General features: G+C 69.1%; 58 protein-coding genes (2 of these 58 only partly in view). 33 read left to right on the top strand and 25 right to left on the bottom strand.

Going from position 1 to position 55731, the window contains the following annotated elements; all coding sequences use genetic code 11:
• Positions 1-308: the 5' portion of a membrane protein insertion efficiency factor YidD gene (gene yidD / locus I5731_RS14205; RefSeq protein ID WP_197312064.1), read on the bottom strand. 49 nt of this gene lie to the left of the window's left edge; the window shows 308 of its 357 coding nt (coding positions 1-308); its start codon is at positions 306-308; its stop codon lies beyond the left edge, outside the window.
• 3 nt (positions 309-311) lie between these two features.
• Positions 312-797, bottom strand: coding sequence for an iron-sulfur cluster assembly scaffold protein (locus tag I5731_RS14200; RefSeq protein ID WP_197312063.1), 486 nt, complete (start codon positions 795-797; stop codon positions 312-314).
• 303 nt (positions 798-1100) lie between these two features.
• Between I5731_RS14200 and folE the strand changes: the two genes are divergently transcribed.
• The 3 genes from folE (at position 1101) to hisI (ending at position 4160) form a co-directional block, all read left to right on the top strand.
• Entirely contained in the window at positions 1101-1733 is a 633-nt protein-coding gene (gene folE / locus I5731_RS14195; RefSeq protein ID WP_197312062.1) for a GTP cyclohydrolase I FolE, read from the top strand.
• Between the two features lie 172 nt (positions 1734-1905).
• Complete coding sequence (locus I5731_RS14190; protein ID WP_197312061.1) at positions 1906-3399, top strand: M1 family metallopeptidase; 1494 nt, start codon at positions 1906-1908, stop codon at positions 3397-3399.
• Between the two features lie 293 nt (positions 3400-3692).
• Positions 3693-4160 (top strand): phosphoribosyl-AMP cyclohydrolase, encoded by a 468-nt coding sequence (gene hisI / locus I5731_RS14185; RefSeq protein WP_197312060.1) that lies wholly within the window; start codon positions 3693-3695, stop codon positions 4158-4160.
• A gap of 84 nt (positions 4161-4244) precedes the next feature.
• Here the strand turns inward: hisI and I5731_RS14180 are convergent, their stop codons facing one another.
• Together I5731_RS14180 and I5731_RS14175 are read right to left on the bottom strand one after the other, a co-directional pair.
• Complete coding sequence (locus tag I5731_RS14180; RefSeq protein WP_197312059.1) at positions 4245-4676, bottom strand: CBS domain-containing protein; 432 nt, start codon at positions 4674-4676, stop codon at positions 4245-4247.
• A gap of 216 nt (positions 4677-4892) precedes the next feature.
• Positions 4893-5633: a rhomboid family intramembrane serine protease gene (locus tag I5731_RS14175; protein WP_197312058.1), complete on the bottom strand. Its 741-nt coding sequence runs from the start codon at positions 5631-5633 to the stop codon at positions 4893-4895.
• Positions 5634-6220: 587 nt separating this feature from the next.
• On the opposite strand from I5731_RS14175, the gene I5731_RS14170 reads away from it, so the two are divergent.
• The 3 genes from I5731_RS14170 (at position 6221) to I5731_RS14160 (ending at position 8690) form a co-directional block, all read left to right on the top strand.
• The gene (locus tag I5731_RS14170; protein WP_197312057.1) at positions 6221-6856 is read left to right on the top strand and encodes a PAS domain-containing protein; all 636 of its coding nucleotides are present in this window, start codon (positions 6221-6223) and stop codon (positions 6854-6856) included.
• Positions 6857-7120: 264 nt separating this feature from the next.
• Positions 7121-7738 (top strand): PilZ domain-containing protein, encoded by a 618-nt coding sequence (locus tag I5731_RS14165; protein ID WP_197312056.1) that lies wholly within the window; start codon positions 7121-7123, stop codon positions 7736-7738.
• Positions 7739-8078: 340 nt separating this feature from the next.
• Entirely contained in the window at positions 8079-8690 is a 612-nt protein-coding gene (locus I5731_RS14160) for a transglutaminase-like cysteine peptidase (protein WP_197312055.1), read from the top strand.
• Between the two features lie 243 nt (positions 8691-8933).
• On the opposite strand, the gene I5731_RS14155 is transcribed toward I5731_RS14160, so the two are convergent.
• From I5731_RS14155 to I5731_RS14100, 12 genes are all read right to left on the bottom strand, one after another.
• A complete protein-coding gene (locus I5731_RS14155) occupies positions 8934-9563 on the bottom strand; it encodes a protein-L-isoaspartate(D-aspartate) O-methyltransferase (RefSeq protein ID WP_197312054.1) in 630 nt (209 codons plus the stop codon).
• 135 nt (positions 9564-9698) lie between these two features.
• A complete protein-coding gene (locus tag I5731_RS20035; protein WP_197312053.1) occupies positions 9699-10418 on the bottom strand; it encodes a CatB-related O-acetyltransferase in 720 nt (239 codons plus the stop codon).
• A 77-nt stretch (positions 10419-10495) separates the two neighbouring features.
• Complete coding sequence (gene surE / locus I5731_RS14145) at positions 10496-11251, bottom strand: 5'/3'-nucleotidase SurE (protein WP_197312052.1); 756 nt, start codon at positions 11249-11251, stop codon at positions 10496-10498.
• Positions 11252-11303: 52 nt separating this feature from the next.
• Complete coding sequence (gene serS / locus I5731_RS14140; protein ID WP_197312051.1) at positions 11304-12578, bottom strand: serine--tRNA ligase; 1275 nt, start codon at positions 12576-12578, stop codon at positions 11304-11306.
• Positions 12579-12650: 72 nt separating this feature from the next.
• Positions 12651-13439, bottom strand: a complete 789-nt coding sequence (gene tatC / locus I5731_RS14135) for a twin-arginine translocase subunit TatC (protein ID WP_197312050.1) — start codon at positions 13437-13439, stop codon at positions 12651-12653.
• Positions 13436-14089, bottom strand: coding sequence for a Sec-independent protein translocase protein TatB (gene tatB, locus I5731_RS14130; RefSeq protein WP_197312049.1), 654 nt, complete (start codon positions 14087-14089; stop codon positions 13436-13438). The genes tatC and tatB overlap by 4 nt, the downstream gene beginning before the upstream one ends.
• A 141-nt stretch (positions 14090-14230) precedes the next feature.
• A complete protein-coding gene (locus I5731_RS14125; protein WP_197312048.1) occupies positions 14231-14452 on the bottom strand; it encodes a twin-arginine translocase TatA/TatE family subunit in 222 nt (73 codons plus the stop codon).
• Between the two features lie 206 nt (positions 14453-14658).
• The gene (locus tag I5731_RS14120) at positions 14659-15771 is read right to left on the bottom strand and encodes an ABC transporter ATP-binding protein (protein WP_197312047.1); all 1113 of its coding nucleotides are present in this window, start codon (positions 15769-15771) and stop codon (positions 14659-14661) included.
• A gap of 20 nt (positions 15772-15791) precedes the next feature.
• Positions 15792-16508 (bottom strand): SMC-Scp complex subunit ScpB, encoded by a 717-nt coding sequence (scpB, locus tag I5731_RS14115; protein ID WP_197312046.1) that lies wholly within the window; start codon positions 16506-16508, stop codon positions 15792-15794.
• Positions 16505-17341: a segregation and condensation protein A gene (locus I5731_RS14110; RefSeq protein ID WP_197312045.1), complete on the bottom strand. Its 837-nt coding sequence runs from the start codon at positions 17339-17341 to the stop codon at positions 16505-16507. The genes scpB and I5731_RS14110 overlap by 4 nt, the downstream gene beginning before the upstream one ends.
• A 32-nt stretch (positions 17342-17373) precedes the next feature.
• Positions 17374-18390, bottom strand: coding sequence for a beta-N-acetylhexosaminidase (gene nagZ / locus I5731_RS14105; RefSeq protein ID WP_197312044.1), 1017 nt, complete (start codon positions 18388-18390; stop codon positions 17374-17376).
• Positions 18391-18469: 79 nt separating this feature from the next.
• Positions 18470-19306, bottom strand: a complete 837-nt coding sequence (locus tag I5731_RS14100) for a lytic murein transglycosylase (RefSeq protein WP_328838856.1) — start codon at positions 19304-19306, stop codon at positions 18470-18472.
• 213 nt (positions 19307-19519) lie between these two features.
• On the opposite strand from I5731_RS14100, the gene I5731_RS14095 reads away from it, so the two are divergent.
• The 3 genes from I5731_RS14095 (at position 19520) to I5731_RS14085 (ending at position 22795) form a co-directional block, all read left to right on the top strand.
• On the top strand, positions 19520-19891 hold the full coding sequence (locus tag I5731_RS14095; RefSeq protein WP_197312042.1) for a YciI family protein: 372 nt from the start codon (positions 19520-19522) through the stop codon (positions 19889-19891).
• Positions 19888-21150 carry an RNA polymerase sigma factor gene (locus tag I5731_RS14090; RefSeq protein ID WP_197312041.1) on the top strand — a complete coding sequence of 421 codons (1263 nt, stop codon included), beginning with the start codon at positions 19888-19890 and terminating at the stop codon, positions 21148-21150. Before I5731_RS14095 ends, I5731_RS14090 begins: the two co-directional genes overlap by 4 nt.
• Before the next feature lie 94 nt (positions 21151-21244).
• Positions 21245-22795, top strand: coding sequence for an MFS transporter (locus tag I5731_RS14085; protein ID WP_197312040.1), 1551 nt, complete (start codon positions 21245-21247; stop codon positions 22793-22795).
• A 102-nt stretch (positions 22796-22897) separates the two neighbouring features.
• Here I5731_RS14085 and I5731_RS14080 read toward each other — a convergent pair whose 3' ends face one another.
• The 3 genes from I5731_RS14080 to I5731_RS14070 form a co-directional block, all read right to left on the bottom strand.
• Positions 22898-23395, bottom strand: a complete 498-nt coding sequence (locus I5731_RS14080) for a YciE/YciF ferroxidase family protein (protein ID WP_197312039.1) — start codon at positions 23393-23395, stop codon at positions 22898-22900.
• 84 nt (positions 23396-23479) lie between these two features.
• Positions 23480-25111, bottom strand: coding sequence for a CRTAC1 family protein (locus I5731_RS14075; protein ID WP_235981791.1), 1632 nt, complete (start codon positions 25109-25111; stop codon positions 23480-23482).
• Positions 25108-26424, bottom strand: a complete 1317-nt coding sequence (locus I5731_RS14070) for a vanadium-dependent haloperoxidase (protein WP_235981790.1) — start codon at positions 26422-26424, stop codon at positions 25108-25110. Before I5731_RS14070 ends, I5731_RS14075 begins: the two co-directional genes overlap by 4 nt.
• Before the next feature lie 581 nt (positions 26425-27005).
• On the opposite strand from I5731_RS14070, the gene I5731_RS14065 reads away from it, so the two are divergent.
• From I5731_RS14065 to I5731_RS14025, 9 genes are all read left to right on the top strand, one after another.
• Complete coding sequence (locus tag I5731_RS14065; protein ID WP_197312038.1) at positions 27006-27302, top strand: hypothetical protein; 297 nt, start codon at positions 27006-27008, stop codon at positions 27300-27302.
• Positions 27303-27776: 474 nt separating this feature from the next.
• Positions 27777-28832, top strand: a complete 1056-nt coding sequence (locus I5731_RS14060) for a LacI family DNA-binding transcriptional regulator (RefSeq protein WP_197312037.1) — start codon at positions 27777-27779, stop codon at positions 28830-28832.
• A complete protein-coding gene (locus tag I5731_RS14055; RefSeq protein ID WP_197312036.1) occupies positions 28829-29602 on the top strand; it encodes a glutamine amidotransferase in 774 nt (257 codons plus the stop codon). The genes I5731_RS14060 and I5731_RS14055 overlap by 4 nt, the downstream gene beginning before the upstream one ends.
• Before the next feature lie 41 nt (positions 29603-29643).
• The gene (locus I5731_RS14050; RefSeq protein WP_328838852.1) at positions 29644-30417 is read left to right on the top strand and encodes an ATP-binding cassette domain-containing protein; all 774 of its coding nucleotides are present in this window, start codon (positions 29644-29646) and stop codon (positions 30415-30417) included.
• 125 nt (positions 30418-30542) lie between these two features.
• Positions 30543-31526, top strand: coding sequence for an autoinducer 2 ABC transporter substrate-binding protein (locus tag I5731_RS14045; protein WP_197312035.1), 984 nt, complete (start codon positions 30543-30545; stop codon positions 31524-31526).
• Positions 31527-31767: 241 nt separating this feature from the next.
• Positions 31768-32757, top strand: a complete 990-nt coding sequence (locus tag I5731_RS14040) for an ABC transporter permease (protein WP_197312034.1) — start codon at positions 31768-31770, stop codon at positions 32755-32757.
• Positions 32754-33707: an ABC transporter permease gene (locus I5731_RS14035; protein ID WP_197312033.1), complete on the top strand. Its 954-nt coding sequence runs from the start codon at positions 32754-32756 to the stop codon at positions 33705-33707. Before I5731_RS14040 ends, I5731_RS14035 begins: the two co-directional genes overlap by 4 nt.
• Positions 33707-35023, top strand: coding sequence for a M20 family metallopeptidase (locus tag I5731_RS14030; RefSeq protein WP_197312032.1), 1317 nt, complete (start codon positions 33707-33709; stop codon positions 35021-35023). The genes I5731_RS14035 and I5731_RS14030 overlap by 1 nt, the downstream gene beginning before the upstream one ends.
• A gap of 185 nt (positions 35024-35208) precedes the next feature.
• Positions 35209-36630: an amidase gene (locus tag I5731_RS14025; protein ID WP_197312031.1), complete on the top strand. Its 1422-nt coding sequence runs from the start codon at positions 35209-35211 to the stop codon at positions 36628-36630.
• A 330-nt stretch (positions 36631-36960) separates the two neighbouring features.
• Here the strand turns inward: I5731_RS14025 and I5731_RS14020 are convergent, their stop codons facing one another.
• Complete coding sequence (locus I5731_RS14020) at positions 36961-37878, bottom strand: AraC family transcriptional regulator (RefSeq protein WP_197312030.1); 918 nt, start codon at positions 37876-37878, stop codon at positions 36961-36963.
• A 96-nt stretch (positions 37879-37974) separates the two neighbouring features.
• Between I5731_RS14020 and I5731_RS14015 the strand changes: the two genes are divergently transcribed.
• A complete protein-coding gene (locus I5731_RS14015) occupies positions 37975-38718 on the top strand; it encodes an SDR family oxidoreductase (protein WP_197312029.1) in 744 nt (247 codons plus the stop codon).
• 125 nt (positions 38719-38843) lie between these two features.
• Complete coding sequence (locus I5731_RS14010; RefSeq protein ID WP_407941845.1) at positions 38844-39515, top strand: HAD-IA family hydrolase; 672 nt, start codon at positions 38844-38846, stop codon at positions 39513-39515.
• Between the two features lie 33 nt (positions 39516-39548).
• Here the strand turns inward: I5731_RS14010 and I5731_RS14005 are convergent, their stop codons facing one another.
• From I5731_RS14005 to I5731_RS13995, 3 genes are all read right to left on the bottom strand, one after another.
• Positions 39549-39890: a hypothetical protein gene (locus tag I5731_RS14005; RefSeq protein ID WP_197312027.1), complete on the bottom strand. Its 342-nt coding sequence runs from the start codon at positions 39888-39890 to the stop codon at positions 39549-39551.
• 77 nt (positions 39891-39967) lie between these two features.
• Positions 39968-40186 carry a hypothetical protein gene (locus I5731_RS14000; protein ID WP_197312026.1) on the bottom strand — a complete coding sequence of 73 codons (219 nt, stop codon included), beginning with the start codon at positions 40184-40186 and terminating at the stop codon, positions 39968-39970.
• 84 nt (positions 40187-40270) lie between these two features.
• Positions 40271-40636, bottom strand: a complete 366-nt coding sequence (locus I5731_RS13995) for an SCO4402 family protein (protein WP_197312025.1) — start codon at positions 40634-40636, stop codon at positions 40271-40273.
• Between the two features lie 501 nt (positions 40637-41137).
• Between I5731_RS13995 and I5731_RS13990 the strand changes: the two genes are divergently transcribed.
• From I5731_RS13990 to I5731_RS13955, 8 genes are all read left to right on the top strand, one after another.
• Positions 41138-41623: a gluconokinase gene (locus I5731_RS13990; RefSeq protein WP_197312212.1), complete on the top strand. Its 486-nt coding sequence runs from the start codon at positions 41138-41140 to the stop codon at positions 41621-41623.
• A complete protein-coding gene (locus I5731_RS13985; protein ID WP_197312024.1) occupies positions 41620-42156 on the top strand; it encodes a TRAP transporter small permease in 537 nt (178 codons plus the stop codon). Before I5731_RS13990 ends, I5731_RS13985 begins: the two co-directional genes overlap by 4 nt.
• Entirely contained in the window at positions 42153-43430 is a 1278-nt protein-coding gene (locus I5731_RS13980) for a TRAP transporter large permease (protein ID WP_197312023.1), read from the top strand. The genes I5731_RS13985 and I5731_RS13980 overlap by 4 nt, the downstream gene beginning before the upstream one ends.
• Positions 43431-43493: 63 nt before the next feature.
• Entirely contained in the window at positions 43494-44489 is a 996-nt protein-coding gene (locus I5731_RS13975; protein ID WP_197312022.1) for a TRAP transporter substrate-binding protein, read from the top strand.
• A gap of 152 nt (positions 44490-44641) precedes the next feature.
• On the top strand, positions 44642-45679 hold the full coding sequence (locus I5731_RS13970; RefSeq protein ID WP_197312021.1) for a LacI family DNA-binding transcriptional regulator: 1038 nt from the start codon (positions 44642-44644) through the stop codon (positions 45677-45679).
• A 124-nt stretch (positions 45680-45803) separates the two neighbouring features.
• The gene (dcm, locus tag I5731_RS13965) at positions 45804-47075 is read left to right on the top strand and encodes a DNA (cytosine-5-)-methyltransferase (RefSeq protein WP_197312020.1); all 1272 of its coding nucleotides are present in this window, start codon (positions 45804-45806) and stop codon (positions 47073-47075) included.
• Complete coding sequence (locus I5731_RS13960) at positions 47038-47535, top strand: very short patch repair endonuclease (protein WP_328838843.1); 498 nt, start codon at positions 47038-47040, stop codon at positions 47533-47535. The genes dcm and I5731_RS13960 overlap by 38 nt, the downstream gene beginning before the upstream one ends.
• Positions 47522-48760 (top strand): type II restriction endonuclease, encoded by a 1239-nt coding sequence (locus I5731_RS13955; protein WP_197312018.1) that lies wholly within the window; start codon positions 47522-47524, stop codon positions 48758-48760. Before I5731_RS13960 ends, I5731_RS13955 begins: the two co-directional genes overlap by 14 nt.
• 59 nt (positions 48761-48819) lie before the next feature.
• On the opposite strand, the gene I5731_RS13950 is transcribed toward I5731_RS13955, so the two are convergent.
• Together I5731_RS13950 and ssuD are read right to left on the bottom strand one after the other, a co-directional pair.
• Positions 48820-50286 carry an FAD/NAD(P)-binding protein gene (locus tag I5731_RS13950; protein ID WP_197312017.1) on the bottom strand — a complete coding sequence of 489 codons (1467 nt, stop codon included), beginning with the start codon at positions 50284-50286 and terminating at the stop codon, positions 48820-48822.
• Positions 50283-51491 carry an FMNH2-dependent alkanesulfonate monooxygenase gene (ssuD, locus tag I5731_RS13945; protein WP_197312016.1) on the bottom strand — a complete coding sequence of 403 codons (1209 nt, stop codon included), beginning with the start codon at positions 51489-51491 and terminating at the stop codon, positions 50283-50285. Before ssuD ends, I5731_RS13950 begins: the two co-directional genes overlap by 4 nt.
• Positions 51492-51715: 224 nt before the next feature.
• Between ssuD and I5731_RS13940 the strand changes: the two genes are divergently transcribed.
• The 5 genes from I5731_RS13940 to I5731_RS13920 form a co-directional block, all read left to right on the top strand.
• The gene (locus I5731_RS13940) at positions 51716-52261 is read left to right on the top strand and encodes a flavin reductase family protein (RefSeq protein ID WP_197312015.1); all 546 of its coding nucleotides are present in this window, start codon (positions 51716-51718) and stop codon (positions 52259-52261) included.
• A 65-nt stretch (positions 52262-52326) separates the two neighbouring features.
• Positions 52327-52974, top strand: coding sequence for a redoxin domain-containing protein (locus tag I5731_RS13935; protein ID WP_197312014.1), 648 nt, complete (start codon positions 52327-52329; stop codon positions 52972-52974).
• Between the two features lie 203 nt (positions 52975-53177).
• Positions 53178-54131 carry a sulfonate ABC transporter substrate-binding protein gene (locus I5731_RS13930; RefSeq protein WP_197312013.1) on the top strand — a complete coding sequence of 318 codons (954 nt, stop codon included), beginning with the start codon at positions 53178-53180 and terminating at the stop codon, positions 54129-54131.
• Entirely contained in the window at positions 54128-54991 is an 864-nt protein-coding gene (gene ssuC, locus I5731_RS13925; RefSeq protein WP_197312012.1) for an aliphatic sulfonate ABC transporter permease SsuC, read from the top strand. The genes I5731_RS13930 and ssuC overlap by 4 nt, the downstream gene beginning before the upstream one ends.
• Positions 54988-55731, top strand: the 5' portion of a protein-coding gene (locus I5731_RS13920; RefSeq protein ID WP_197312011.1) for an ABC transporter ATP-binding protein. Its footprint extends 27 nt past the window's final position; the window shows 744 of its 771 coding nt (coding positions 1-744); the start codon lies at positions 54988-54990; its stop codon lies off the right edge, out of view. The genes ssuC and I5731_RS13920 overlap by 4 nt, the downstream gene beginning before the upstream one ends.

Genomic DNA, 55731 nt, shown 5'->3' with positions numbered 1-55731 from the left:
CGCCAGGGCCGGTACCAGCGATAGCGCGGGTCGAGCTCCGCCGGGGGTGGATCGAAGCCCGTCTTGCCCCAGGGATGGCAGCGGGCGATGCGGGCGAGGCCGATCCACGAGCCCGCCCAGACCCCGTGCCGGCCGATCGCCTCGTCGGTGTAGGCCGAGCAGGTCGGGAGATAGCGGCACTGCCGGCCGATGAAGCCCGACAAGGTCAGCTGGTAGGTGCGGATCAGCGCCCGGGCGAAAAAGCGGCCGGGCTCGGCGAGCGGCCGGCTCCGCGGCGCCCCCTCCCCGGGCCGGCAGCCCTCGCACATCGCTCAGAGCGGCCCGGCGACGGCGGCGTCGGCCGCGGCGATCCCGGGCTTGGCCGCCGAGCGGCGCTCGATCTGGTCGAGACAGTCGACGACGGCGTCAAATGTCAGCAGCGTCGAGGCGTGCCGCGCCTTGAAGTCGCGCACCGGCGCGAGGCAGGCGAAATCCTCGAAGCGGCCGGACGGTGGCGGGCCGTTCTCTTTCAGCATCGCGGTCATGGTCCGGCGCAGCGCACGCAGTTCCTCCGCCGTCGAGCCGACGACGACCCCGGCCATGATCGACGAGGACGCCTGGCCGAGCGCGCAGGCCTTCACGTCGTGCGCGAAGTCGGTCACCCGGCCGTCGCCATCGGTGACGAGGTCGACGACCACCGTCGAGCCGCACAGCTTGGAGTGCGCCTTGGCGCTCGCCTCGGGCTGCGGCAGGCGGCCGAGCCGGGCGATGTTGCCGGCATAGCCGAGGATTTTCGCGTTGTAGATGTCGTCGATCATGGGCGCGGTCCGATGTCCCGGCAGCGGGACGGGCTGGTGCGGGTGGGGCATGCGGACGAAGCGGGATGCGCTCCATCGTCCCGGTCGGCAATTCCGACCTTCTGCCCTTTCTGCCTTGCTGTCTGGTGAGTATATATGCCGATGGCGAGGACGTGCCACCGCTGCGATGGCCGCGCGAGATGGGCAACCGCCCGGATCCGACGAACCAAACGACGAGTTCAGGCGTTTGTGATCGACGCCGGGAAGTCCAGCGACCTGCGGCGGAGCGTAAAGGTGCGACGAGAAACGACCGGAGAATCCGAAATGGACGTGCTGATCAACCCGGCTGCCCGCCAGGGCGAGCACGCGAAGGCGCGTAGCCTGACGCGTCCGACCCGTGAAGAGGCCGAGGCCGCCGTGCGCACGCTGATCGCCTGGTCCGGCGACGACCCCGACCGCGAGGGTCTGCTCGACACGCCGTCGCGGGTCGCGAAAGCCTATGGCGAATTGTTCGGCGGCTATGATCGCTCGGCGGTCGACGTGCTCGCGCGCACCTTCCAGGACGTCGGGGGATACGACGATATCGTGCTCGTGCGCGACATCCCGTTCTTCTCGCATTGCGAGCACCACATGGTGCCCTTCGTCGGCAAGGCGCATATCGGCTACTACCCGCAGGAGGGCGTCGTGGGGCTCTCCAAGCTCGCCCGTGTCGTCGACATCTTCTCGCGCCGGCTGCAGACGCAGGAAAATCTCACCTCGCAGATCATCGGCGCCATCGATGAAACGCTGAAGCCGCGCGGCGTCGCCGTGATGATCGAGGCCGAGCACCAGTGCATGACCATGCGCGGCGTGCAGAAGCACGGTGTTTCGACGATCACCACGCAGTTCACCGGCGTCTTCCGCGACGATCCGGCCGAACAGGTCCGCTTCATGACGCTGATCCGGGCCGGGCGCTGACTTCCAGCCCCTGGTCCGGAGCCACCGTGCACACTGTCGCGCAGGCCAGACCGCGCGAAAATCATATGATGAAATCACGACTTGCAGGATGTCGCTGCGACTGCGGCGGCATCTTGTCGAAACCGCGGCGACAGGCGTAGGCTCCCCCCTCCACGGGACAGGGAGCACCCTCATGCCGATCAGCAAGACAGCCGCAGCCCTTGCCACCGCGCTTTCGCTCGCAACAATTGCGCCGGCCAGCGCGATCGACGACTTCTTCCCGGAGTTCGGGAACGAAGGCATCGACGTTCTGCACTACGACCTTGCCCTCGACGTGAAGGTGTCGCCGCACGTCCTCACCGGCCGTGCGACCCTAGACATCGTTGCTCTCCAACAGCTGTCGAGCTTCACGCTCGATCTTGCCGGCTTCGACGTGCTGCGCGTGCGCATCAACGGCACGCCCGCGGCTTTCTCGCGCGTCGGCGACAAACTGGAGATTACGCCGGCGAGCCCGATCCAGCCGCAGCGGCGCTTCAAGGTGGTGATCGTCTATCGCGGCGAACCGACGCCGATCCAGGATCCGACCGCGCCGGGCGATCCCGACTATCTGCTCGGCTGGTTCAAGTACCAGACCGGCACCTATGCGCTCAGTGAGCCGGTCGGTGCCTCGACCTTCTACCCCGCCAACGACGAGCCGGACGACAAGGCGACCTTCCGCATCGCCGTCACCGCGGAACGGCCGCTGATCGGCGTCGCCAACGGCGCGCCGCAGTCGATCCGGGCCGTCTCGAACAACCGGCGCGAGTTCGTCTGGGAAATGGACGAGCCGATGACGACCTGGCTCGCCACCGTCCACGTCAACCGCTACGCGGTGCGCCAGGACGTGTCGGCAACCGGCATTCCGCTGCGGCTCTACACCACCAACGCCACGCCGCGCGCCGACATCGCCGGCTACGAGGCGGTCAAGGGCATGCTGGAGTGGATGACGGCCTATGTCGGCCCCTATCCGTTCGACAGCTACGGCCAGATCGTCGTCGACGATCCCGCGCTCTACTACGCGCTGGAGACCCAGGCGATGTCGACCTTCCCGGTCGGCGCCGCCTATCAGTCGATCGTCACGCACGAACTCGCCCACCAGTGGTTCGGCAACTCGGTGTCGGTGAAGGAATGGCGCGATCTCTGGCTCGCCGAGGGCTTCGCCACCTATTTCGAGGTGCTGTTCCCGCATCGCTACAACACCCGCGCCTTCGAGGCGGAAATGCAGGGCCTCTATAACTTCGCCGTCCGCACCAACCTCGGTTCTGCCGTGGTCGAGCGCGGCGACCAGATCTTCTCCAACCGCACTTATGTCCGCGGCGCGCTGACCCTGTTCGCCCTGCGGCAGACGGTCGGGGAATCGGTGTTCAAGCGCATCGTCCGCGCCTGGGCGTCGCAGAACGTCAACGGCAGCGTCACCTCGGCCGACTTCATCGACACCGCCGAGGCGATCAGCGGCAACCCGGACGTCCGCCCGCTGCTCGACGCCTGGATCTTCCAGCAGCCGGTGCCGCCGCTGCCGGGCGCATCTGCGATCGCCGCCGCCGACACGGCCACCACCGCCACCGTGCCGGACATCGTCGGCCTCGCCTGCGGCGGCAACAACAAGCGCGCGCATGTGGTGAAGTGCGACGTCGCCGCGACTGAATGATCGGGGATTGAGGATTGGTGCGGCGGCGGGCGGGTTCGTCCGCCGCTGCCGATGTCTTGCCGTGGGGCCTTCCCCCCTCCCTGTCCCTCCCCCGCTTCGCAGGAGAGGGGACGCAGGAGGCTAGAGCGTTCGCCTCACCAGCCCCTCGGTTCGGCGCGACCGTCGTTTTCCGAAAGCCCTCTCGCCCATCGTCCCCTCTCCTGCGAAGCGGGGGAGGGACAGGGAGGGGGGAGGCCCCACGGCACAGCACCGCCCGCTTCAAATCCCCCACGCCATAGGCTAGGGAAGTGCCCATGAGCACCCCCCTCTTCCCCGCCCCCGCCGGCAAGGCCGATCTCGAAACCGGTGATGTCCTCACCCCGCGCTTCGGGCCGGACGGCACGGTGACGTGCGTCACCGTCGACGCCGACAGCGGCGCGGTGCTGATGGTCGGGCACATGAACGCGGAGAGCCTGGCGCGCACCATCGCCAGCGGCGAGGGCTGGTACTGGAGCCGCTCGCGCGGCGAGCTCTGGCACAAGGGCGCGACCAGCGGCAACGTACAACGCGTCGAGGAACTGCTGGTCGACTGCGACCAGGACGCGCTGGTGATGCGCGTGCGCGTCGACGGCCACGGCGCGACCTGCCACACCGGGCGCGTGTCCTGCTTCTATCGCCGTGTGGTCCTCGGCCGGCGGCCGGGGCCCGACGCACCCGCATCGCTCGAGGTCGTCGGCGAGGCGCCGCGCTTCGACCCGGCCGACGTCTACGGCAAGGGCTGACGCGGCGACCGGGTGATCCCCGCCGCCGCGTTGCCGATCCCCGCGCCGCCGGTTCCGGCCCCGCCCCGCGGGGGCCGGATCGCGTCAGGCGGTGGCGATGTAGGTCCGCATCATTTCCGCTTCGCGCTCGATCTCGGCCATGCGGTGCTTCACGACGTCGCCGATCGAGATGATGCCGACGAGGACGCCGTCCTCGATCACCGGCACGTGCCGGAAGCGGCCCTGCGTCATCTTCAGCATCACGTCGTTGATCGTGTCGCGCGGGCGCGAGGTGATCACGTTGCGGGTCATCACTTCGCCGGCGGTCGATTCCAGCACCACCGGACCCTTGGTGGCGATGACACGCACGACGTCGCGTTCCGAGATGATGCCGACGACGCGGCCGGCGAGATCGGTGATCACGAGGGCACCGATCTTGTTGCGGGTCAGGACCTCGGCGACCTGCGCGATCGTCATGTCGATCGTCCCGGTGGTGACTTCACCGCCCTTGAGGTCCAAAATCGATTTAACTGACATGAGCGTCTCCCTGCGCTGTTCACCCGCGGCGCTTTGTTTTCTTTCCGCGATCCTCGGCCGTCCGGTCCGTTGCCACCCCGATTCGATGCGGAGCGGCCGGACGCGGGGCCTCGTGCCGACGATGATGCGGCGGAAAACCGCCGTCCGCAACATGCGCGCACAAGGCTGGGCGGAGAGGTCGCACCTCTCGGGACGCGGCGGAGGCCGGTTGGAGCGTCAGCGCGGCCGCGCCGGCACCGGATCGAACAGCCGGAACAGCAGCAGCCCGACCAGGAAACCGCCGAGGTGGGCCTCCCACGCGATCGACGGACCGTCCGGCCCGGCGAAGGCACCGAGACCGGCGAGAAGGTTCACCGCGAACCAGATGCCGAGATAGACGACGACGCGACGGTCGCGCAGCGTCTCGCCGAGCGGCAGCGCCGGCACGCGGAACGCCTCGTCGCCCTGACGGCGGAACACGCCGAGCGGCCCGCCGGAGAGGAAGACGAACCGCGCCGCCGCCGCCATGTGCGCCGAGACCGCGGCCGACGCCCCGATCACCGGCACCATGTCGCCCGGCCGGGCCAGCATGTGCGCCGCCGCGCCCGCCACCACGGCGACCGCCGAGAACACCAGGAAGCGCCCTGCCCCGAACCGGCGCGCCAGCGCGCCGCCGAACGCCACCATCCAGAGCACGTTCATCGCGAGGTGCATCGCGCTCGCGTGCAGGAAGCCATAGGAGAGAAAGGTCCAGACCCCGGCCGCCATGCCGCCCGGCACCGCCTCGCCGGCGGATAACGCGGCGTAGCGCGCGGGGATGAAGCTGAAATAGAGCAGCACGTCGATGTTCTGGTCGGGGCTCAACCCGTAGACGCGCAGCAGATGGATGGCGACCAGAACGCCGAGCAGCGCCATGACCACGCCGGGCACGTTGAAGATCGGTTCACGGCCCGTCGCGGCGCGGGGTTCGTCGGTCATCAGGGCTGCTCTGCCTCGCTCCGGGCCGGATCTCGCGCCGGCGCAGCGTCCGGACCGGCCGGACGCGCCGCCCGCGCGCCGCCTTTGCTGCTCGCCCCGGGTTGGAACGGCTTCTGTGCCGAAATAGGTCCGATCCGCCACGCGGGCAAGCCGGACCTTTGCTGCCGGGGGACAGCCGATGCGATCGATGAAAGATGAACAAAAAAAATCCGGGAGGGTCCTCGGACCGCATCCCGGATCTGGACGATACACCAGCGTTAACGTGCGCCGGAACGTCTTAGTAAATTGCTGTCGACGTAGAGCAAGATCACCTGTTGCGAAGATGGCTGTTTTCGGCCGCAAAAGCAAGACTCACCGCATCTTAAGGTTAATCGAAGGACGGGAATGCTCCGCTTCGCGAGCCTGCGGGTTAACGCCTGCGACGCCGGCGGCCGCCCCGGTGGCATGCGAACTGCTCATGAGACAGGCAAGGCGGCCGCCGGGCCGGCGATCTGTTCCGAAGGTGGACACGTCGCCGACCCGCCGGACGCCGCGACCGGCCGCAAGACCGGATCGCCGACGGGAGCACCGAGGACATGAAGCATCAAGTGACTCAGACCTTGTTCGAGTACTGGACCCGGCTCCGCGGACGCCGCGTCGCCCCGGACCGGCACGAGGTCGAGCCCGGCGACATCCGCGAGATCCTCGGCGACACCTTCATTCTCGAGGCCACCGACCGGCAGACCTACAGCGTCCGCCTCGCCGGCACCCGGCTCTGCGCTGCCTACTGCCGCGAGCTCAAGGGCCGCAATCTGCTCGACCTGTGGACCGGCAAGGACCGGGAGGCCGTCGCCTCCCTGCTCGCCGCTATCGTCGAGGACGGCGCCGCCGCGATCGTCGGCCTCGCGGCCCAGAACGAGCGCGGCCAGAGCGTGCCGGTCGAGATCATGTTCCTGCCGCTGCGCCATGGCGGCAGCCGCAACAACCGCATCATCGGCTGCTTCGCGCCGCACGAGCAGCCCTACTGGCTCGGCCTGCACCCGATCGTGCGCCAGCCGATCATGAGCCTGCGCCTGATCTGGCCGGACGAGGCCCCCGCCTTCCTGCGCAAGGCCGAGCCGGCCGATGCCGAGCCGCTCACCGCCGAGCGCCCCCGCGCCGCGGTCGGCGACCGCCGCCTGCGCCAGGTCGGCGGACGCACGGTCGCCCATCTGACCGTGTACGAGGGTGGCCGACAGGAGTGACGGCGGGCGGCCGGACGGCGCCTCGCGGCCCGGTCCCGCAACGCTCCACCGGCGCCGCGCTGTGCCGGAATGAGGCAGCGCGCCGCGGACCCGCCCGCCCGATATCCGGCTCTCGGGCGGTTCCCGGCTTTTTTCTGCAGGTCGCGGCAAGATGCGCCTGCCGGCTTACGCGGCGTTAACCACGCGTGCCTATCGTGAATCGGGCTACCGGTCTTTGTGGTATGAAGACTGGCAGTTCTATTCCTGCGAGCATGGCGTTGGCACATGACCCTCATCAAAGAGCATTTGCCGCTCGGCGCGAAGAAGAAGTTCAAACCTGAGCGCCGCCGCTTCCAGCGCGTCAACGTCAGCGTCCTCGGCCGCTTCATGCTGCCGAACCGCAACGAATATCCGTGCCAGGTCGCCAACATGTCGCCCGGCGGCGTCGCCCTGATGACGCCGGTGACCGGACAGGTCGGCGAGCGCGTGATCGCCTATCTCGACCACATCGGACGCGTCGAGGGCGAGATCGCCCGCATCATCGACGGCGGTTTCGCGATGACGGTGAACGCCACCGCGCGCAAGCGCGACAAGCTCGCCAACCAGCTCACCTGGCTCGCCAACCGGCACGAACTCAACCTGCCCGAGGACCGGCGCCACGAGCGCATCACGCCGAAGAACCCCTATACGCAGGTCACCCTGCCCGATGGGCGCGAGTATCGCTGCCGCATCGTCGACGTCTCGCTGTCGGGTGCCGCCGTCACCATGGACGTGCGCCCGGAAATCGGCTCGCCCGTCACCCTCGGCCGCATGCGCGCCAAGGTCGTGCGCCACTTCGAGGAAGGTGTCGCGCTGGAGTTCGGCTCGCTGCAGTCCGCCGAGATGATCACCAACAACCTCTGACCGGAGCGCGCCGGGACGCCGAGGCGCCCGAAACGTCCCGAAATTCCATATCGCCCCTATCGAAGGCCGGCCCGGACATCCGGGCCGGCCTTCGGCGTTTCTGCGCCTGCCGATCCGCCGGCGCGGCGCACCGAGGGCTGGCAAAACCCTTTCCGAAGCATTTACCATTGACGAGGCGTTAAAGCCCTCCACCCGGCATGCATGAATGATTAATGCTAACGATTGACGACCAATAGATTGCGATTTCCCTTAAATGCGCTTGGTGTTTTACAGATAATACTTCACGTGAATTCAAGCCGCGCATGTCATTCTTCTCGTCATGGATCGACGGGGGGTACCCATGGCGCCGAAGCAGACGAAAGCAACCTGGTCGCTGATCGCCGGCCTCTTCCTCGGCCTCGCGGCCGTGGCCCCGGCACAGGCGGCCGGCATGCAGATTGTCGGCAACACGTCGCCGCCGGCCGGCTTTGTCCAGTTCTGCCGCGATAATCCGAGGGACTGTCGCACCTACGGCAAGGTCAACCAGATCGTCCGCCTCGACCCGAAGACCATGGCCCGGCTCAACGCCACCAACACAAGCGTCAACCGCACCATCTCGCCGGCGACGGACGAGGAGATCTACGGCGTCGTCGAGCACTGGGCCTATCCGGCGCTGGTCGGCGACTGCGAGGATTACGTGCTGCTGAAGCGCAAGCTGCTGATCGAGGACGGCTGGCCGGCGAGCGCGCTGCTGATCACCGTGGTGCGCGACGAGGTCGGCGACGGCCATGCCGTGCTCGCCGTGCGCACCGACCGCGGCGACCTCGTGCTCGACAACAAGACCGACGAGATCCTGCTCTGGCAGGAAACCCCCTACCGCTACATCAAGCGCCAGTCGGCCCGCCAGCAGACCGCCTGGGACATGATCGACGACAACCGCATGGTGGAAGTCGGCAGCATCCGGCGGCCGTGAGGGGTGGCGGCAGGTCCTGCTGAGCCCTGGAAAACCGGCCGCGGCGGCTCACAGGGGGAGGATGCCGACGCCTCGGCTTTTCCCTCGCCCTTCGAAACAGGCGCTACGCGCCTTCCTCAGGATGAGGGAAAAGGACAAGCCCCTTCCGCGAGATGTGAGCTTACGAAGGCCTCATCCTGAGGAGACCCGGAACGGGTCGTCTCGAAGGGCGAGGCCGGGCGCGCCGGACTTGGCCCGACTAGCCTACAGCTTGACCGCCATGCCCTCGATCAGCGGCAGGTAGCGCACCGTGCGCAGTTCCGTGCGGGTGAACGTGCGGTCCTGGCGGCGGAGGGTCACCAACGTCTGCGTCGGCCCCTCGCCGACCGGCGCGACCAGCAGGCCATTCTCGTCGAGCTGGTCGAGCAGCGCCCCCGGCACCGATTTGATCGCGCCGTTGACGATGATGCGGTTGTAGGGCGCGTGGCGAGTGAAGCCGTAAAGCCCGTCGGCGGCGATCAGGGTGACGTTGTCGACCTTCAGCATGGTCAGCCGGTCTTCGGCGAGATCGATCAGCGTGCGATAGCGGTCGACGCTGACCACCCGCATCGCGAGCTGCGCGATCACGGCCGTCTGGAAACCGCTGCCGGTGCCGATCTCGAGTACCTTGTCGCCGGCCCGGATTTCCAGCGCCTCGACCGCCCGCGCGATGTCGGTCGGCGCCGACGTCACCTGGCCGCACTCGATCGGCAGCGGCCGGTCGAGATCGACGCTCTGCTGGTACTGCGCGGCGAGGAACAGCCGCCGCGGCACGCGCTCGAGCGCCGCCAGAAGGCGGCGGTCGACGATGCCGGCGCTGCGCAGTTTGAGGATCAGGGCGGCTGGGTTGGACATCGGATCAGCTTCGATCGGTGGCTCCCGCGACCGGGTGCCGGTGACCATCATCTATGGCGGCGGCACGGTTAACGCCAAGTCACGACGGCAACTCCGGGACGGCTCGCCCGTTCGGCGCCGAGCGCCAGGACCGATTCAGAGCTTGGTGTTCGCGTCGAGAACCCGCACCGTCGGCTCGAAGGTCGGCAACTGCCCGTCGGCGATCAACTCTTCGAGGAGGTCCAGCGCAGCCGGCACGTTGCCATAACGCAGACCGTGCTCGACCGCGTGGCGGAGATCGTAATTCCACCACGCCAGCCGCTGCAGCCGCTGGATGGTGGCGCTGTCAAACCTGTGCCGAATCAGTTTGGCCGGAACGCCGCCGACGATCGCGTAGGGCGGAACGTCCTTCGTCACCACCGCGCCGGCGGCAATCACGGCGCCATCACCGACCGTGATGCCGCGCACGACGGTCACTCCGCGGCCGATCCAGACATCGTTGCCGATCCGGGTCCGGACGTTACCGCCGAATTTCTCGCCCGACAGCATCTCGCGAAAGGCCTGCGAACCGCTGAACGGGCCGGTACTGCCGAAGGCAACGAGGTTGGTCGTCAGAAAGTCGAGAGGATGGTTGGTCGGGCCGATGGCGACGTTCGGGGCGATCGAGCAGTAACGGCCGATATCGACATTATTGCAGGTTGAACCCGCCCCAATGTAGCTGAAGGCCCCCATCTGGCACTGGCCCGAGAACTGGCAGTGGGCGCCGGCCGACGGCGATTCCGCCGTGACTTTTCCTGAAATCGACTGCGGCTTGAACTTGAAGAACGTGTCGCTGTGAGCCGCGCCGTCATCCCTGCCGATCATCGCACCGTCCACTTTCCAAGATCCCGCGCCCGCGTCGCGGTCGCCCCCCGACGATGCCGGAAACGACCGCTGTCCCGGCCACGCCCCGATCAGCCGATCGCCGAGCCAAGCCAGCCTAGGCTCTCGTCATCGGTCATGTCGAGCCGCAGCGGTGTGACGGATACATATCCCCGCGCGAGCGCGTCGACATCGGTGCCAGGCGCGGGCTCCTTGAAGGTTCGCCCGTAAAACAGCCAGTAGTAGGGCTTGCGGCGGATATCCATGCGGGCCTCGATGCCGAGGCCGTGCAGCGAGGCGCCCTGGCGGGTGACTTCGACGCCTTCGACGGCATCAGGGGCGCGGTTGGGGAAGTTGAGGTTGACGAGGGTGCCCTTCGGGATGCCGGCCGCAAAGACCTTGCGGATCACGGCCGGGGCGTGCGCCTCGGCGGTCTCGAACGGAATCTCGCCCTCCCCGGCCCACTCGTAGGCCTGGCTCAGCGCGATCGACGGAATTCCGAGCAGCGTGCCCTCGATCGCCGCCGCGACGGTGCCGGAATAGGTGACGTCGTCGGCCGCGTTCTGGCCGGCGTTGACGCCGGAGAGCACGAGGTCCGGCGGCTCGGGCATCAGCTGGCGCACCGCCATGATCACGCAGTCAGTCGGCGTCCCACGCACGGCAAAGCGGCGATCGTCGAGTTCCCGGACACGCAGCGGGTCGTGCAGCGTCAGCGAGTGGGCAAAGCCGCTCTGGTCGGTTTCGGGTGCCACGATCCAGACCTCGTCGCCGACGGCTGCGGCGATCCGCTCCAGCGCCTCCAGCCCGGGCGCATGGATGCCGTCGTCGTTGGTGATCAGGATGCGCATCTGTCCGCCTTCTCTCTCGCCGTGCCGCCCACCAGTCGTACCGGGTCGGCCGTCAGCCGATTCGCGTCGTCCCGCCCATGTAGGGTACGAGGGCCGACGGCACCGTGACGCTGCCGTCCGCGTTCTGGTAATTCTCCATCACCGCGATCAGCGCACGGCCGACGGCGACGCCGGAGCCGTTCAGCGTGTGCACGAAGCGCGTCGCCTTCTCGCCGGCGACCCGGTAGCGCGCGTTCATGCGCCGGCCCTGGAAATCGCCGCACACCGAGCACGACGAGATCTCGCGATACGCCTTCTGCCCGGGCAGCCAGACCTCAATGTCCCAGGTCTTCTGCGAGCCGAAGCCCATGTCGCCGGTGCAGAGCGTCAGCACCCGGAAGTGGAGATCGAGGCGCTTCAGCACCTCCTCGGCGCAGGCGAGCATCCGCTCGTGCTCGGCGAGCGAGGCATCCGCCGCGGTGATCGAAACGAGCTCGACCTTGTTGAACTGGTGCTGGCGCAGCATGCCACGCACGTCCCGCCCGGCCGAGCCCGCTTCCGAACGGAAGCACGGGGTCAGCGCGGTAAAGCGCAGCGGCAGGTCCTTCTCGTCGAGGATTTCTTCGCGCACGAGATTGGTGAGCGAGACCTCCGCCGTCGGGATCAGCCAGCGGCCGTCGGTGGTTCGGAAGAGGTCCTCGGCGAACTTCGGCAACTGGCCGGTGCCGAACATCGCCTCGTCGCGCACCAGCAGCGGCGGGATGACCTCGGTGTAGCCGTGCTCGGTCGTATGCAGGTCGAGCATGAACTGGCCGAGCGCGCGCTCGAGCCGCGCCAGGCCGCCCTTCAGAACGGTGAACCGGCTTCCCGACAGCTTCGCCGCGCGCTCGAAATCCATCAGGCCGAGCGCCTCGCCGATCTCGAAGTGCTCGCGGGTGAAGTTCTGCGGCGCCGGCAGCTCGCCGTGGGTGCGGTAGACGACGTTGCCGGTCTCGTCGTGGCCGTCGGGCACGTCGTCGAGCGGCACGTTGGGGATCACGGCGAGCGCGTCGGCGAGCGCCTTGTCGAGCTCGCGCTCGGTCTGCTCGCCGGCCTGGATGAAGCCCTTGAGGTCGGCGACCTCGGCCATCAGCGCGGCGGCGCGCGCCTCGTCCTTCTGCGCCTTGGCCTTGCCGATCTCCTTCGAGGCGGCATTGCGCTTTTCCTGCGCGTCCTGCAGCGCGGTGACGTGGGCGCGGCGCTGCTCGTCGAGCGCGATCAGTTCGGCCGAGAGCGGGGCGGCGCCGCGGCGCGCGAGCGCACGGTCGAGCGCCTCGGGGGCCTCGCGGATCCACTTGATGTCGAGCATGGGGCGGCGTCCTGACGGGAAGCTGGGGATCGGGGTGCGCCGCCCCCGATCCAGCCCGAAGTGCGATTCCGCTCAGGAATCGGTGGACGCCGCTTTGGCCTCCGACTTCCGGTCCATCATCCGGACGGCAATGATCGAGACTTCGTAGAGAAGCATGGTCGGAACCGCAAGCATGATCTGGCTGAGCGGATCGGGCGGCGTCAGGATCGCCGCGGCGACGAAGGCGAGCACGATGGCATAGCGCCGCTTGTCCTTCAGCGACTGCTCGGTGAGCACGCCCATGCGGGCGAGCAGCGTCAGGATCACGGGCAGCTGGAAGGTGATGCCGAAGGCGAAGATCAGCGACATGATCAGCCCGAGATACTCGCTGACCTTGGGCAGGAGCTGGATCGCCGCCTGCCCCTCGCCGCCTTCCTGCTGCATCGACAGGAAGAAGGTCATGATCGCCGGCATCACGAAATAGAACACCAGCAGCGCGCCGAGCAGGAACAGGATCGGCGTCGCGACCAGGAACGGCAGGAACGCCTGGCGCTCGTTCTTGTAGAGGCCGGGCGCCACGAACATGTAGATCTGGTTGGCGATCACCGGGAACGCGATGAACAGCGCGCCGAACAGCGCGATCTTCAGCTGCGTGAAGAAATACTCCTGCGGCGCGGTGTAGATCAGCTGCACCTGCTGGTCGAGACCGGCGGCGTTCTCGTAGGGGATCACCAGGATGTTGAAGATCGTCGTCGCGAAATAGAAGCAGACGAAGAAGCAGATCGCGATGGCGATCACGGACTTCAGCAGCCGGGACCGCAGCTCGATCAGGTGATCGATCAGCGGTGCGCGGGAAGCCTCGATGTCGTCGTCCTCGCTCATGCGCCCTCTCCGGCAGGACCGGTCTTGATCGGTGCGGCGGGCGTCGGCGCCGCCGTGGGGGATTGCGGCGCGGGCGGGGCCATTTCGGACGCCGGCGCCTGAGGGCTGGACGCCGCCGGAGCCGGCGGCGGGGCGGCTGGCTCGGCAAAGCTCGGCGGCTCGGCCGGCGGTACGATCGTCGGGGCGGGCACGTCGACCGGCCGCGGCGTCGATGCCGGCTCGGCGGGCGCGGCATGCGCCGCCGCAGCGCCCGGCCCGGCGGTCGCGGCGGCGGCCGCGCTGGCGCCGGTGGTGACGGCGGAGGGTGTCGATGTCGCGGCGGGCGGAGTCGCCGGGCTGCCGATCGTGCGGATGTCGCGCTTCAGGTCTTCACCCGCGGTGCGGATCGGGTCGAGCGCCTTCTTGACCCCCTCGAGCGGGTTCAGCGCCTTGACGTCGGAGACGACCTTGCGCGCCTCCTCGATGTCGATCTCGCGCTCGGCCTCGCGCAGCGCCGCATTGAACTGGTTCTGGAACTCGCCGGCCATCCGCCGGCCCTTGCTCACGAACTGTCCGACGGTGCGCAACAGCCGAGGCAGGTCCTTGGGGCCGACGACGAGAATCGCCACCACGGCGACGATGAGTAATTCGGTCCAGCCGATATCGAACATGGGCGGAATTCCAGGCAGCGGAGGGACCGCCGCGACTTGCGCGCACCAGCACGCGGGACGTCACGAGTCGATCCGGCCGCGCCGCCGGCGGCACGGGCGGATCGGCCTCGTTGGACCGCGCCGGGGCGGCGCGGCGGGCCGTCAGCCGAGGGAGTTGACGTCCTTGGCCTTCTCGGTCGGCATCGGCTCGCCGGACTTCGACTCCAGCGTCTTCGCCTCGGCCGTGTCCTCGGACATGCCCTTCTTGAAGTTCTTGATGCCCTTGGCGACGTCGCCCATCAGCTCGGGGATCTTGCCACGGCCGAACAGGAGCAGCACCACCGCGAGCACGATGAGCCAGTGCCAGATGCTGAACGAACCCATATTTCCAAACTCCAGTATCGTGCGGTCCCGATTTTGGCCGGCACTATTGCAGAAAGGGTTTGGCACCGCAACAAACCGGCCGGAGCCTGATCCGCCACCATTTCCGGCGCCGGGACCTGCGCACGGCCCCTCACCCGGAACGGCCAGGCTCTCCGTAGAGATGGGCACGCATGCGCCATCGGTCCAGTCCCGGCCGGCCCGAAAGCCTAATCCTTCGCGAAAACCAGCACGTCGCGGGCGTCGACGGTGATCGCGACCTCGTCGCCGGCGGCAAAGGCGACGTCGTCGCGCACCCGCGCCTGCAACGGCCGCTCCAGTCCCTCGACGGCGACCTCGAACAGCGTCACCTCGCCGAGGAAGCGGCGGCGCAGCACGCGACCGGGGCTGCCGGCGCCCGGCGCACCGAGCTTCAGCCCCTGCAACCGGACGCAGACCACCGCTGCGGTGCCGTCCGCCAGCCCCGGCGCCGGCATCGCGCCGAGCGGCGTCGCGACGGCACCGGCGGCGACATCGCCCTCGATCTCGTTCATTTCAGCGAAGAAGCGCGCGACGAAGAGATCGGCCGGCGCGCTGTAGAGGTCGGCGGGGGTGCCGACCTGTACCAGCCGCCCGCCCCTCATCAGCGCGATCCGGTCGGCCATGCGCATCGCCTCTTCCGGATCGTGCGTGACGACGATCGCCGTCGCGCCGGTTTCCTTGAGCACCGCGAGCGTCTCGTCGCGCACCACGTCGCGCAGGCGCTTGTCGAGGCCGGAGAACGGCTCGTCCATCAGGAGGATCGCCGGCCGCGGCACGATCGCCCGCGCCAGCGCCACCCGCTGCTGCTCGCCGCCCGAGAGGGCGTGCGGATAGTCGCTGGCATAGGCCTCGAGCCCGACGCGGGCGAGCGCTGCGCGTGCGGCCCGCGCCGCCTCGGTGCGGTCGAGCGATTTCAGGCCGAACATCACGTTGGCGAGGATCGTCATGTGGGGAAACAGGGCGTAGTCCTGGAACATCAGCCCGATGCCGCGCCGCTCCGGCGGCTCCAGCAGCGTCGCGGCGGACACGATGCGCCCGTCCATCGAGACCGTGCCCGAGAGCACCGGCTCGAGCCCCGCTGCGACCCGCAGCAAGGTGGTCTTGCCGCAGCCCGAGCGGCCGAGCAGGCACAGTACCTCGCCGGGACGCACGTCGAGCGACACGCCATCGACCGAGAGCGCGTCGCCATAGGCGTGGCAGACGTCGTCGAACACCAGTCGCGCGGCGATCGAGGCGCCCGCCGTGCCGCGCCGGCCCCAGCGCGGCTGTTCGACCTGCTTGCGTGTCTGCGTACCCGGCATCTTCACTCCGCTGCGGCCGCTCAGCCGGGGCCGCCCTCGTCGTTGTCCCCGTCCTCCCCGTCCGGTCTCCCGTAGTCGAGAACCCCGGCCCCGTCGAGGGGGTCTTCGTCGGGGGCCAGCATGTCGTCGTCGCGCGGCACCGGAATGCGGAAGCCCGGCGGCACCTGCCCCTCCAGCAGGCCGGCGCCGCGCAGTTCCTCGAGGCCCGGCAGGTCGCCGATGGCGTCCAGGCCGAAATGCACGAGGAAGTGATCCGTGGTGCCGTAGGTGACGGGCCGCCCCGGCGCCCGCCGCCGGCCGCGCATCCGCACCCAGCCCGCCTCCATCAGCACGTCGACCGAGCCCTTCGAGGTGGAGACGCCGCGGATCTCCTCGATCTCCGCCCGCGTCACCGGCTGGTGGTAGGCGATGATCGCCAGCGTCTCCAGCGCCGCGCGCGACAGCTTGCGCGGCTCGGCCGCCTCGCGGTGCAGGAGGTAGGCGAGATCCGGCGCGGTCTGGAACATCCAGCCGCCGGCGACCTGCACGAGATTGACGCCGCGCGCCGCATAGGCCTGCTGCAGGTCGCGCAGCAGCGCCGTGAGGTCGGTGCCCGCCGGCAGCCGCCCGGCGAGCGTCGCCGCGGTCAGCGGCTCTGCCGAGGCGAACAGCATCGCCTCCAGGATACGCAGCGCCTCGCGGCGGTCGGCGGAGGCGAGGTTCGCGATCGTCGCGCCGGGGCGGCCGGTCTCGCTCATGCCGCGCCCTCCCCGTCGTCCGCCCCGCCCGGCGCCTCGCCGGGCCGGCCGTCGGCAGCCCTGACATAGATCGGCTCGAACGCCCCGGCCTGCCGCAGCGCCAGCTTGCCCTCGCGCACCATCTCGAGGCTCGCCGAGAACGCCGACGCCCGCACTGTGGCGCGCAGGGCCGGCGTCGTCATGTAGGGGGCGAGGAACAGCTCGATCGGCGTCCAGTCGGCCATGCGGCCGATCAGCCGGGTGAGGATCTCGCGCGCCTCGGCGAGCGACCACACCGTGCGCAGTTTGACGTGCACCCGCGTCACCATCTGGCGCTGACGCTGCGCCGCATAGGCCGCGAGGAGATCGTAGAGCGTCGCCGTGAAGGCCGGCCGTCCGTCCACCGCGATCGGTTCGGGTGCGCCGCGGGCAAAGACGTCGCGGCCGAGCCGGTCGCGGTTGACGAGCCGCGCGGCCGCGGCGCGCATCGCCTCCAGCCGGCGGAGCCGCTGCGCGAGCAGCGCGGCCATCTCCTCGCCGCTCGGCTCGTCGTCGTCGGAGGGCGTCGGCGGCAGCAGCAGGCGGGATTTCAGGTACGCGAGCCAGGCGGCCATGACGAGATAGTCGGCGGCGAGTTCCAGCCGCAGCTTGCGCGCCTCCTCGACGAAGGCGAGGTACTGCTCGGCGAGCGCGAGGATCGAGATCCGCGCCAGATCCACCTTCTGGGTACGGGCGAGCGTCAGCAGCAGGTCGAGCGGGCCCTCGAAGCCGTCGACGTCGACGATCAGCGCCGGCTCGCCGCTGAGGCGTGCGCCGGGCTGGTCTTCCTCGAAGGGGTCAGTGCGCTCGGACACGTCCGCAGGCCTTCCTGAGCTCCCCCGCCCGATCAGGCGAGCGGCGCCTCGGCGGCGGCGAGCGCCAGCGCGAGTTCGGCGCGCAGGGCGTCGAGATCGTCCGGGTCGGGCGTGCGGATCGTCGCCAGCGCCGCCGCCGCGCGCCGTTCCGCTTCCGCCGTCAGCGCCGGCACCACGCCCGCGAGCGCCGTCATCTCGTCCATCGAGCCGTTGCAGTGAAGCACGACGTCGCAGCCGGCGTCGAGGCAGCGCAGCGCCCGCTCGGGGATCGTCCCCGACAGCGCGCCCATCGAGACGTCGTCGCTGAACAGCAGCCCGTCGAAGCCGATCTCGCCGCGGATGATGGTGTCGATCACCCGGCGCGAGGTCGTCGCCGGGCCGGCCGGGTCGATCGCCGTATAGACCACATGCGCCGTCATCGCCGCCGGTAGGCGGGCGAGCGTCCGGAACGGGGCGAAGTCGGTGGCGGCGAGCACCTCGTGCGGCGCGTCCACCACCGGCAGGCGTTCGTGGCTGTCGACCAGCGCGCGGCCGTGCCCGGGCATGTGCTTGATCACCGGCATCACGCCGCCCTTCTCGAGCCCGAGCGCGAAGGCGAGCGCGAGTTCCGCCACCGTCTCCGGGTCTTCGCCGAACGAGCGGTCGCCGATGATCTCGCTCTGGCCGGGAATCTGCAGGTCGAGGCAGGGGGCGCAGTCGACGTCGATACCGACTTCGGCGAGATCGGCCGCGATCAGCCGCCCGGCGATCCACGCGAGGTACATCCCCCCCTCGCGCGCCGCCTTGGCGACCCGCGCCGCCGACGGCGCCTTGTGCCAGACCGGTGCGGTGAGCCGCTGCACCCGGCCGCCTTCCTGGTCGATCAGCACCGGCGCGTGCCGCCCAACGGCACTGCGGAACTCGTCGACCAGCGCGCGCACCTGCTCGCGGCTTTCGACGTTGCGGCGGAACAGGATCAGCCCGAACGGCTGCGCCTCGGCGAAGAACGCCGTCTCCGCCGGGTCGAGCCGCAGCCCGGCGGCGCCGGACACGAAGGCACGGACGCTCATCCCTGGTTCTCCCGCAGTATAGCCGTGAGTTTCCGACCGGGCGCCGGCGCCCGGTCGGCGAGGCCGGGGCTGGCCGCGCTCAGTTCAGCTTCGAGGCGAACAGCGCGATGGCGCGCTGGTAGTTCTCCGACTTGTTCCAGCCGACCAGCGCCTGGAAGTTCGGCTCGCCGGGCTGGTAGCCGGCACCGGGGATCCAGCCGTGCGCGCGCAAGAAGTTCGCCGTCGAGGCGAGCACGTCGGGCGTCGAGCGGATCAGGTCGCGCCGGCCGTCGCCGTCGAAATCGACCGCGTACTTCAGGTAGTTGGAGGCGAGGAACTGGGTCTGGCCAACCTCGCCGGCCCAGGCGCCGACCATGTCCTTCGGCGACTTGTCGCCGCGCTGGATGATGGTGAGCGCGGCCAGCAGCTCGTTGCTGAAGAACGGCGAGCGGCGGCAATCGTAGGCGAGCGTCGCCAGAGAGCGCACCACCGACAGCTTGCCGGTGACGGCGCCGTAGTCGGTCTCCATGCCCCAGATCGCGGTCAGGATCTCGCGCGGCACGCCGTACTGCGCCTCGACGGCGTCGAACAGGCGCGCGTGCTTCGTCAGCATCTGCTTGCCCTTCGAAATCCGCCCCCCGGTGACGCGCTTGGCCGCAAAGCTCGCGAAATCGGTTTTGAACGTCGCCCGCTGGCCGCGGTCGAGCTTGATTACCTGGGTGTTGTAGGTGACGGAATCGAGGGTGGCTGCGACCTGCGGTGAGATGCCGGACGCGATCGCCTGCTGCTTGAAGGCCGCGGTCCAGGCGGAGAAGCCGGAGGCGTCGTTGCCGCACTGCTGGGCCGCCGCCGGCGCGGCGACGACGAGGGCGGCGAGCGCCGTCAGGGTCGCCAGCGGGCGGCGAAGTGAGCGGGCGGAAGAGCGGAAATTGGGCACGTTTGACCTCTCGCGATGGATCGGATCGCTGCCGCCCGAGGGCGGCGTGACCTTGTAGATTGCCCCGTCAAGGTTGACAAAGCACTTCACCTGCCCGCCCCGGTCAAGTCCGAACCGCATTGCGGCCGTCGCTTTCAGCCCGCGCGACATTTCATTGCGCCGCCCTGTCGGCGCTCGGCATAGTCCGGCGTCCTGTGTCACGAGGAGGCCCCGATGCTCTACACCATCCTTTGCTACCATCAGGAAGACGTCGTCTGCGCCTGGAGCGCCGAGGAAGACGCCGCCGTGATGCAGCGTCTCGCCGTGGTGCAGGAAAACCTCGCCCGCGCCGGCAAGCTCGGCCCCGTCGTGCGCCTGCTGCCGACCACCGCCGCCACCACGCTGCGCAAGGACCGCGAGCCGCCGCTCGTCCTCGACGGCCCCTTCGCCGAGACCAAGGAGCAGTTGCTCGGCTTCTACGTCATCGACGTCGCCGACCTCGACGAGGCGCTCGCCATCGCCCGCGACCTCGGCGAAGCCAATCCCGGCGGGTCTTACGAACTGCGTCCCATCGGCCTGTTCCGGCCCGGAGCCACCTCGCCGTGACCGACATCGCCTGGATCGAGGCCGCCCTCACCTCCGCCCGCCCCCAGGCGCTCGGCGCGCTGCTGCGCTATTTCCGCGACCTCGACACCGCCGAGGAGGCGTTCCAGGAGGCCTGCCTGAAGGCGCTGCGGCACTGGCCGGAGAAAGGCCCGCCGCGCGATCCGACCGCCTGGCTGATCTTCGTCGGCCGCAACGCCGCCCTCGACGGCGTCCGCCGCCGCGCGAAGCTGCAGGAACTGCCCGACGAGGCCGCGATCTCCGACCTCGGCGACGCCGAGGACGCGATGGCCGACCGCCTTGACGGCGCCCACTACCGCGACGACATCCTGCGGCTGATGTTCATCTGCTGCCATCCGGAGCTGCCGGCGACGCAGCAGATCGCGCTCGCCTTGCGCATCGTCGCCGGCCTGTCGGTGCGCCAGATCGCCCGCGCCTTCCTCGTCGGCGAGGCGGCGATGGAGCAGCGCATCACCCGGGCCAAGGCGCGGATCGCCGGTGGCGAGGTGCCGTTCGAAACCCCGGGCGCGGCCGAGCGCGCCGAGCGGCTCGGCGCCGTCGCCGCGATGCTCTACCTCGTCTTCAACGAGGGCTATTCCGCCGGCGCCACCGACGCCGGCGAGCGCGGAGCGCTGTGCGACGAGGCGATCCGGCTCGCCCGGCTGCTGATCCGGCTGTTTCCCTCCGAGCCGGAAATCATGGGCCTCACTGCGCTGATGCTGCTGCAGCGCTCGCGCGCCAAGGCGAGGTTCGACCCCAACGGCGAAGCGATCCTGCTTGAAGAACAGGACAGAAGCCTCTGGAATAAAAAGATGATCGCCGAGGGGCTGGCGCTGATCGACAAGGCGATGCGCCACCGCCAGCCCGGCGCCTATCAGATCCAGGCGGCGATCGCCGCCCTGCATGCGCGCGCCGCCCGCGCCGCCGACACCGACTGGTCCGGCATCGCTGCGCTCTATGCGGCGCTGGAGCGGATGCAGCCCTCGCCGGTCATCACCCTCAACCGCTCCGTCGCGGTCGCCAAGGTGCACGGGCCGGCGGCGGCGCTGGCCCTGATCGAGCCGCTGGAGAACCGGCTCGCGGGCTATTTCCACTTCTTCGGCGTCAAGGGCGCCTATCTCGTCGACCTCGGCCGCCACGAGGAAGCCCGCGCCGCTTTCAACCGCGCCATCGCGCTCGCCGCGTCACCCGCCGACGCCGCCCACATCCGCCGCCACCTCGACCGCCTCACCGACGGCAGCACGGCCATCGGCGGCCGGTGAATCTTACCGGCGACGCGACGTGCAGCCGTCGCACAGCTCTGCTAATCAACCCGGCTCGCCGGCCGCGTGCGGCACCGACGGGCGGGATCAGGAGATGATGATGGATGCGAGCGTGAACCCGGCGGCACTCCGGGCCGGACGGCGCGAATGGCTCGGGCTCGCGGTCCTCACCCTGCCGTGCCTGATCTATTCGATGGACCTCACCGTCCTCAACCTCGCCGCGCCGCAGATCGCCGCCGACCTGAAGCCCTCTGCCGCGCAGATGCTCTGGATCGTCGACATCTACGGCTTCCTCGTCGCCGGGTCGCTGATCACCATGGGCACGCTCGGCGACCGCATCGGCCGCCGCCGGCTCTTGATGATCGGCGCGCTCGCCTTCGGCGCCGCCTCGATCCTCGCCGCCTTCGCCCCGAACGCCGAGCTGCTGATCGTCGCCCGCGCGCTGCTCGGCATCGCCGGCGCCACCCTCGCCCCCTCGACCCTGTCGCTGCTACGCAACATGTTCGACGATCCGCGCCAGCGCACCTTCGCGATCAGCGTCTGGGGCACCAGCTATGCCGCCGGCAGCGCGATCGGCCCGGTGATCGGCGGCATCCTGCTCGAATTCTTCTGGTGGGGTTCGGTGTTCCTGATCGCCCTGCCCGTCATGGCGCTGCTGCTGGTCGTCGGACCGCGGCTGCTGCCGGAGTTCCGCGACGCCAATGCCGGCCGCCTCGACTTTGTCAGCGCCGGCCTGTCGCTCGCGGCGGTGCTCGCGGTGATCTACGGCCTGAAGCGGATCGCCGAGCACGGCATCGGCTGGCTGCCGTTCGCCTCCATCGCCGCCGGCCTCGTCCTCGGTGCGCTGTTCGTGCGCCGCCAGCGCCGGCTCGCCGACCCGCTGATCGACCTCGCGCTCTTCCGCTCGCGCGTCTTCTCCACCGCGCTCGGCGTCAATGTCGTCGGCTGCCTCGTCATCTTCGGCATCTTCTTCCTGCTCGCGCAGCATCTGCAGATGGTGATCGGCCTGTCGCCGCTCGAGGCCGGGCTCTGGACCCTGCCGGCGGCGCTGGCGATCACGGCGAGCTCGATGTCGGCGTCCTTCATTGTCGCAAGGTTCCGGCCCGCGACGGTGATCGCCGCGGGCTTCGGCCTGCTCGCCTTCGGCCTCGCGCTGATGCCGCTGGCGCATGGCCGCTTCGCGCTCGAGATCATCGTGGGAGCCTGGGTGATCAGCGCGGTCGGGCTCGGCCCGATCTTCATCCTCACCACCGACCTCCTGCTCGGCGCCGCGCCGGCGGAACGCGCCGGCGCCGCCTCGGCGATCTCGGAAACCGGGGCCGAGTTCGGCGGCGTGCTCGGCATCGCCGTGCTCGGCAGCGTCGCGGTCGCGGTCTACCGCACGGCGATGCTCGATGTCCCGGCCGGCCTCGACCTGACACCGGCCGCGATCGCCGCCGCCCGCGACACGCTGGGCGGCGCCGTCGCCATGTCGATCGAGTACCCCGGTCCGTCGACCACCGCCCTGCTCGACCTCGCCCGCACCGCGTTTTCGGCCTCGGTCGACACCGTGGCGGTGATCTGCGCCGTCATCGCCGTCGCCGGCGCGGTCGCCGCCTGGCGGCTGCTGCGCGACGTCGAGCGCCCGAAGGGTGGGCACGGCTGACTGCGGACACAAAAAAACGCCGGACCTTTGCGGGGTCCGGCGTGATCTGCTGACGGCGCGGCCGACGGCCGCGCAGAGCGTCGGGGAACGGAGGGCCGAAGGTCAGGCCGCCTTGCGGTTCACGCCCTGCGCCGCGAGGCCGGACAGCAGCTTGTCGGTCTTCTTCTCTTCCTCCAGCGTCTGCTTCAGCAGCGCGACGGCGTCCTTCATGCCGAGCTGGCCGGCCCACGCGATCAGCGTGCCGTAGCGCGCGATCTCATAGTGCTCGACCGCCTGCGCGGCGGCGACGAGGCCCGGGTCGAGCGCGTCGCTGCCCTTGTACTCGTCCATGATTTCCTTGCCCTCGTCGACGAGGCCCTGCATCGCGGCGCAGGGCTTGCCCTGCGGGCGCTTGCCGAGCAGTTCGAACACCTGCTCGAGCCGCTGGATCTGCCCATCGGTCTCCTGCAGATGAGTTTCGAACGCCTGGCGCAGCTCGTCGCTGGTCGCCGACTTCGCCATCTTCGGCAGCGCGCGCAGCACCTGCTTCTCGGCGTGGTAGACGTCCTTCAGCGTATCGAGAAAGAGATCGTCGAGCGTCATTTCCTTGGCGGATGCCATGGTCGTGTCCTCCGTTGGCGTCGACTTTGCGATCGACGAACCCCAACCGGATGTGGCAGCGATTGTTCCTGAGCGTGGCGCGCGTCAGCCCGGCGACCACGGCATGGGATCGGCGTCGCGGCCGAGCACGAAGCGCCCCTCCGCCGCCACCTTGTGCCACGGCCCCGCCGTGCCGTCCGGCCAGAGCACCCGCACCTCCGCCTCCGTCTCGCCGCCGAGCCCGAAGTGCCACCAGCCGGCATGGCCGCTGGCATGGCCGCCGCCGACGGTGATTTCCCGGCGCAGCACGCGCTCGCCGCAGCGCACCTCGACGAAGGCGCCGATGGCGTCGCGGTTCGGCCCCGGCTGCGCGAGCTTCAGCAGCAATCCGGCGCCGGTGCCCTCGCCCGCCCCGGTGTTGCGCCAGAGCTCGGCGCCCTTCCAGCGGTTGACCACGACGAGGTCGACGCGGCCGTCGAGGTTGAAGTCGGTGAGAAGCGCGCCGCGCGCGATCCGCGTGCTCGCCACCCCGGCCCGGTCGCCGGCCTCGACGAACTTGCCGTCGGGCTGCTGCAGCAGCAGGTTGTTCGGGTCGAGCGCCGCGAAGTCCGGCATCTCGGCGACGTTGCCCTTGGCGACGAAGAGGTCGACGAGCCCGTCGTTGTTGACGTCCTCGAACTGCGCATGCCACGCCGTGCTCGGCTTCACGTCGTCGCCGACATAGGGCCGGTGCGCGGTGACGCCCTTCGCCAGCGCAACGTCGCCATAGCTCGGCTTCGCCGCCGCGCCGTCCGGCACCGGGGCGAGCTTCTGCAGCCGGTTGTCGGCCATGCTGGTGAGGTAATATTCGGGGAAACCGTCGAGATCGAGGTCGTAGCTCGCGATCCCCATGCCCCAGATGCGCACATAGCGCCAGCCGTCCGCCTCGGTGTAGAGCGCCGGCGCCTTGCCCGGCTCGACGCGCCAGAGCTGCTCCTGCCCGCCCTTGTAGTACTCGCGGTCGTTGGAAACGCGCAGCGCCGGCGTGCCGGAGCGGTTCCAGTCGGTGAACAGCATGGAGAGCGCGCAGTAGCTCGGGGTCAGCGCCAGCGGCGGCGCAAAGCCTGGTCCCGAGCCCTGCGGCCGGTGCAGCCAGTTGTCGGTGCACGAGCCCCACGGCATCACGCTGCTGCGGTCGATGTAGTTGCCGATGGCGATTGTCGGCCAGCTCGCGCCCTTCTCCCAGGTCGCCGCCAGCGCCGTCGACCAGCCGTCGCCGCCGTCGAAGCCGAACGCCTCGTTGGCCCGCTCGAACTTGCAGCCGCCGAGGCCGCGCATCACGACGTTCTCGCCGATCCTGAGCAGCACGAGGTCCATGCGGCCGTCGCCGTCGATGTCGAGCGGATAGGCGCCCGTGACGGCGTCGAGTTCGAGCCCGCTCGCCGCGCCCTCCTCGAACTTCAGAGCTCCGCCGAGTTCGGAAGCGTTGCGATAGAACTTCGCGGGTGCCTCGCCGCCGGCGAGCAGCAGGTCGGGGAAGCCGTCGTCGTCGCAGTCGAACGACGCGGCGCCGCCGCCGACCATGTACTCCCAGTCGCCGGCATAGACGCTGTCGAGCCCGGCCGCCGCCGTCTCGTCAACGAAGCTCGGCACCGCCGGCCCCTCGTCGGCCCGGGCGGAGATCAGAGAGCCGACGCCGATGGCGAGGGCGGCGAGAAGGGCCGGCAGGCGGCGGCGAAGAAGGTGCATCGTCGTCATTTGCGCGTCCTCAGCGCGGCCGCATAGGCGCCGATGCAGCGGCCCTGGTCGAGGCCGAGGTCGATCGCCGCGCGGAAATGGATGCCGCCGTAGAGCCGCGAGATGCCGGCCTCCTCCGCCGCTGCCCAGAGGCTCGGGAAGCTGCGCGCCGGCAGGCCGTCGTCCTCGTGGGTGCGGTCGGTGAAGGCGCGGTTCTCGCCGAACAGCGCCGTCAGCACCTCGGCCGCGGCGCCCGACTGCGTGCTGTGGCCGCTCGGATATTCCGGGAACGGCGGCGTGATCAGCAACGGCTCCCACTTCGGGTCGATCATGCGGCGGATGACGGTGACGGGCCGCACGAGATCGTAGCGGAACTTTTCGTGCCAGCAGCCGATGAAGGCGTCGGCCAGCGTGATGCCGAGCTTCGCCATCACCTCGGCATGGCGGTCGAGGCCGGCGCCGTCCTGCTCGAGCAGCTGCAACGCGATCGAGATCCAGTGCCCCGGCGGCGTCGGCGACAGCATCGGATCGTCCGACCAGAAGCGCGCGATCGCCCGGTGCTCGTCGGAGAGCTGCACCCGCGCGTCGTAGACCTCCTTCGCCTCGATGAAGAACCGCGACGCCGGATCGTCGCTGTAGTCGGGCGGCGGCGGCAGGTCGCAGGTGGCGCCGCTCGGCATCGCGAAGGTCCGGTTCTCGCCCCAGCGCGGCAGCAACGGCCGCTGCTGCTGGTCGAAGGTGCTGGTCGGCTTCCAGCGGCCCGGCCCGTCGCCGAGCGCGAAATCGGCCGGGAAGCCCATGTTGTCGATCACCGCGCCGCCGTCGTCCGCCGACCAGGCGAGCACGTGGGCGGCGATCGCGCGGCCGTAGTCGGTGCTGGCGGTGACGGTCGCCGCCGGCAGGCCGTCCGCAACGCTCGCCGCCAGCTTCGCCTCGACCAGCTTCAGCGCCCGCTGGCCGGTCGGGCCGGTATTGCCGAAGAGCTCGCGCGCCGCCGCGGCCACGGTCGCCTGCACCACGACCGCCGCGTCGAGCGCGGCGTCCGGCGGCGGCGCGGGCAGCGGCCCGAGCGCCTGCACCTGGCCGGCGAGCGAGACGAGATCGCCCTCGCCGACAGCCACCGAAGCCTCGAAGGCGGCGACGCCGAGATAGGCGAAGGCGCGGCTCGCGACCGGGGGCGAATAGGTCGGCGTGTGCCGGACGAGTTCGAGCACCAGCCCGTACCACTCGCGCAGCACCGTCTCCGGCGCCGGCCGCTCGGCCGCCGCCGCCGGCCCGAACCCGAGCCCCGCCATCACCACGGCCGCCGCGGCCATCGTCCGGATCGCAAGCATGAAAGCCCCTGACGTCCCCTGCGTCCGACTGACGCGGACATTTGCGCCAGTAAGCATGCGCGGCGTTCGGGCGGCAAGACGGAAGCGAGGGAGGCGACGGGGGATGCGGTTCAGTCGCGCGAGGGGCCTAGTGGAACGGGCGTCGATCGATGCAGGACCGGAGGCAGCCCCCTGGAGACCGTCATGGTCCGCGGAGGCGGACCATCCACGACCGGCCCCACGGGCGGGGTGCCCCACCGCGAAGTCTCCCTGTTCTCCACCATGTCCGCGAGCCTGAAGTCCGGGCTTTCGTGGATGGTCCGCCTGCGCGGACCATGACAGACTTTGGAGGACGTCGAGGCGCAGGCAACGGTCGGCGAATCCACGGAACCCGAACTTCGGCAACCGTCCTGATCCGCCTCCGCGTACCAAGACGGACTTCGGACCGGGTCTACGGGTAAGAAGCGATCTGACAAGCCAGAACTTGGTTTGAGACGCGTGATCACAAAGGAATAGTCAGGCGAGTGCGGCCTGAGCAGAGTACCGGTCAGAAGCGGCACTATATGTTCGATGAAAACGGAAATTATACAGGAGAATGTTAGATGATATTGACGTTAGAAGATATGAAGAAAAAGTTTTTCAATTTAATTGACGGTGTCGAGTCGAGAGAACAAATTGCCGAGTTCGCAAGCTTGGCGATGCGAGCGGGAGATGCCGATAACCTTTTTGTTCAACCGGAGGATTTCATCAAGGTGTGGAGATGCTTAGGCTATCTGAGCGGAGTTGATCTAGAGATCGAGCGAGGTGTCTATCTGCATAGTAATTATGATTTCATTGAGGAAATGAAAACATTCGGCTTCATTGAAGATAATCACAAATTGGTTAAAACACGAGATTAAGAAGCTTCGATTTTTTCAGTATCACAAGGTTTTCGTGAATAGAGATGTTTTGGCCAATTGCACTGTAATGGAGACAGAACTCTGAAGGCCGTCATGGTCCGCGCAGGCGGACCATCCACGACCGGCCCCACGGATTGGCCGTGTCGAAAAGCGATGCCCTCGGGCGGCGCGACCAAGTCCGTGCGGCTCGAGACCGGGCTCTCGTGGATGGCGAGCCGGCGCGGACCAAGACGGACTTCGGCGAAGCTCGAGTTGCAAGGCGTGCCCTAGAGAGGGGCTGGAAACGGACCTCGCCCCCTCGCCGCGGGTCCCGGACCACACAGCGCGCTAGCCCGCTCATCCCGCGCCCAGCCGAATTCTTGTGCAGACAATGCCGCCCAAATGGGCTTGCCCCATCGCCTTCCCTTCGCTTAACCTCTTTGTAAAGCGGTATACAAGCTACGCCACCCCCTCGATAAAGCGGTTTACGAAGCGATGAAGCAGCCAGCCAAGCTCAAGGATGTCGCGGAACGCGCCGGGGTCTCCCCGGCGGCGATTTCGCGCTTCCTGAATGGCTCGCTGTTGCTGCCCGAAGCCACCGTGAGCCGGATCGAGGCGGCGATCGCCCATTTCGACTACCGCCCCAATCCGCATGCCCGCCGCCTCAGCCTCGGCCGTTCCGACACCATCGCGCTGGTGCTGCCCGAGATCGGCAACCCGTTCTTCGCCGAACTCGCCGCCGCCGCCGAGGAGGCGGCCTCCGAGCAGGGCCTCGGGGTGATGCTGTTCGCGACCGGCAACCGGCGCGCCCGCGAACTCGAATATCTCGCCCGCCTCGGCAGCAGCGACGTCGACGCCCTGCTCTTCGTCACCAACCTCACCGACGACGACGGCGCGCTGGCGAGCGCGATCGGCCGTGCCGCCCGCGTCGTGCTGCTCGACGAGGACGTGCCGGGCACCAGCGTCACCAAGGTCTTCTGCGACAACGAGGCGGGTGGCCGGCTCGCGGCCCGCGCCTTCCTCGAAGCGGGCCACCGCCGGCTGGTCTACATCGGCGGCCCGCGCGACCTGATGAGCTCGCGCGAGCGCGGCGCCGGCTTCCGCGCCGCCGCCCGCGAGGCCGGCCTCGCCGAGGCCGCCGTCACTGAATTCTACGGCGACTATTCGCTGGCGCACGGCCGGGCCACCGCCGAGGCACTGCTGGCGGACGGCGCGCCGCCGACCGCGATCTTCGCCTCCAGCGACCAGGTGCTGCTCGGCCTGTTGCCGGTGTTCCGCGCCCACGGCGTCCGCGTCCCGGCCGACGTCTCGCTCGTCACCTTCGACGACGTCGCCCCGCTCGACTTCTTCGACCCGCCGATCTCGGCGATCCGCCAGTCGATCTCCGACATGGGTCGCACCGGCGTCGAACGGCTCGTCGCGCTGATCCGCGGCGAGAACACCCCGGCGGAAATCCTCCGCCTGCCGATCGAATTCGTCGCCCGCGCCTCGGTGGCACCACCGCGGGGCGATGGAAAATTCCAAGAAAATTCAACGTGGAGACCACGATGACCAGGAAAAGGCTGCTGCTGCTCGGCGAGAGCTGGGTGACGTCCGCAACCCACTACAAGGGCTTCGACCAGTTCGGCAGCACCACCTATCACCTCGGCGGCGAGCCCTTCGTGGCGGCCCTCAAGGACCGCTACGACGTCGACTACATGCCCTCGCACCTCGCGGCGACGGACTTCCCGTCCACCGCCGAAGGCCTCGCGCAGTGGGACGTCATCGTCATCTCCGACATCGGTGCCAACACGCTGCTGCTGCACCCCGACGTCTGGCTCACCGGCAAGCCGCGGCCGAACCGGCTGAAGCTGATCCGCGAGTGGACCCGCAAGGGCGGCGGCCTCGTGATGTTCGGCGGCTACCTCACCTTCCAGGGCATCGACGGCCGCGGCCGCTGGGCCCGCACGCCGGTGGAGGAGGCCCTCCCCGTCGCCTGCCTGCCCTACGACGACCGCATCGAGGTGCCGGACGGCTTCACCGCCGAGATCACCGGCCCGGCCGACCATCCGGTGCTCGCCGGCCTCGGCGGCGAGTGGCCGCTGCTGCTGGGTGCCAACGAGGTCCGCGTCAAGGACATCGACGGCGTCGAGGTGCTCGCCCGCCTGCCTGCCGAAGAGGGCGGCCATCCGCTGCTCGTCACCGGCAGCTACGGCGCCGGCCGCACGCTGGCCTGGACCTCGGACGTCGGCCCGCACTGGGTGCCGAACGAGTTCGTGCAGTGGGAGGGCTACGCCCGCCTCTGGAACAACGTCGCCGACTGGGTCTCGCGCCAGACCTGATCACGAAAAGCTGCGACCCGGAGCCGAGAGAGGACAAGCCCGTGACGGACGTGCCGTTCCTGAAAGCGAGATCGATCGGCAAGCAGTTCGGGGCCGTGACGGCGCTCGCCGGCGTCGACGTCGACATACGCCGCGGCGAGGTGCTGGCGCTGCTCGGCGACAACGGCGCCGGCAAGTCCACCTTCGTGAAGGTGCTCGCCGGGGCGCACCGCCCGACGTCGGGCACGCTGGAGATCGAGGGCGCGCCGGTCGAGCTCGCCTCGCCGCAGGACGCGGCGGCCGCCGGCATCGCCACGATCTACCAGGAGCTGGCGCTGTCGGAGAACCTCTCGGTCGCCGAGAACGTCTACCTCGGCCGGGAATCGGTGCGGCGCATCCTCGGCGTGCCGATCCTGAAAAGGGCGGAGATGCGCCGGCGGGTCGACGAGCTGCTCGCCGAACTCGACGCGCACATCCCCGACCCCGACCTGCCCGTCGGCGGCCTCTCCGGCGGCCAGCGCCAGGCCGTGGCGATCTGCCGGGCGCTCAACCTCGACGCCCGCCTCGTCATCATGGACGAGCCGACCGCGGCGCTCGCGGTCGCCGAGACCCGAAAAGTTCTGTCGCTGGTGCGCAACCTCGCCGGCCGCGGCTGCGCCGTGGTGCTGGTCAGCCACAACATCGCCGACGTGTTCGAAGTCGCCAACCGCATGGTCGTGTTCCGCCGCGGCGCCAAGATCGCCGAGCGGCGGCGCGACGAGACGACGCCGGAAGAGATCGTCGCCTTCATCACCGGCGCCCACCCGAGCCTGAGGAGCCTCGAGCACCTCGGCTAGGCGCAAACGAATCCCCAGATCGGCCGCGGCCCCCCGCGGTCCATGACTGCAACGACGCAAAAACAACAATGGCTGCAAAGCAATCCAGAGGCGCGGGGGGCCGCGCCGAGACAAGGGGAACCACCATGAAGTCGCTGAAGACCGTCCTCGCCACCGGCGTCGCCGTTCTCGCCCTCGCCGGCGTCGCAATCGCCCAGGAAAAGCCGCGCGTCGCCTTCGTGCCGCAGCTGATCGGCATTCCCTACTTCAACTCGATGGAAGCCGGCGGCCAGAAGGCGGCCGAGGAATTCGGCGTCGAGTTCATCTACACCGGCCCGGTCGACGCCAACCCGATCGACCAGCTGCAGATCGTGCAGAACCTCGTCAACCAGGGCGTCGAGGCGATCTCGATTTCCACGATCGACGCCTCGGCCATCGCTCCGGTCGTCGCCGAGGCGAAGGCGAAGGGCCTGAAGCTCTTCACCTCCGACAGCGACGCCCCCGACAGCGGCCGCGACGTCTACGTCGCCCAGGCCTCCGACCAGGGCCTCGGCGAGACGCTGATCGACCAGCTGGTTTCCCGCATCGGCGAAGACGCCAAGATCGGCTTCGTCTCCGGCGACGCCACCTCGTCGAACCTCAACGCCTGGATCAAGATCATCCAGGACCGGGTCGCCGAGAAGTATCCGAACGTCACCCTGCTCGAGCCGCAGTTCGCCGGCGGCTCGTCCGACCGCGCCGCCCAACTCGCCAGCGACCTGATGACCGCCAACCCGGACCTCAAGGGCCTGATCGCCGTCGCCTCCTCGACCTGCCCCGGCGTCGGCCAGGCGATCGAGACCGCCGGCAAGATCGGCGAAGTGCTCGGCACCGGCTACTGCAGCCCGAACACCGCCCGCTCCTACATCGAAAGCGGCGCGATGGGCTTCACCGTGCTGTGGGATCCGGCGGCGCTCGGCTACCTCACCGTCTGGGCCGGCAAGCAGCTGATCGACGGCAAGCCCTTCGAGGCGTCGAACACCGTGCCCGGCTTGGACCAGCCGATCCCCTACGACGCCGCCACCGGCATCCTGCTGCTCGGCGACCCGACGGTGTTCACCAAGGACAACGTCGGCAACTTCGACTTCTGATCGAAGCAGGTGGGGAGGGGAAAGCCCCCTCCCCACGCGCCAAGTCCCTTCTCCCCTTGTGGGAGAAGGTGCCCGAAGGGCGGATGAGGGGTGCAGCGCCGCGGGCATCAGCAGCCTGTCCACGCGAGGAGAGGCTGCACCCCTCACCCGCCCTTCGGGCACCCTCTCCCACAAGGGGAGAGGGGAATTTCAGCCGCCGCCGCTCAGCTCGGCGCCGCCCCGAACGAGGAACACCCGACGCATGCTCGCAAAGCTCGCCCAGCGCATCGGCGGCCGCGAACTGACGCTGCTCGCCGCCGTCGTCGCGGCGGCGGTGGTGTTCGCGTCGCTGTCGCCGGTCTTCCTGCACCCGAACAACGTCTACGCCATCATCCGCAATAGCACCGAGCTGATGCTGATCGGCCTCGGGCTCACCTTCGTGCTGGCGATCGGCGGCATCGACGTCTCGGTCGGCATGATCCTCGGCATCGCGGCGATCGCCATCGGCAACCTGCTGCTCGCCGGCGTCGACCCCTGGCTCGCCGCCCTCGCCGGACCGCTGGTCGGCCTCGCGCTCGGCGCATTCTCCGGCACGGTCATCGTGCTCGGCCGCATCCCGGCGATCGTCGCCACCATCGGCCTGCTCGGCGTCTACCGCACGACGATCTTCGCGCTGCTCGGCGGCAGCTGGCTGTCGGGCCTGCCCTCGTCGCTGTCGGAGATCTTCGCCGCGCGCATCGCCGGCGTCATCCCGACCTCCTACATCGTGATCGTCGTCGCCTACGCCGCCGCCTTCGTCGTGCTGCGCCGCACGCCCTTCGGCCTGCACCTGCTCGCCGTCGGCAACGCGGAGGAGCGCGCACGGCTCTCCGGCGTCGCGGTGCGGAAGGTCCGAATCGCCGCCTACATGGTGTCGGGGGCGCTTTGCGGCATCGCCGCGACCTTCTACATCGCCAACTACCGCAACGTGGAGATGACCGTCGGCAGCACCGTGGCGCTCGACGCCATCGCCGCCGTGGTGCTCGGCGGCACCTCGATCCTCGGCGGCAAGGCGAGCCTGCTCGGCACCGCGCTCGGCGTCTTGCTGATCCGCATGCTGCAGAACGGCTTCACCATCGTCGGCCTGCCGTCGCTGTGGCAGCCGGTCGTCACCGGCGTGCTCCTGCTGCTCGCCCTGACGCTGGAGCGCGCCGCCGTCGCCGGCCTGTTCCGCCGCCTCGGCGGTCTCGTCGCCGCGCGGAGGACCGCATGATGGCGGCGACCACCTCCACCACGGCGAAGCTCGTCCTGCTGCTGGTCCTCTTCGCCGGCATCCTCGCGAGCTTCGCGCTCTATGAGCCGCGTTTCCTGCAACCCTCGCTCGCCTCGACGGTGCTGCAGTTCGCCTCGATGCTCGCCCTCGTCGCGCTCGGCCAGACGCTGATCGTGCTCGCCGGCGGCGCCGGCATCGACCTCTCGGTCGGCGGCATGGTCTCGCTGTCGGCGATCCTGACCATGATGGCGATGTCCGCCGGGGTGCCCGAGGCGGTGTTTCCGCTCGTTCCCGTGGTGATCGGCGCCCTGCTCGGCGCGGTCAACGGCGTTCTGGTGACGAAGATCCGCATCCTGCCGCTGATCGCGACCCTCGGCACGCTGTTCGTGTTCGGCGGCCTCGCGATGGCACTCACCGGCGGCGCGTCGCTGTCCGGCGTGCCGCAATGGCTGGTGCCGTTCGGCCGCGGCAATCTCGGCGGCGTGCCGTGGCACGTGCTCGTCCTCGTCGTGCCGGCCTACCTCGCGGTCGCCGGCATGCTGACCTTCACGCCCTGGGGCCGCTGGTTTTACGCCATGGGCCACAACGAGCGCGCCGCGCGCCTCGTCGGCATCGACGTCGACCGCATCCGCTTCCTCGCCTACGTGCTGTCGGGCGCGCTGTCGGGCCTCGCCGCTCTCGTCTCGCTCGCCTGGTTCGGCTCGGGCCGGCCGAACATCGGCCAGAACCTCGAGCTCGAATCGCTCGCGGCCGTGCTGCTCGGCGGCGTCGCGATCTTCGGCGGCGCCGGCGGCGTGCTCGGCGTCCTCGTCGCGGTGCTGATGATCGTGACGCTGAAGACCGGGCTGCAGTTCATCAACGTTTCGGCGGTCTGGCAGGTAGGCATCGTCGGTGCCCTGCTCCTGCTCGTGCTGCTCGTCGACCTCATACCCATTCGCCGGAGATCCTGATGTCGGACCTTGAAGCCCGTATCGCCGCCGCCGTCGAGGCGCGCGCCGATCGCATCGCCACCACGTTGATGGACCTCATCAACTTCCCCTCGATCGTGCTCGCCGACCCGACCAAGGCCGGCCCGGGCGAACACGACTGTCAGGTCTACCTGAAGGGCCGGCTCGAGAAGATCGGCTTCGAGACCGACCTCTGGGATCCGGACGGCCCGGCGCTCTATGAAAAGTACAAGGGCGGTCCCGCCGCCCACAAGGGCCGCACCTTTGAGGGCCGGCCCAACCTCGGCGGCCGCCTGAAGGGCAGCGGCGGCGGGCGCTCGGTGTTCCTCACCGGCCACATCGACGTGGTGCCCCCCGGCCCGGCCGAGCACTGGAAGACCGACCCGTTCAACGCGGTGCTGACCAACGAATGCGTCTACGGCCGCGGCGCCGTCGACATGAAGGGCGGCGTCGCCTGCATGCTGATGGCGATCGAGACGCTCAAGGAGCTCGGCGTCGAGCTCTCCGGCGACGTCGTCTGGGGCACCGTGGTCGACGAGGAGATCGGCGGCATGGGCGCGCTCGCCATGGCCGACCGCGGCTGGCGCGCCGACGTCGGCATCATGACCGAGCCGACCGGCAACACCATCGCGCCGATCTGCCACGGCATCATCTGGGCGAAGATCATCCTCGACGGCATCGGCGGCCACGCCGAATTGAAACCGAATTCCTGGTACTCGACCGGCCCGGTCGACGCGATCTGGCTCTGCCGCCAGATCCTCGACGGCATCGACATCCTGAACCGGCGCTGGCAGTTCGACCCGAAGAAGAACCATCCGCTGATGGACCTGCCCAACCAGATCATCCCGACCATGATCAGCGCCGGCGAGCACCCGGCCTCGATGGCCGGCCGCGCCGAGATCACCGTCGACATCCAGTACCTGCCCTCGGAAAAGGACGAGTTCCTGCTCGGCGGCCATGTGAAGCGCGAGTTCGAAGAGCACATCGCCGCGCTCTGCCAGGCCGACCCCTATCTCCGCGAGCACCCCGCCCGCATCGAATGGATCCTCGACGCCGACTGCGCCGAAGTCCCCGCCGACCACGATTTCGTCCGCCTGATGCAGGGCGCCGTCGCCACCGCCGGCCTCTCCCCCACCTTGACCGGCACCGGCGCCCACACCGACATGGGCATCCCCACCGAACTCGGCAAAACCCCCACCCTCAACTTCGGCCCCGGCGACCCGACCCAGGCGCACCAGCCGAACGAGCACGTCTCGGTGACGGACCTCGTCGACTGCACCCGGGCGATCGCGCTGACGATCGCGCGCTGGTGTGCGTGAGAGCGCGTGCGTGAGCCGGAGCGGATGAGACGGTGTGCGTGAGGAACGCTTGTGCGAGACCATCTTCGGGTGGCCTCGCGCGGGTCCGCGCCGCGCCGCGAGTCCCCTTGCCGAACCGGCGCTGGCACCGTCCTTGCTAGCAAATTCCCGCCTTTGACCAGATGCCTGACCCCCGGGAGACACTCGTGGCCGACACCCCGCTGCACTACCGCTCTGCCACCGACCTCGCCGGGCTTGTCGCCCGCGGCGAGATTTCGGCCGTGGAGGTGATGCGGGCGTTCCTCGCGCGGATCGAGGAGCTCAATCCGCAGCTGAACGCGATCGTCTCCCTGCTGCCCGAAAGCGCCGCGCTGGCGCTCGCCGAGGCCGCCGACCGCGCCCGCGCCGCCGGCGAGCCGCTCGGACCCCTGCACGGCCTGCCGACGGCGGTGAAGGACCTCAACCACGTCAAGGGGTTCCGGACGAGCTTCGGCTCGCCGGTCCACGATCACGACCCGGTCGCGACCCGCGACGCGGCGATGGTGGCGAAGCTCCGCGACGCGGGCGCGCTGATCATCGGCAAGACCAACACGCCGTCCTATGGCGTCGGCACCCTCACCTTCAACGACGTCTTCGGCATCACCCGCAATCCCTGGGACCTCGGCCGCCACGGCGGCGGCTCCAGCGGCGGCGCGGCGGCCATCGCCGCGGGCCTGCTGCCGATCGCCGACGGCAGCGACAGCGGCGGCTCGATCCGCTATCCGGCCTCGTTCTGCAACATCGTCGGCCTGCGCACGACCCCGGGCCGCGTCCCCGCCGACGGCTTCGCCGACGCCTGGTCGCCGCATCTCGTGCTCGGACCGATGGGGCGCAGCTCCGAGGATGCCGGCCTGCTGCTGTCGGCGATGGCCGGCCCGACGTCGCTCGGGCCGATTGCGATCGACGAGGACCCGGCGCGCTTCCGCCGCCTCGCCGAGGTCGACCTCGGCCGGGTGCGCATCGCCTGGAGCGCCAATGCCGACGGCCTGCCGATCTCGCCCGAGATCCGCGACGCCTACGCCGGTGCACGCCGGGTGCTCGAGAGTCTCGGCTGCACGATCGACGACGTCGAACTCGATCTCTCCACCGCCGACCGCGCCTGGGAAGCCGTCGAGATGTTCGGCTTCTATATCGACGCCCCCGAGGCGGCCTGGGCCAATCCGGACAAGCTGCGGCCGGACTATCTGCGCAACATCCGCCAGGGCCGCGAAACCCCGGCCGACGAACTCGCCTTCGGCATCCGCGAGCGCACCGCGATCTTCGAGCGCACCGCCCGCCTGCTGCAGGACTACGACGTGTTCGTCACCCCGGCGACGCCGGTTTCCGCGCCCCCGGCCGAGGTCGAATGGGTGGCGGAGATCGACGGCACGGTGCTCGACCGCTACTTCAAGTGGCAGCGGCTCGCCTGCCGCGTCACCATGACCAGCCACCCCGTGCTGGTCACCCCCGGCGGCTTCACCGGCACGGGCCTGCCCTTCGGGCTGCAGATGGTCGGCCCGGTTCGCGGCGAGCACAAGCTGCTGTCGCTCGGCCACGCGATCGAAACGGCGACCGGCTGGGTGGGCCAGCGCCCGACGGGGGTGGCGTAGCGGGTGGTCTTCCGGGGCGGATGAACCGGCAGAGCTGGCCTCCTCCTGCTGTCCGTTGCAGCGCGACGACATGGGCCGGCGCACCCGGCCTCGCCCTTCGAGACAGCCGCTGCGCGGCTTCCTCAGGATGAAGCCTCCGGTCGTTTTCTGTTTTAAGACAAAAGTTTGCCCCTTTTCCCTCATCCTGAGGAAGCCGCGCAGCGGCTGTCTCGAAGGGCGAGGGAAAAGCCGGGGCGCCGGCGAGATTGAGGCCGTGTAGCTTCGCGATTTGCCAACGGCCCCCGGCTGCTTGGCCCGGAATCGAGACGGCCGAATCGGACTGCAGTGGCCTCAATCCCGAAGCGCATCCCGCCCGAACCGCCCCGGCGGCGTGCCGACATGCCGTGCGAACGCCGTGCTGAACGTGCTCGCCGAGCCGTAGCCGACGCGGCGGGCGACGTCGTCGAGGGCGTGGGCGCGGCTGCGTAGCAGGTCTTTCGCGAGCGCCATGCGCCAGGCGAGGAGATACTCCATCGGGCGCAGGCCGACTGTGCGGCTGAAGCGCTCGAAGAAGGCCGAGCGCGAGAGGCCGGCCTCGCCCGCGAGCGCCGCGACGGTCCAGGCGCGCTCGGCATCACCGTGCATCCGGCGCAGCGCGGTGGCGATCCGCGCGTCGGCGAGGCCGCGCAGCAGGCCCGGCGGGGCGCCCGGCCCCTGCGCGGCGCGCAGCGCCTCGACCAGCAGGATCTCGACCAGCCGCGTCAGCACCAGCTCGCGCCCCGCGCGCTGCCCGCCCGCCTCGTCGCCGAACAGGCGCACCAGCGCCGCGAGCCGGTCGTCGCCGTGGATGTGGATCATCGCCGGCAGCAGCGACACGATCAGGCCGGCATCGGGCGACTCGAACAGGAAATACCCACCGCGCAGCCGCACGTCGGCCGGACCGTCGGCTCGCCCGTGGCGCACCTCCTCGGCCGCAGCGCCCGCTTCCGGATCGCTCGCACGCGGATCGATCGGCCGCGGCGTCGCCGGCGCGAGGCTCGACATGGTGAAGGCCGGCGTTGCGGGCAGCAGCACGAAATCGCCCGCCGCGAGCACCACCGGCGCCTCGCCGACGACGGCCAGCCGGCACTCCCCCTCCAGCACGGCGCAGAAGCCCGGCTGCCCGAAGGCGGTGTAGCTGACCGCCCAGCGCCCCGCCCCGCTGATGCCCTTGGCAAAGATCGCGCGCGGGCGGAGCAGCGCGATCACTTGCGCGAGGGGATCTGACATACCGGACTCTCGCCAATGAAATACGGACCAATGATCGATGAAGGTCCAGATTGGCCGGTCTATCCTGCGCTTGTCAACACCAAGGAGAGACCCGCCATGAAGATCGTCCTGATCACCGGCTGCTCGTCCGGCTACGGCCTCGAGACCGCCCGCCACTTCCACGCGCTCGGCTGGACCGTCATCGCCACCATGCGCACCCCGCGCGCCGACGTGCTGCCGCCGTCCGAGCGGCTGCGCCTCTTGGCGCTCGACGTCACCGACGCCGCCAGCATCGCGGCGGCGGTGGAAGCCGCCGGGCCGATCGACGTGCTGGTCAACAATGCCGGCGTCGGCGTCGTCGGCGCCTTCGAGGCGACGCCGCTGGCGCACGTCCGCCACGTCTTCGAGACCAACACCTTCGGCGTGATGGCGATGACGCAGGCGGTGATCCCCGGCATGCGCGCCCGCCGCTCGGGCGTGATCGTCAACGTGACGTCGAGCGTCACCCTCGCCGCGATGCCGCTCGCCGCCGCCTATACCGCCAGCAAGCTGGCGATCACCGGCTTCACCGGATCGCTGGCGCACGAACTCGCGCATTTCGGCATCGGGGCGAAACTGGTCGAGCCGGGCTATGCGCCGACGACGCGCTTTGCCCACAACACCGCGGTCGACGTCGCCGACCTCATCCCCGCGCCCTACGCCGATTTCGCCGCACCGATCTTCGCGGCCTATGCCCAGCCGGCGCTGACGACGCGGGAGAGCGACGTCGCCGAAGCGGTGTTCGCCGCGGCCAACGACACCACCGGCCGGCTGCACTTCCCGGCCGGCGCCGACGCGGTCGCCCTCGCCCGCGCCGCGTGAAAGCCGCGCCCGCCGGCCGCCATCTCCCGGCGACCGGCGCCGGCTTCCCGTGCTAGAAGCGTCGCCGGCGCCGCCGGAGCGGGCCACCCCACCCGACGATGCGAGGACGGCAGGACGTGACGGACATCTTTGCAGGCGCTTGCTTCGACGCCGTCCTCTTCGACATGGACGGCACGCTCCTGACCTCGATCAGGACCACCGAACGCGTCTGGTCGGCCTGGGCGCTGGCGCACGGGCTCGACCCGGTCGTCTTCCTGCCGACGATCCACGGCGTCCGGTCGGTCGAGACGATCGCCAACCTCGGCCTGCCCGGCGTCGACCCGGTGGCGGAAGCCGCCGCGATCACCCGGGCCGAGATCGCCGACGTCGACGACATCGAAGCGATTGGCGGCGCCGCCGCATTCCTCGCCGCCCTGCCCGCCGGACGCTGGGCGATCGTGACCTCGGCGCCCCGCCTGCTCGCCGTCCGCCGGCTGGAGGCGGCCGGCTTGCCTGTGCCGCCCGTGATGATCACGGCGGAAGACGTCAGCCGCGGCAAACCCGCGCCCGACTGCTTCGTCCTCGCCGCCGCCCGCCTCGGCGTCGCCCCCGAGCGCTGCCTCGTCTTCGAGGACGCGGCCGCCGGCATCACGGCCGCCGAAGCCGCAGGTTGCGCCGTCGCGGTGATCACGGCGACGCACCGGCACGCCGTCGAGACCTCGCACCGGACCTTGACGGACTACACGGCGCTGCAGGTGCTGCCTTCGGATGCGGGGATCAGCCTGCGGTGCTTCGGCGCCAGCCCGGCCGCCACCTGACCCTTTCGCGCCCATCGACAACGAAGGCTGCCTCTAGACTTTTCTGAATTGTGGCGGAATACCTCGTTTTATATCGTCGATGTAAGTATCCATGACGATAAATTCTCCGCGCACCAACCCGTTTTTCTTCCACCACTCTATAAGAGGGCCCGCGCCGCCCGACCGATCGGTTGCGAAAGGAATGCCGATGTCTCTCAAGAACCCCAGAATCTGAGCTGCCTCGATCTCTGAGGCAGGCTCAATGGCAAACAAGTTTCTATAGTTCTCGTTCCTTCGAAATCCTCGCTCTTCAAGGGCAATTTTGATTTCGCCATCAACTTCGTCGACATTTATCACTTCTCGAGTAAAATAACTGACGAAGGTTGGAACGTTCACCTCGGGTTGATTCCTTGTTAAAAATGAAAGAATGCATTTTTGCAATTGCAGGTATAATTGCGATGAGCCCATAGAAATCAGACTTCCTCCGAAACGACACCGATTGTTTTCATGGTGTCGTTGAACTCGGCCAACCTGGCTGCGTCGTCGAAATCAATTTCGATCGGAATTCCGGCGAGAAAGGCTTCGACCCGTTGTTTGGCATCCGTCAGAGACAGTCCGGTGTGGCTTCTGATGACGCAGATCAGGGTAACGACCTCAACGCCGGGTTGCCACGATTTCAGAATGACCTTCATGGCCCGCTCCCCGTGCGGCTCTGGCGCGACGAGCCGGCGCACGGCGGTCAGACGGTGACCTGGCCGCAGCCCGGCTCGAGCCCTCTACAGACCGAAGACGTCTGACGCCTCACGCGCCGACCGAATGACGTCGACCCATTCCGGCTTCGAGATGTCGTCGGCATCGGCGAGCTCCGTGCCGTACCTGCCGAAGATCAATTCCAGACTATCGCACAGTTTCTTGATCGCCGCCGCCTCGGCTGCGGTTTCGAGAATGAACCCGATCGTACGTTCCGGATCTTCCGAGAGAAGCGTGTCATCGAACAGGAAATGGACGTGCAAGCCGAAATCTTCGTACTCGACGCCCGCGGGAAACTTGCCGTGCACCCAGCAGTCGATCTGGCATCGGGCATTGCCGAGACACCTGAGGGTGCCGAGAAGTTCGGCGCGCATGCTTTCATACTTGACCATGGCGCGCTCCGGCCCGGCATCCGTGCATGACCGGCGGCATCGCCAGCTCGGCGGGGACGAACGCACGGCCCTCCTCCGGCATGCATCCTGCCGCCCCGCCTCCCCCCACTTCAAGGCCCGCATGTCCGCGGCGACGAGCCTGAAGGCGCCGGTTCGTAACAGCGCTTGGTCGTGCTGAGAAAAGCCTGCATTTCGCCGGCCTTCGAGCCGCGCGAGCCATCCCCCTGACAGCTCGGGCGGCGTCTTTGCAGCCCGCCCCCCCGAGGGGATGCGATGCTCGCGGACCGTGTCTCGCTACGCCCAGGCGGCCGGGATCAGGCCTGCGCCAATGCAATGTCCGGTCGGGGCCGGACGCGCGCCATCCACACCGAACCGGCTTTCAATCGATTGACCCCGGCGCAAAGATAGCGCTATCTTTCACGCCAGCGCCGCAAGAGCGCGGGGCGAACACGCCCGATCGGCTTGGGAGGGTCGGTGTTGCATGTCGGACCGGTCTTGGTGATGGGGGTTGCCGGCTGCGGCAAGTCCACCGTCGGTGAGGCGCTCGCCGCGGCGCTCGGCAGCCCGTTTCTCGAGGGCGACAGCCTGCATCCGCCGCGCAACATCGCGCTGATGAGCAGCGGCCGCCCGCTCGAGGACGCCGACCGTGCCGCCTGGCTCGACGACATCGCGGCCCATATCGCCCGGTCGTCCGATGAAACCGGTATCGTGGTCGCCTGCTCGGCGCTGAAGCGCGGCTACCGCGACATCCTGCGCCGCCCGAAGCGCGGCGGCTTCTTCCTCCATCTCGACGGACCACACGCGGTGCTGGCGCGCCGCATGGCGGAGCGGACCGGCCACTTCATGCCCCCCGCCATGCTGGACAGCCAGTTCGCGATCCTCGATCCGCTCGGCGATGACGAGGCGGGCCTGACGGTCTCGGTCGAGACGCCGGTTGCCGACATCGTGAAACTGGCCGTTGCGGCCCTGTCGCGGAGAGAGCGATGACACGCCTTGCAGACCGCCTGCAGCGCTGGACCGAATATCTGATGGCCTTGCTGCTCGGCCTGATCATGGTCCTGCTGTTCGCCAATGTCGTCGGCCGCTACGTCTTCCACTCCGGCATCGCGGTCGCCGACGAGGTCTCGCGGCTCGCCTTCGTCTGGCTGATCTTCCTCGGGGCGATCATCGCGGTGCGCGAGCGCTCGCACATCGGCATCGACATGGTGGTGCGCGCAATGCCCGTCTGGGGCCGGCGCCTGTCGCTGGTGTTCTGCAACGCGCTGATCCTGTTCGCGCTGGCGCTGTTCGCGCAAGGGAGCTGGACCCAGACGCTGGTCGGCTTGCGCACCGTGTCGCCGCTCACCGGCCTCCCCGTCGCCGTCTTCGCCGCGGCCGGCCTCGCCTCCGCCATCGGCATGGGCCTCATCTACCTGATCGATACCCTGCGCGCCCTCCTCGGCCGGCTCGATGCCGACGAACTCGTCCAGGTGCAGGAAACCGTCGACGTCGCCGACGTCCACCCGGATGCAAAGCCATGACAATCCTGATTTTCACCGGGGTCCTGCTCGGGCTGATGGTGTTCGGCATGCCGATCGCCTTCGCGCTGATGCTGTCCGGCATCGCGCTGATGATGCACCTCGGCTATTTCAACGCCCAGCTCATCGCGCAGAACATGATCGCCGGCGCCGACAGCTTCCCGCTGCTGGCGGTGCCGCTGTTCCTGCTCGCCGGCGAGCTGATGAACGCCGGCGGCATCTCGCGGCGCATCGTCGACCTCGCCGTGTCGCTGTTCGGGCACATGCGCGGCGGCCTCGGCTACGTCACCATCGGCGCGGCCTTGCTGCTGGCCAGCCTCTCCGGCTCGGCGATCGCCGACACCGCGGCGCTCGCGACCATCCTGATCCCGATGATGCGCGGCGCCGGCTACGACATGAACAAGTCGACCGGGCTGATCGCGTCGGGCGGCGTCATCGCGCCGATCATCCCGCCGTCGATGTCGTTCATCATCTACGGGGTGGCGACCAACGTCTCGATCACCAAGCTGTTCATGGCCGGCATCGCCCCCGGCCTGATGATGGCGGGAGCGCTGGTCGCCACCTGGACCTTCGTCGCGCGCAAGGGCGACACGCCGACCATTCCCCGCCAGAGCTGGTCGGCGCGGCTGCGGGCGCTCGCGGGGGCCGGCTGGGCGCTGATGCTGCCGGTGATCATCATCGGCGGCCTGCGCTTCGGCCTGTTCACGCCGACGGAGGCCGCCGTCGTGGCGGCCGTCTACGCCCTGTTCGTCGGCATGTTCGTCTACCGCGGCATCAAGGTGGCGGACCTGCCCGAACTGTTCGTGAAGGCGGCCAAGACGACGGCCGTCGTCATGTTCCTCGTCGCGGCGGCCCTCGTCACCTCGTACATGATCACGCTCGCCAACCTGCCGCGCCAGGTGATCGAACTGCTCGGCCCCCTCGTCGAGCAGCCCAAGCTGCTGATGCTGATGATCGTGGTGCTGCTGACGGTGGTCGGCACCGCCATGGACCTCACCCCGACAATCCTGATCCTTGGGCCCGTGCTGGCGCCGATCGCGCGGGCGGCCGGCATCGACCCGCACTATTTCGGCGTGATCTTCGTCATGGTCGGCGCGGTCGGCCTGCTGACGCCCCCGGTCGGCACAGTGCTCAACGTCGCGGCGGGGGTTGCAAAGATCAGGCTCGAGGGCGTGATCAGCGGCGCCTGGCCCTATGTCGTCGCCTATACCACCCTGATCCTGCTGTTCATCCTCGTGCCGGAGCTCATCACCGTTCCGGCGAGCTGGCTCTACTAGAAGAACCCGAGATCCGCAGTCGGCGGTACCGGCTAAGACTTAAGTTCAATCGGAGGAAACACCATGAAGAAGGCAATGCTGGCCATGCTGGCCCTGGCGCTCGGCACCGTTCCGGCGCTGGCGCAGGACGTAACCATCCGCTTCGGCTACGGGCTCAACGAGGAGAGCACCCAGGGCGAGGGCGCGCGGTTCCTCGCGAAGGAAATCGACCGCCTCAGCGAGGGGCGCCTGAAGATGGACACCTTCGGCGGCGGCACGCTCGGCCCGGACCTGCAGATGCAGAACGCGCTGATCGGCGGCGCCCAGGAGATGATGGTCGGCTCCACCGCCACCCTCGTCGGCCTGATCCCCGACTTCGGCGTCTGGGACGTGCCGTTCCTGTTCGCCAACGAGAAGGAAGCCGACCATGTGCTGGACGGCCCGGCGGGCCAGGCGCTGCTCGAGACGCTCGACGCCCAGGGCCTCGTCGGCCTCGTCTACTGGGAGAACGGCTTCCGCAACCTGACCAACAGCGTGCGCCCGATCGCGACCGCCGAGGATCTCGCCGGCATCAAGCTGCGCGTCATGCAGAACCCGGTGTTCCTCGACACCTTCGCCGCCACCGGCGCGAGCCCGATCCCGCTGGCCTTCTCCGAGCTCTTCACGGCGCTCGAGATGCGCACGGTGGACGGCCAGGAGAACCCCGTTACGACGATCCAGTCGTCGCGCTTCTTCGAGGTGCAGAAGTATCTGACCATCACCAACCACGTCTACAGCCCGTGGATCGTGCTCGCCAGCAAGTCCTGGTGGGACGGCCTCAGCGCCGCCGACCAGGAGGTGATCCGTCAGGCCGCCGTCGCCTCGCGCGACTTCGAGCGCGAGTATTCGCGCGCGGCGTCGAGCAAGGCCGTCGAGGCGCTGAAGGCCGAGGGCATGGAAGTCACCGTGATGACGCCCGAGGAGCTCGCCAAGGTCGCGGCGATGGCCGATCCGGTGATCTCCAAGGTGACCGGGGCGCTCTCGCCCGAGGTCTGGAACGCCGTGCAGGCCTCGCTCGCCGAAGTCCGTACCGCGAACTGACAGCCCGGCCGGGGCCGCTTCGGCGGCCCCGGCCCTCGCGTCGCCGCGTCGGCGCGGTCATCATGCCAATTGACAGCTGATGGTACGAACGCTTCATGGTGCCGCGCTCGGGTGCCGCCGGGGCGCAGTCGCAGGGGTGAAAACGTCGCCAGATGGCCAGAGTCCGTCGTGGGTCCGGTAAGCCGACCTTGCAGGAGGTTGCGCAAGCGGCGGATGTGAGCCCGGCCACCGCCTCCCGCGTGCTGCGCAATCCGGACGCGGTCTCCGAGCCCCTGCGCCGCCGTGTCCAGAAGGCGGTCGAGAAGCTCGGCTACGTCACCAATCTCGCGGCCAGCCAGCTCGCCGCCGCCCGCACCAACGTCATCGGCGTCATCATCCCGTCGATCACCAATTCGGTGTTCTCCGAGGTGCTGCGCGGCATCTACGACGCGGTGGACGACACGCCCTACCAGATCCAGCTCGGCACCACCGAGTATTCCCAGCTCCGCGAGGAAAACCTCGTCCGCGTCTTCGCCGGGCAGAGCCCGGCCGCCCTGCTCGTCACCGGCACCGAACACACCGCCGAGGCGGTGCGGCTGCTGAAGGGCTGCCAGTGCCCGATCGTCGAGATCATGGAGCTGACCGCCGAGCCGATCGACATGCAGGTCGGCTTCTCGCACGAGGCCGCCGCCGCCGAAGGCACCGAGCACCTGCTCGCGCGCGGCTACCGCCGCGTCGCCTTCCTCGCCGCCCAGATGGACCGCCGCTCGCAGCAGCGCCTCGCCGGCTACACCCGGGTGATGCAGGCGCGCGGCCTCTACGATCCCGCCCTGATCGTGACGACGACGAAGCCCTCCTCCGTCTCGGTCGGCTCCAGCCTCTGCTCGGAGCTGTTCGCCCGCCCCGTCGGCGCCGACGCCATCCAGGCCAACAACGACGACATCGCCCTCGGCGCGATGTTCGAGTGCCTCCGCCGCCGCGTGCGCATCCCCCAGGACCTCGGCATCCTCGGCTTCAACGACGTCGACACGATGAGCGCCGCCTGCCCCTCGATCTCCAGCATCCTGACCCACCGCTACGAACTCGGCGCCACCGCCATGCACATGCTGCTCGCCGCGATCGCGGAGAAGCGCCCGGCGGACGCGACGGTGGAGATGCCGTATCGGCTGATCGAGCGGGAGAGTACGGGGAGGCGGGAGGGCGGGGCTTAGGGTTCGCCCCTTGATACAGACTGAAACCCGTCGCCGCCCGTCGCGGTGCAAATATTCTTGTTTTGTTCTTGTTTTCCTGTGTCAGATGTTGCAATAATGATAAAAATTGACCCAGGGGCAAAGCATGCTTGATGAGAGCCGTTCCAACTTTTCCCGACTCCGCGAACGGGCAGGCATATCCGTTGAGGCGTTAGCGCCCCTCGTGGGCTACTCACCTGCGACGGTATATCGTTGGGAACGAGGCGAGTCCTTGCCTCGGCAAGCGGCCCTTACAGTGCTGGAAGACCTAGTGCGCGGTCGCGGCGGACCTGAATTGAAGGAGCCCGCGTTCCGTTTCATTGACTTGTTCGCAGGCATCGGCGGGATTCGCCGGGGCTTTGAACCATTCGGCGGCAAGTGCGTTTTCACCTCGGAATGGGACCGCTGGGCGCAGACGACCTACAGTGCGAATTTTCCCCATGACGATCACGAGATTACCGGTGACATTACCAAGGTCAAGGCGGAGGACATACCGGAGCACGATCTTCTTCTTGCCGGATTCCCCTGCCAGCCATTCAGTATAGCCGGAGTGTCGAAGAAAAACGCTCTTGGCCGCGCGCATGGCTTCGCAGATGAAACACAGGGAACACTCTTCTTTGACGTAGCGCGGATCATTGCCGAGCATCGGCCAAAGGCATTTCTGCTTGAGAACGTGAAAAACCTAGTGAACCATGATCGCGGGCACACCTTCAAGGTGATCATGGCGCGACTGCGGGATCTTGGATATCACGTTCCCACGCCGCGCGTAATCAACGCCAAGGGATATGTGCCACAGCACCGGGAGCGCATCCTGATCGCAGGCTTTCGCGAAGAGTGTGATTTCACCTTCGACGATCTAGACGTGCCGTCCCCATTGAATGGGCCGAGACTCAGCTCGATCCTGCATCCGGAAGACGGCACAGAGACGCCCGAGCGGCCGTTTACAGGCCCCGACGGCAGGGTGAGCCAGAAGTATGTGCTGACCGATCATCTCTGGCGTTACCTGCAAGACTACGCCGCGAAGCACCGGGCGGCGGGGAACGGCTTCGGCTTCGGGCTCGTCGGGCCGGGAGACGTTGCCCGCACTCTGTCCGCGCGCTATTATAAAGATGGCTCGGAAATTCTTATCGATCGAGGACCGGAGAACAACCCGCGGCGCCTGACGCCGCGCGAATGCGCCCGACTCATGGGCTTCGACCGCTCCGGCAGTCCGCAATTCGTTATCCCGGTTTCAGATACGCAGGCTTACAAGCAATTCGGAAATTCGGTCGCGGTTCCGGTGATCGAAGCGGTTGCTCGACACATGGCGCCGTGGATAACGACTAAGGCTTCGCTAGACGTTGCCTCCGAACAAGAACGGCCCCAACTCTTTGCCTGACGTCGTTGACGCCGCAACCCGAAGCCGGATGATGTCAGGAATCCGCGGGAAAGACACGCAGCCGGAGATGATTGTACGGCGCGGTCTTCATTCCCGGGGCTTCCGGTTCCGGCTCCACGACAAACGGTTGCCCGGCTCGCCCGATTTGGTGTTCCCTGGCCGTCGCGCCGTGATCTTTGTCCACGGCTGCTTTTGGCACGGGCACAGCTGCCATTTGTTCCGGATGCCCGCCACGAGACAAGAGTTCTGGTGCTCAAAGATCGAAGGAAATACAGCCCGGGACAAGGTGGTGGAGGCCACCCTTGTTGCGGACGGCTGGCGGGTGCTGACAATCTGGGAATGCGCACTCAAGGGGCGCGAACGCCTGCCGGTAGATACTGTGCTGGACAGGGCCGCCGCGTGGCTGGTGGCTGGTCCGGGACCAGAGACGATTGCGGGAGGGGCGAATGGCGCTGTCTGATTTGACGGATTGGCTTGGCGAGTTCTGCGCACCTGGCATCGCACTTTGCGTCAAACGACTCTCCGGCAACGACACGCTTGCCAACGGCACCCATCAGGCAGGTCCTTATATCCCAAAGGAGTTCCTTTTCCGCATCTTCCCGACGATCAACAGGACGGACGAGAAGAACCCGGTTTACTGGTTTGAACTGGCCGTCGATTCTCATTTGGACGTACGGAAAGTCCGGGCAGTCTATTACAATTCCAAGCGCTTTGAGGGGAAGGCGAACGGAAGGGATGAAACCCGGCTGACGAACTTCGGCGGGGGTGCCTCGGCGCTTTTGGATGCCGAGAGTACCGGCGCGCTATCCATTTTTGCCTTCCCGCTCAACGACAATGGCGCGGCGATTGGCTGCCATGTGTGGGTTTGCCGCAACGAAGTCGAGGAAGACACTGCCGAGGAGCGTTTCGGACCGGTTGAGCCCGGGCGCTTCATCATGTGGTCTCCCGAGCAACCCGGGCTGTTTCCGCCCTTCGCGGCAGGTCCGGCGAAGTGCTGGCTCGATCCGGGCGATATCCCGCCCACCTGGGTGGCGAAGTTTCCGACCGGCGCTGAAATCGTGCGAAAAGCGGTGGAGCTTCGGGCGGAGCATGGCATGCCGCCCGACAAGCGGCTTCTGCGGCGGCGCGAATGCGAGTTTGAAATCTTCCGCAGCGTGGAGGCCGCGGTGGAGTTCCCCGCGATCCACGCCGGCTTCACGAACTTGGACGATTTCATTTCCCGTGCACAGACCGTGCTGCAACGGCGCAAAGCCCGATCGGGACGATCCCTGGAACTTCACACCCGGGAAATCCTGATCGAGGAGCAGTTCCGCGAAGGAACCGATTTCCAGCACGGCCCTCAATCGGAACCTGGCAAGCGGCCGGATTTTTTGTTTCCATCGCAGGCTGCCTATCGTGACCCGACCTTCCCTGCGGCCCGGCTCCGGATGCTCGCCACCAAGACTACATGTCGCGACCGCTGGAGGCAGGTCATAAACGAGGCTGACCGCATCCCGGTGAAGCACCTGCTGACCTTGCAGGAGGGCGTATCTGAGGCGCAGTTTCACGAGATGACGCAGGCCAAAGTGCAACTCGTGGTCCCCGAACCGCTGATGGCAAAGTATCCCGCAAGCATCCGAACCGACATCATGACGCTTGAGAGCTTCTTGGGGGACCTGCGGCTTTTGGTGCCGGGAGCACCGTAACGACCAGCGGTGCGCCAGGCACTCTGGCCGCCAAAGGTTGTACCGTCCGCCCGGCCACCTCAAGCCGCGTCGCGCTTCCCGAGGCCGAGGGCGATGCGTGCCTCGCTGGCGATGAACAGGGCGTAGTCCGCGACCTGCGGCAGGCCCATCAGTTCGCCGAAGGTGCCGCGGGCGAGTGGGCCGGCGACGAGCAGGGTCGGCGATGTCCCGCCGCGGCCGACCGCGCGGCCATGCGCGTCACAGGCGAGGCCGAGGCCGACGTCGTCGAGCCGGACGAGGCCCTGGCGTTCGAGGTCGGCGAGATAGGGCTGCGCCGCGAGGATGCCGCGGTGCGCCGGCCCGGTCGTCACGACCACGGCGTCGAAGACGTGCGCCGCCGCGGCGCGGTCCCCGCGGCGGCGGAGGTCGACGCGGATCGCCTCCCCCGCCACCCGTGCGCCGGTGACGTGCGCGGCGGCGATCTCCAGGCGGCCGGTGGTGAGGCCGGCCACGATGGCATCCTCGACCTGCGGCGCGACGCGGAAGCGGTGGACATCCCAGAACGGCCGCAGGTGCCGCACCAGGCGCCGGCGCTCGGCGAGCGGCAGGGCGGCCCAGACCGCCCCGCCCTGCAGGCGGAGCGCGTCGAAGACGGCATGCCAGCTCGAACCGGCCGCGTCGGCCTGCGCCACCTCCGCCCTGACCCGCGCCAGCAGCGCCCGCGCGCTGGTCGACGGAGCGGTGACGAAGTCGCCGCGTGGCTCGGCCGGCCGCGCCGCATGGCCGCGCGAGCGCAGGCCACGCCGCGAGACGGCGACGATCGGCCCGCGATGGCCGCGCGCGCCGAGCGAGGCGATGATGTCGGCGGCCGTCAATCCGTTGCCGACGACGAGCACGCGGTCGTCCGGTCGGATCGCCGCCAGCGCCCCCGGCCGGGTCGGGTCGGCGACGAAGCGCGGATGGTCGTGCAGCGCCGCGGCGAGCGGCGCGGGCGCTGCCGGCGGCGGATGGCTGGTGGCGATCACCACCACGTCGGCGAACACGACGCTGCCGCCGTCGCCGGTGACGCGCCAGCGCCCGTCGTGCCGCCCGTCGTCCCGGCCGTCGACGCGGGAAACCTTGACGACGCGCTCGGCGACCTGCGTCACCGCCCCCGACTGCAGCAGCGGCGCGAGGTGCGCCGCGACATAGCGCCCGAAGATCTCGCGCCTTGGAAACAGCGAGCCGTCGGGCCGCAGCGCCTCCGGATCGGCCAGCCCCGACGCCCGCAGCCAGCGCAGGAAATGGTCCTCGTCCGACGGGACCAGGCTCATCTTCGCCGCCGGCACGTTGATCCGGTGCACCGGGTCGGCGGTGTCGTAGGCGAGCCCGCCGCCGAGCAGGCGGCGCGGCTCGAACACCGTCACCGCCGGCCGCTGGCCCGCCGCGAAGCCGAGGTGCCAGGCGATCGCCGCCCCGGTGAAGCCGCCGCCGATGACGACGACGGTGGGCGCCGTTCCGTCCGGCCGCGACCGGCTGGCCGCGTCCGCGGTGCCGGCGATCGTCACGAGGCCGAAGCCTTCAGGTTCGGCCGGATCGCGTTGGCGATGGTCTCGCCGAACGGGCCGGTGTTGACGCTGCTGTGCTGGGTCTTGACCGGATGGGCGAGCGGCAGCTTCGGCAGCACCAGCTCGCCGAAGCGCCAGGCCTCCTCGAGGTGCGGGTAGCCCGACAGGATGAAGCTGTCGATGCCGATGCGGCGATACTCGTCGATCCGCTCCGCCACCTGCTCGGGATTGCCGACCAGCGCCGTGCCGGCGCCGCCGCGCACGAGGCCGACGCCGGCCCAGAGGTTCGGCGAGATCTCGAGCTTGTCGCGGCGGCCGCCGTGCAGCTTGCTCATGCGGCTCTGGCCGACCGAATCCATCCGCGCGAAAACCGCCTGCGCCGCGGCGATGGTCTCGTCGTCGACATAGCGGATCAGGCTCTCCGCCGCGGCCCAGGCCTCGGCCTCGGTCTCGCGCACGATGACGTGCAGCCGGATGCCGAAGGTGAATTCGCGCCCCGCGGCATCGGCGGCGGCCTTGGCGATACGGACCTTCTCGGCGACGTCCGCCGGCGGTTCGCCCCAGGTGAGGTACTTGTCGATCGTCTTCGCAGCGACCTTGATGCCGGCCTCCGACGAACCGCCGAAGTAGAGCGGCGGATGCGGCGTCTGCTTCGGCGGGAACAGCAACCGGCCGTCCTCGATGTGGAAGTGGGCGCTCTTGTGCTCCACCGTCTCGCCGGCGAGCAGGCGCTTGTAGATGTCGAGGAACTCCTCGGTCACCTCGTAGCGCTCGGCATGGCTCTGGTGGATGCCGTCACCCTTGTTCTCGACCGGGTCGCCGCCGGTGACGACGTTGACGAGCAGCCGGCCGTTGGAGATCCGGTCGAGCGTCGCGGTCATGCGGGCGGCGAGCGTCGGCGACAGCAGGCCCGGGCGAACGGCGACGAGGTAGCGCAGCCGCTTCGTCAGCGGCGCCAGCGCCGAGGCGACCACCCAGCTGTCCTCGCAGCTCCGGCCCGTCGGGATCAGCACGCCGTAGTAGCCGAGCGTATCGGCCGCCTGCGCCACCTGCGTGAGATAGTCGAGATCGACCTCGCGCCCGCCCTTGGCCGTGCCGAGGTACCGGCTGTCGCCGTGCGTCGGCAGGAACCACAGCACGTTGATCCGCTCGGGAACCGGGACGGGCGCCGCATCCGTCGGGGTCGCAACCTGGTCCGTCGACATGCCTGATCTCCTGTTATCCGGCCGCCAGCCGCGCCCTCGCGCCGGCGCCGCCCGGATGGAATAGCTTTCTCTTCCTCCCGATATAAACGCTATAAACTTAGTCGACAATTCTGGTTTATCGGCAGCAATATCGGCATCGGTCCCATCAGGGTCCGCCGCCGAACCGCGCCCGCCGGAGCCACCCGACGCATCCAAAATCTTGCCGTGAGCCAGAGGCCTTGCCGATGAATGTTGCCCTGAACCAGCACCCCGCCGCAGCGGCCGGGACGCCGCCCGCCGGGCTGCACGACCTCGACCCCGCCGCGCTGAAGATCGCCATGCGCAGCCTCGCCGGCGGCGTCTCGGTGATCACCGCCGGCAGCGGCGACGACCGGACCGGGGCCACCGTCACCTCGGCCACGTCGCTGTCGGTCGAACCGCCGACGATGATCGTCAACATCAACCTCGCCTCGTCGTCCTGGCCGGTGATCCGCCGCCACGGGCACTTCTGCGTCAACATCGTGCGCCACGACCAGCAGCCGATCGCCGACCGCTTCGCCGGTCGCGGCGGCCTCAAGGGCGTCGCCCGCTACGAGGGCGCCGACTGGACCACGCTGATCACCGGCGCCCCGGTGCTGATCGGCGCCCTCGCCGCCATCGACTGCGAGGTCGAGGAGGCGATCGAGCGGCACAGCCACGCCATCATCCTCGGCCGCGTCCGCGCCATCGCCCACGGCAGCGGCGACCCGCTCGTCTACGCCAACGCCCGCTACGGCACCTTCCTGCCCTGACCCGTCCCCATGACCCGCAACACCGGGATCAGTCGCACCGGAACGGTCGAAGACGGGAGGACACCATGCAGATATCGGCCCTGACCACCGCGGACCACGCGCGCGACCCGCAGGCGGGCGAGGTCTCCGCGCAGGCGCCGGCCGTGGTCGCCGCCCGCCTCGCCGCGGCGGCGATCGACCGGGACGCCTTCGCCGGACGCGGACCGCTGACGCTGCCGGTGCTCGAGGACCGCAACGACCGTCCGCTCGATCTCAACCGGCGCTTCGCCGACCGGCGGGTTCTCGTCGTCTTCTACCTCGGCGGCTGGTCGGAGGCCTGCACCGAGGCGCTGCGTCTGGTCGACCGGGCCCGCCCGCTGCTCGACGAACGATGTTGCAGCGTCGTCGGCATCTCGCCCGAGAGCGTCGACCACCTCGGCCGAACGGCCGACACGCACGGCCTCGAACTGACCCTGCTGCACGATCACGGCGCCCGCTTCGCCGACGCGCACGGCCTCGCCTTTCGCCTGCCACCGCCGCTCCGCGCGACGCTGCGCGCCGCCGGTGTCCGCCTGCCGGCCTGGAACGGCGACGCCAGCGCGCAACTGCCGCTGCCGGTCACGCTGCTCGCCGATTTCGATCGCAGCGTCACCCTGTTCGCCCCCAGCCACCCCCGTGAAAACCCCGGGCGGGGCGACGTCGCCTGCGCCCTCGACGCGGCGCTCGGCATCTGAGCGGCTCGCGCGGGTTCTGCAGAGGCGCCCCGACCGGCGTGCACCAAACAGAATTTTTTTCGCCCCGAGAGCTCAACTTTGGTGCCTGTGCGCGTGCGTTTGCCCAGTAATTCGATCAACTAATATCATTAGCTCGGCACGGGGACCGGCCAGGCGCAAACCTTTTCTCGAAACGAGGGCGATCCGCCCTCTGGAGCCCGATCATGTCGTTCTCGTTGACGCGCCGCACGTTCGGCGGCATCGCCGTCTCGCTCCTCGCCACCTCGGCCGCCGGCCGCGCCTTCGCGCAGGAGAAGGTCATCCGCATCGGCTTCCAGAAGTACGGCACCCTCGTGCTGCTGAAGGGCAAGGGCCTGCTGGAAGAGAAGCTGGCGCCGATCGGCTGGTCGGTGAAATGGACCGAGTTCCCCGCCGGCCCGCAACTGCTCGAGGCGCTCAACGTCGGCGCGGTCGACTTCGGCTCCACCGGCGAAGCGCCGCCGATCTTCGCCCAGGCCGCCGGCGCCCCGCTGGTCTACGTCGCGCACGAGCCCCCCGCCCCGCGCGGCGAGGCGATCCTCGTTCCGAAGGACAGCCCGATCCAGACCGTCGCCGACCTCAAGGGCAAGAAGGTCGCCCTCAACAAGGGCTCCAACGTGCACTACCTGCTCGTGAAGGCGCTCGAGGAAGCCGGCGTCGGCTACGACGAGATCACCACCGCCTTCCTGCCGCCGGCCGACGCCCGCGCCGCTTTCGAGCAGGGCTCGGTCGACGCCTGGGCGATCTGGGACCCGTTCCAGGCCGCAGCCGAGGTGGCGATCGAGGCGCGCACCCTGCGCAACGGCGAGGGCATCGTCTCCAACCACCAGTTCTACCTCGGCGCCCGTGACTTCGTGGAGGCGAACGCCGAGCCGCTCGACGTGCTCGTCGCCGCGATCGGCGAGATCGACGTCTGGACCAAGGCCAATCCCACTGCCGCCGCCGAGGAACTCGCGCCGTCGGTCGGCATCCCGGCCGAGATCCTTACCGTCGCGCTGGAGCGCCAGTCCTACGGCATCAAGGCGCTGGACGAGAAGGTCATCGCCGAGCAGCAGTCGATCGCCGACACCTTCCACAAGCTCGGCCTGCTGCCGCAGCCGATCAGCATCGCCGATGCGGTCCGCGGAGGGGCCTCGTGACCCTCGCCGCCGAGGACACCGAGCGCAGCGACGCCGGCCGCGGTGGCCGGTCGCGCGCCGGCGCCCGGCGGTTCGATCCCGGCCGGCTCGGGGCGGCGCTGCTGCCCTGGGCGCTGCCCATCGTCCTCGTCATCGTGTGGGAACTCGCCTCCCGCACCGGTCTGATGTCGGCGCGACTGTTGCCGGCCCCGAGCAAGGTCGCGGTCGCCTTCTGGAAGGCGCTGGTCGACGGCTCGCTCGTCACCCACACGCTGGTCTCGACGCAGCGCGCCTTCATTGGGCTGGCCATCGGCGGCGGCCTCGGCTTCGCCCTCGGCCTGCTCAATGGCCTGTCGCGCCGCGCCGAAACGCTGCTCGACAGCACGCTGCAGATGGTGCGCAACGTGCCGCACCTCGCGCTGATCCCGCTGGTGATTCTCTGGTTCGGCATCGACGAGGAGGCGAAGATCTTCCTCGTCGCCGTCGGCGTGTTCTTCCCGATCTACATCAACACCCTGCACGGCGTGCGCACCGTCGACGGCCAGCTGGTCGAAATGGCCGAGGTCTACGGCCTCGACCGGCGCGCGCTGGTGACGCGCATCATCCTGCCCGGCGCCCTGCCCTCGATCCTCGTCGGCCTGCGCTACGCGCTCGGCTTCATGTGGCTGACGCTGATCGTCGCCGAGACGATCTCGGCCTCCTCCGGCATCGGCTACATGACGATGAACGCCCGCGAGTTCCTGCAGACCGACGTCGTGCTGCTCGGCATCATCATTTACGCCCTGCTCGGCAAGCTCGCCGACAGCGCGACCCGCCTCGTCGAGCGCCGCGTACTCGCCTGGCACCCGGCCTACCAGGCCCCGAAGGAGGCCGGCCGATGAGCCTTGCCGCCACCGCCCGCACCCCCGACGCCGGCACTGCGGCTGCGCCCGCTCTCCCCGGTGGCCTGCCGATCCAGCTGGTCGCGGCGACGAAGTCGTTCGGCGACCGCGAAGTGCTGCGCGAGCTCTCGCTCGACGTCGCACCCGGCAGCTTCCTCGCCGTGGTCGGCCGCTCCGGCGGCGGCAAGTCGACCCTGATGCGCCTCGTCGCCGGCCTCGACCAGCCGACCCGCGGCCGCGTCGCGATCGACGGCGAGGCCGTCACCCGCCGCCATCCCGACGTGCGGCTCTTGTTCCAGGAAGCCCGGCTGGTGCCGTGGCAGACGGTAGAGGGCAACGTCGGCATCGCGCGCGGGCCGGACTGGCGCGCGAGCGCCGGCCGCGTGCTCGCCGACGTCGGGCTCGCCGGCCGCGAGGGCGACTGGCCCTCGGTGCTCTCGGGCGGCCAGCGCCAGCGCGTCGCGCTCGCCCGCGCGCTCGTCGGTGCACCGCGGATCCTGCTGCTCGACGAACCCTTCGGCGCCCTCGACGCGCTGACCCGGCTCGAGATGCACAAGCTGCTCGAGCGGATCTGGCTCTCCCGCGGCTTCACGACGATCCTGATCACCCACGACGTCGCCGAGGCGGTCGCGCTCGCCGACCGGGTCGTGGTGCTGCGCGAGGGGCGCATCGCGCTCGACGTCGACGTGCCGCTCGCCCGGCCGCGCCGCGAGCTCGCCGACCCGCAGGCCGTGGCGCTG

It is taken from the genome of Methylobrevis albus (assembly GCF_015904235.1).
GTDB classification, from domain to species: Bacteria; Pseudomonadota; Alphaproteobacteria; order Rhizobiales; family Pleomorphomonadaceae; genus Methylobrevis_A; species Methylobrevis_A albus.
The sequence above is the reverse complement of the archived record's forward strand: the minus strand, read 5'-3'. Positions and strand labels throughout refer to the sequence as shown.

Excerpts from the sequence above, each read along its gene's own strand:
- I5731_RS14200 (WP_197312063.1), bottom strand. The coding sequence starts at position 797 with ATGATCGACGACATCTACAACGCGAAAATCCTCGGCTATGCCGGCAAC.
- folE (WP_197312062.1), top strand. The coding sequence starts at position 1,101 with ATGGACGTGCTGATCAACCCGGCTGCCCGCCAGGGCGAGCACGCGAAG.
- I5731_RS14190 (WP_197312061.1), top strand. The coding sequence starts at position 1,906 with ATGCCGATCAGCAAGACAGCCGCAGCCCTTGCCACCGCGCTTTCGCTC.
- hisI (WP_197312060.1), top strand. The coding sequence starts at position 3,693 with ATGAGCACCCCCCTCTTCCCCGCCCCCGCCGGCAAGGCCGATCTCGAA.
- I5731_RS14180 (WP_197312059.1), bottom strand. The coding sequence starts at position 4,676 with ATGTCAGTTAAATCGATTTTGGACCTCAAGGGCGGTGAAGTCACCACC.
- I5731_RS14175 (WP_197312058.1), bottom strand. The coding sequence starts at position 5,633 with ATGACCGACGAACCCCGCGCCGCGACGGGCCGTGAACCGATCTTCAAC.
- I5731_RS14165 (WP_197312056.1), top strand. The coding sequence starts at position 7,121 with ATGACCCTCATCAAAGAGCATTTGCCGCTCGGCGCGAAGAAGAAGTTC.
- I5731_RS14160 (WP_197312055.1), top strand. The coding sequence starts at position 8,079 with ATGGCGCCGAAGCAGACGAAAGCAACCTGGTCGCTGATCGCCGGCCTC.
- I5731_RS14155 (WP_197312054.1), bottom strand. The coding sequence starts at position 9,563 with ATGTCCAACCCAGCCGCCCTGATCCTCAAACTGCGCAGCGCCGGCATC.
- surE (WP_197312052.1), bottom strand. The coding sequence starts at position 11,251 with ATGCGCATCCTGATCACCAACGACGACGGCATCCATGCGCCCGGGCTG.
- serS (WP_197312051.1), bottom strand. The coding sequence starts at position 12,578 with ATGCTCGACATCAAGTGGATCCGCGAGGCCCCCGAGGCGCTCGACCGT.
- tatC (WP_197312050.1), bottom strand. The coding sequence starts at position 13,439 with ATGAGCGAGGACGACGACATCGAGGCTTCCCGCGCACCGCTGATCGAT.
- tatB (WP_197312049.1), bottom strand. The coding sequence starts at position 14,089 with ATGTTCGATATCGGCTGGACCGAATTACTCATCGTCGCCGTGGTGGCG.
- I5731_RS14125 (WP_197312048.1), bottom strand. The coding sequence starts at position 14,452 with ATGGGTTCGTTCAGCATCTGGCACTGGCTCATCGTGCTCGCGGTGGTG.
- I5731_RS14120 (WP_197312047.1), bottom strand. The coding sequence starts at position 15,771 with ATGCCGGGTACGCAGACACGCAAGCAGGTCGAACAGCCGCGCTGGGGC.
- scpB (WP_197312046.1), bottom strand. The coding sequence starts at position 16,508 with ATGAGCGAGACCGGCCGCCCCGGCGCGACGATCGCGAACCTCGCCTCC.
- nagZ (WP_197312044.1), bottom strand. The coding sequence starts at position 18,390 with ATGAGCGTCCGTGCCTTCGTGTCCGGCGCCGCCGGGCTGCGGCTCGAC.
- I5731_RS14095 (WP_197312042.1), top strand. The coding sequence starts at position 19,520 with ATGCTCTACACCATCCTTTGCTACCATCAGGAAGACGTCGTCTGCGCC.
- I5731_RS14085 (WP_197312040.1), top strand. The coding sequence starts at position 21,245 with ATGATGATGGATGCGAGCGTGAACCCGGCGGCACTCCGGGCCGGACGG.
- I5731_RS14080 (WP_197312039.1), bottom strand. The coding sequence starts at position 23,395 with ATGGCATCCGCCAAGGAAATGACGCTCGACGATCTCTTTCTCGATACG.
- I5731_RS14075 (WP_235981791.1), bottom strand. The coding sequence starts at position 25,111 with ATGACGACGATGCACCTTCTTCGCCGCCGCCTGCCGGCCCTTCTCGCC.
- I5731_RS14070 (WP_235981790.1), bottom strand. The coding sequence starts at position 26,424 with ATGCTTGCGATCCGGACGATGGCCGCGGCGGCCGTGGTGATGGCGGGG.
- I5731_RS14065 (WP_197312038.1), top strand. The coding sequence starts at position 27,006 with ATGATATTGACGTTAGAAGATATGAAGAAAAAGTTTTTCAATTTAATT.
- I5731_RS14060 (WP_197312037.1), top strand. The coding sequence starts at position 27,777 with ATGAAGCAGCCAGCCAAGCTCAAGGATGTCGCGGAACGCGCCGGGGTC.
- I5731_RS14055 (WP_197312036.1), top strand. The coding sequence starts at position 28,829 with ATGACCAGGAAAAGGCTGCTGCTGCTCGGCGAGAGCTGGGTGACGTCC.
- I5731_RS14045 (WP_197312035.1), top strand. The coding sequence starts at position 30,543 with ATGAAGTCGCTGAAGACCGTCCTCGCCACCGGCGTCGCCGTTCTCGCC.
- I5731_RS14040 (WP_197312034.1), top strand. The coding sequence starts at position 31,768 with ATGCTCGCAAAGCTCGCCCAGCGCATCGGCGGCCGCGAACTGACGCTG.
- I5731_RS14035 (WP_197312033.1), top strand. The coding sequence starts at position 32,754 with ATGATGGCGGCGACCACCTCCACCACGGCGAAGCTCGTCCTGCTGCTG.
- I5731_RS14030 (WP_197312032.1), top strand. The coding sequence starts at position 33,707 with ATGTCGGACCTTGAAGCCCGTATCGCCGCCGCCGTCGAGGCGCGCGCC.
- I5731_RS14020 (WP_197312030.1), bottom strand. The coding sequence starts at position 37,878 with ATGTCAGATCCCCTCGCGCAAGTGATCGCGCTGCTCCGCCCGCGCGCG.
- I5731_RS14015 (WP_197312029.1), top strand. The coding sequence starts at position 37,975 with ATGAAGATCGTCCTGATCACCGGCTGCTCGTCCGGCTACGGCCTCGAG.
- I5731_RS14000 (WP_197312026.1), bottom strand. The coding sequence starts at position 40,186 with ATGAAGGTCATTCTGAAATCGTGGCAACCCGGCGTTGAGGTCGTTACC.
- I5731_RS13995 (WP_197312025.1), bottom strand. The coding sequence starts at position 40,636 with ATGGTCAAGTATGAAAGCATGCGCGCCGAACTTCTCGGCACCCTCAGG.
- I5731_RS13990 (WP_197312212.1), top strand. The coding sequence starts at position 41,138 with ATGGGGGTTGCCGGCTGCGGCAAGTCCACCGTCGGTGAGGCGCTCGCC.
- I5731_RS13985 (WP_197312024.1), top strand. The coding sequence starts at position 41,620 with ATGACACGCCTTGCAGACCGCCTGCAGCGCTGGACCGAATATCTGATG.
- I5731_RS13980 (WP_197312023.1), top strand. The coding sequence starts at position 42,153 with ATGACAATCCTGATTTTCACCGGGGTCCTGCTCGGGCTGATGGTGTTC.
- I5731_RS13975 (WP_197312022.1), top strand. The coding sequence starts at position 43,494 with ATGAAGAAGGCAATGCTGGCCATGCTGGCCCTGGCGCTCGGCACCGTT.
- I5731_RS13970 (WP_197312021.1), top strand. The coding sequence starts at position 44,642 with ATGGCCAGAGTCCGTCGTGGGTCCGGTAAGCCGACCTTGCAGGAGGTT.
- dcm (WP_197312020.1), top strand. The coding sequence starts at position 45,804 with ATGCTTGATGAGAGCCGTTCCAACTTTTCCCGACTCCGCGAACGGGCA.
- I5731_RS13955 (WP_197312018.1), top strand. The coding sequence starts at position 47,522 with ATGGCGCTGTCTGATTTGACGGATTGGCTTGGCGAGTTCTGCGCACCT.
- ssuD (WP_197312016.1), bottom strand. The coding sequence starts at position 51,491 with ATGTCGACGGACCAGGTTGCGACCCCGACGGATGCGGCGCCCGTCCCG.
- I5731_RS13940 (WP_197312015.1), top strand. The coding sequence starts at position 51,716 with ATGAATGTTGCCCTGAACCAGCACCCCGCCGCAGCGGCCGGGACGCCG.
- I5731_RS13935 (WP_197312014.1), top strand. The coding sequence starts at position 52,327 with ATGCAGATATCGGCCCTGACCACCGCGGACCACGCGCGCGACCCGCAG.
- I5731_RS13930 (WP_197312013.1), top strand. The coding sequence starts at position 53,178 with ATGTCGTTCTCGTTGACGCGCCGCACGTTCGGCGGCATCGCCGTCTCG.